Here is a 53,996-nt window from a genome sequence, read left to right as displayed (position 1 = left end):
GGAGGTGAACCTCCTCGCGTGCCACCGGGCGATGCTCGACCCCTTTGGGCACGACATAGAGTTCGCCCGGACCGAGCGTCACAGTGCGATCCCGCAATTCGATGTCCAGACTGCCTTTCAAGACGAGAAAGAAATCGTCGGTGTCGTCATGCTTGTGCCAGGTGAACTCGCCCTTCACCTTCACCACCATCACATCGCAATCGTTGAAGGTCGTAACCGTGCGCGGCGACCAATAATCCCCAAAGGTCGCGAGCTTGTCGGCAAGCGATATGCTGTCGGCCATGTTTCCCCCTTTGCGCTCTCGTGAGGCACGATTTGGGATCGAATGACCGACGTGGCAAGGCCAGCTATTTGACATGTCCTGATAACATGGCCTCCGCCCATTCCGGGCGGCCGTTGGCGAGCGCCTGCGCGGAAGCGGCTTCCCAGTCGTATTCCAGGGCCAGCAGTTCGACTTGCCAGCCTCTTGTTCGTTTCGTGAGGATCGCGTAGCGGGCGTGAGGCGAGCGATGCTCCAGGTTAGCGGCAAAAGGAATGTCCGCGAACACCGGGCAACCAACGCTGCCGGGATTGAGGACCAGGCGGTCGCCCGGGCCCTGAACAGCCGCCTGGCGGTGGCTGTGACCACACAGCACGACACGCGCCGTTGGCGCGCTCGAAAGGCGCGCGGTCAGCACGTCGCGACGCGCCGGCACGAAGCGGCCGTCCTCGAGCGCTTCTTCGAGCAGGCACGTCGTATCGTCGTCGGGTGTGCCGTGGCAGGCCAGGATCCCGTCGTCCAGCCGTATTTGGGAGGGCAGGCTGTGAAGTGCGCGGCGCTGCTCCGCAGTCAATGCACTACGCGCAAACAGACCGGCCGGCGAGAGCTTGTCGTCCGGAAACTCCTCAATCCAGCGATCATGATTTCCGCGCACCGTCGGCAACGACAGCGACTGGAGAGCCTCGAAAGTTTCCTTTGGCCACAGCGGGCTGGTGACGCAATCGCCGAGGTTGACCGTACGATCGACGCCGCGCGCCTTGATGTCGGCCAGCACCGCTTCCAACGCAGCGAGATTGCCGTGGATATCGGAAATGACTGCCAATCGCATCGCTATTCTCCCAATACAGCTCGTCCTGAGCCTCGCCTAATGGTGCCAAGGCTAATCGAGGTGGCCGCGAAAATCCGCTGCAACCTTCAGGCGCGGTGCTTTCCGCGAAGCCATGCATCATAGGCATGGTGATTTCAGAGCACTTGGCGTAAAGAGCGCCCTGATCACATCCAGCGTGCGGCCGGGCCGTTTGCCGCGCACGCAACTCAGGTCCGCCGGTTCACCGTTCCGCGCCTGACATTAACCAAGGTTCTCCATCCCGTGTCTTTTCCGGCCCTGACCCCGCCGCTCGCCCACGCTTTGGCCGAGCGGAACTATGATTCACCCACCCCCGTCCAGCTCGCCGTGCTCGCTGACGAAGCCGCCGACCGCGACCTCCTGGTTTCGGCCCAGACCGGCTCCGGCAAGACCCTCGCTTATGGCCTCGCCATGGCCTGGGATCTGTTTGGCGATGCCGAGCGGTTCGAGCAAGCGGGGGCGCCGCTCGCCCTGATCGTGGCGCCGACCCGCGAGCTCGCCTTGCAGGTTCAGCGCGAATTGGCGTGGCTGTATGAACATGCCGGCGGACGGGTCGTCTCCTGCGTCGGCGGCATGGATCCGCGGCGCGAGCAGCGCGAGCTTGCGGCGGGCGCTCACATCGTCGTCGGCACGCCCGGCCGGCTGTGCGATCATTTGCGGCGCGGCCGGCTCGACATCTCGGAATTGAGGGTGGTCGTCCTCGACGAGGCCGACGAGATGCTCAATCTCGGCTTTCGCGAGGACATGGAGTTCATCCTCGAGACCACGCCGGACACGCGCCGCACCCTGCTGTTCTCGGCGACGTTTCCGCGCGGCATCGTCGCGCTGGCCAAGCAATATCAGCAGCAGGCGTTCCGCATCGAGGTCGCGGGCGACGAGGGCGGTCACGCCGACATCGAGTACCGCGCGATCCGGATCGCGCCCGCCGATGCCGAGCATGCGGTCGTCAACGTGCTGCGCTTCTACGAGGCGCCGAGCGCTCTCGTGTTCTGCAGTACGCGCGATCACGTCAGGCATTTGCAGGCGGCGCTGCTGGAGCGCGGTTTCTCGGTGGTCGCGCTATCAGGCGAATTGACGCAGAACGAGCGGACCATGGCGCTGCAGTCGCTCCGGGACGGGCGCGCTCGCGTCTGCGTCGCGACCGACGTTGCCGCGCGCGGCATCGATCTGCCGAGCCTCGACCTCGTCATTCATGCCGATCTGCCCAACGACGCCGAGGTCATGCAGCATCGCTCGGGCCGCACCGGGCGTGCGGGCCGAAAGGGGACAAGTGTCCTCCTGGTGCCGCCTGCGCGGCGGCGGCGCGCTGAGCTGCTGCTCAATCTCTCGGGTATCGAGGCGATCTGGGGGACCGCGCCTCAAGCGGAGGAAATCCGCAAGCTCGATCATGAGCGCATGAAGGACGTGCTGTTCACCGAGGAGACCACCCCCGACGATCTGGTGCTGGCGCAGGCGCTGCTGGCCGAGCGGTCGGCCGAGGATATCGCCGCCGCGCTCGCGCGGCTCTATCGCGCGCGGCTGCCGTCGCCCGAAGACATCATCGATCCCGGCGAGCGAGCCGGCCGGTCGCGCGACGATCGCGGGCGCGACAATGTCCGCGCACCGCGCGACGATGCCCGCACTTCGCGCGGCGATGATCGCCCCGAAAGGCCTCGACCCAAATCTGGAAAATCGTCGGCGAAACACGGCATGGCGGACGGCAGCGTCTGGTTCCGGGCCAACATCGGACGAAGAAAGAATGCGGAAGCACGCTGGCTCTTGCCGATGATTTGCCGCCGCGGCGGCATCGACAAGGGCGACATCGGCGCCATCAAGATCATGGACACGACGACCGAGTTCGAAATTTCCGAGCGGGTCGCGGAATCCTTCGCTGCCAAGATCAAGCGTCCGGACAAGGAAGATAATATCCGCCTCGAACCGATGACTGATGCGCCGCAGAGGCAGGCGCCTTCGGAAGAGCGGTCAAAGCCGCCGCGGCGCGAGAGCGGAGACAGCGATCATCGCGAACGTCGCGACGATCGCCCGCGCGATGCAGCTGGATTCAAGCCACGCGACAAGGCTCACGGCGAGCGCAGGCCGAAATTCGACGATGCTCCTTCGTTCGGAAAGAAAAAGAAGCACAAGAACAGGCCTGGCCATGCCGAGCCGGCGGTCACGCCGTGGCCGTTGAAGGGCGCGCCTGGAAAAAAGAGAGCGAAGAAAAAGCATCGGGGCTGAACTGCGCCTGACCGTGCAGACAGCAATGATGTCGCCGGATTGCGCCGGCGACATCATCTGAAAAGTCAGCTGCGAACTCAGCGGCCGCCGCCGCCGCCGCCGCCACCACCACCTCCGCCACCGCCACCACCGCCGGCATCACGCATCGACGAGCTGTAGCGGGGGTCGGTCTGCTTCATGTAGATGGGCGAGGTGTCGTGAGTGAGGTTGACGCGGCTTCTGCCGCCCGGGATCGTCGTCTCGACCGGGGTACCGCAGCCCTCGAAGAAGGCGGAATCGCAGCCGTAGGTCCGGACCTGCGCCGCGTTGGCACTGGTTGCGCTGAACGCGGCCGCCGCGGCGAATGCAATCAAGGCAACTTTCGACAATGTGAGTTTCATGGAAATTCTCCAGTCTCGGTTCGGCGAGACCAGAACGGCCCACGCGCACCTTCGACGGGGGGTGATCGAAGGCGGTTCGAGGGACGGCTTCACGCCCGCGCGAGCCGGGCGGAGACGTTATGTCGCAGCGAGGTCGCGGAGCATGTAGGTCGCGGCTTCGCCGTAGGAGGCGAGCTTTGCGCGCGCCTCCGTATCCGCCGCGACGGGCCGGAAGCCGAGACGCTCCCATAACGGCCGTGTGGCGTAGACCGAGACCAGCGCGAGCGTTGTGATGTGTGATGCGCGCGCCAGCTTCTCGATATCGGCAATATAGTCGCGCGCGATTCCACCGCGGAAATCGGGCAGCACCGCGACGTCGTGCACGTAGAGACAATCCGCATCATCGGGCAATTTTTGCAGGAAGCCGTTGAGCGGCGGAATCCGGTGCTGCTTCCACGGATGCGCGAGTCCGTAGCCGGCGACCTCTTCGTCGGCGATGAGTAGACGGCAGCCATCGGGATAGAGCCGCATCTTCTCCGCGAACACGTCGGGACTCTCAGGGAGATCGGGATGGATCCGCGCTGCGATCGCGCTGATCGCGACCAGGTCGGAGGCGCGTGCGGGACGCCAATGCGGCTTGCTCATGTCGGTCCGTTGGTCGGTCTCACTTATTCAGTTTATTCCGTCACGGCGATGCGCGCAGCGAAAAATATCTTTGCCGCCGTCTCAGGAATACGAAGCGTTGCGCGGCGTCCTACCCCATGCAAGCCAATTGCATGACAGGAGAACCCATGACGTCCTCGATTCGCCTCGCGCTTACGCTCGCCGTGTCGCTCGCCATCATCCCCGCTGCCTTCGCCGCGCCGCCGACGAAGACCGGCAAGACCGACAAGGGCAACGTGCTCACCGACGCCAAGGGCATGACGCTCTACACCTTCGACAAGGATGCGGACGGCAAGTCGGCCTGCAACGGACCTTGTGCGACAAACTGGCCGGTGCTGAAGGCCGAGGCGAGCGATGCCGCTGCCGACGGCTACACCGTCATCACGCGCGACGACGGGTCCAGGCAGTGGGCTTACAAGGGCAAGCCGCTCTACACCTTCGCCAAGGACCAGAAGCCCGGCGACATCACCGGCGACGGCTTTCTGAACGGCGCCTGGCATCTGGCGATGCCGTGAGCGGACAATCCGCCGCGGCATTGCGAGGTGGTGTCTGACACTGACGAGATGCCACCGGTCTCGTGCCTCGGACGCAGCGCAGCGCCGTGCGATACGACGTATCGTTCAATGCGGTGCGCTGCGGAGCGGCTCCATCAACTCGCAATCAATCAATGACACGGCGCCATCTGGAACGACCGAATCCTCACCGCGCTCCCAGCGGAAGGCCACCGGCACCGGCGTTTCCGGACCGCCTGCGGGACTGATCTCAAGTTGGCGGAAGTCATCGCGACAACTTCGAAGAAGCAAACACGCCGCCGGTGGCGCGTCGTCGCTTGAATCCAATTTATTCAAGTCGAGAGTCCGAAAGCGAACCGAAGGCCCGATTTTGGTTGGTCATAGTTGGTTCCGGCAGGGGGCGCGAGCGGCATATCGGCAGCAGCATCCCTCCATTTGAGAGTAGGGGCACTGGTTTCCCGGTGCGGTCCGCACCTGGGAGCTTCTGGGAGTCTTCAATCCATTATCTGGTTTCGCGTGAGGGGATGAATGACCATGAATGATGCCAATCTGAAAGGCGAGACGAACGCCACTGCGCTCAATGGGACGGCGAATGGCGGTGCAATGCCCAGGTTCGACATGCCATTCTTCAACTTCCAGGCGATCTTCGGCGGTCTCGCCGAGCAAGGCGCCGCCCGGGCCAAGGCAAATCTAGAGCGGATGAGGGCGGCTTCCGAGGAGATCACCGAAGCTCTCCGCGAAGCCTGTTCGACCAATGCCACGCGTGCCGCCGATTACGGCACCAAGGTCATCGAAGTATCAAACATCAATACCAGCTCCGCGCTGGAATTCCTGTCCCAGCTTGCGGATGCGAAGTCGTTTGCGGACGTCGTGAACCTCTCCACCACCCACAGCCGCAAGACCTTTGAAGCGGCTTCTCGCCAAAACCGGGAGCTTTGGGACCTCGCCCAGAAGGTCGCAACCGAGACGGCCGAGCCGATCAAGAAGAGTTTCAACCTGGTTCTGCATAGGGCTGCTTGAACCGAGGCTACTGGCCGCGTGGATCGGCTGGACGAGCGTCTTCGCCAGAAGGGACGCAGTCCGGCCGAGGCGGCGAAGCCTTGCCGTTAGAAGCCTTGCCGTGAGGTGGTGCCAAGCTGGAGGAAGTCAGGATGGGTATGGTGATGATCAAATGCCCGGAAACGGGCCACGCCATTCCGACGGGCATCGAGATGGATCGCGAAAGATTTCGGCGCAGTACGGTGTTCTTCTCGCGCACATATTGCGGGATGTGCGCGGCGACGCATGAGTGGTTCGCCAGAGAGGCCTGGGTCTATGAATCGGTCTTGGCGAACGGGAAGGCCGGGGGCGGGCAGCCGTTCCGCGCGGGCGCGGTGTGAAGCAGCCTGACGGCATCCTGCGAAACGATCCGGTCGATCCTGCGGCTCATCACCTTGTAGCACTCGCAGGCCACGATCTCGAGTCGCGGCCTGTCGATCTCGAGTTGGCCGCGCCGACTGGATTTCACGGCCCTTGAGGCTCGAAGTGCGCTCACGACGTGCGTGACGGTGGTTCGCCGGACGCCGAGCAATTCCGACATCGTCTCTTGCGTCAGGTGCAGGACGTTACCACTGCGCTCCGTCCGATCGTGAATGTGAAGCAGCCAGCGGGCGAGGCGGGCCTCGACGGAGTGCAGTGCATTGCAGGCCGCGACGTGCAGGAATTGCGTCATCATCGCCCTGGTGACGATCTGAACCGCGTTTGCGAGGGCGGGACTGCGTTCGAGCGCCGCTTGAAATCGCGCGGGCGAGATCTGCAGTGCGGTCCCGGCGACGCGGACCACCGCCGTCAGGGGAGATCGAACGGGGCCGAGCGCCGTCATGAGGCCGACGACCCCGTCGTTGCCGATCACGGCGGTTGCGGCCGTCTGTCCGTTCGGCAACTCCATGATGAGGGCGATCGCGCCGCTGCACGGGAAGCAAAGGTGCTCGACCCGGTCGCCGGATCGAACCAGGACCGCGTCGTGCTGGAGCGGCACTTTCCGGAGATACGGTGCAAGCAACGCGAAGTCGGCCGGCGGTAATGCAGCTAACAGGCGATTACCAACTCTGGTCGCGTGCTCCATCACGGGGAATCGTCCCTCGACGGAGGCCCGGCGGCGAGCAAACGCACCGTCTCCGGCCGAGCCGCGTTGCCGTGCAGACACTTGCCCGGCAGAGAGCTAAACGTCCTGCAGCAGGTAAGGTTCCAATGATGGATCGCGAGCCTGGCTCACGCTGCCGGTGCGGGCACCAGTCCGTAGCGCAGCATCGTCTCTTTCATCTTTGCGGGATCGGGTGGCGCGCCGGCCGACAGGAGCGCGGCCATCTCCGTGAAATATTGCGGGCCCAGCACCCCCGGGCTCAGGATGCACAGGCATGTTGCCGGTCCCGTCGAACGGTTGATGAAACCGTGCACGATGCCGCGCTTGATGAAGACCGATTCTCCGGGGCCGAGATCGCTCTGTTTGCCGTCGATCGTCCAGGTCGATACGCCGGACAACCCGTAGATGGTTTCGTCCCAGCGGTCGTGATAATGCGGGATCGGCATCCGCGCATTCGGCTGGAGCGTCATTTCGAAGATGTCGACGCTGCCGCCGGTGTCGTCCTTGCTGTGCAGGAAGCGGAGCTGAAGCGTACCGAAATCGATGATGTCGGACATGGCTGCGTCATCCCGGTGAGAGGCGGCATCGAGGTCGCGGCGTTCGCCCTCGTCGAAACGAAAACTACCTCAGCCCCTCATACACCATCAGCCCGCGTGCGATCTGCAATTTGCGGATTGCGCGCGGCAGCAGCTTCTCCGGCTGGTGCAGATAGCGCCAGGAGGTGAGGGCGAATGCGGACAACGCGCCGCATTCGTCGTTGAACGGTGCGAGCACGCCGGTGACACTCACCGGCGTATGCGGGCGGGCGTTGAAGGGCAGCAGCAGCAGCTCGAGATGCGCCTTGCTGCCGTCCTCGCGCGCAGCGGTGACGCCGGCGATCGCACCTAACGTCTCGTCGGCGACGATCGTGGTGATCTCCTCGATCTCGCTGCGGCTGGCCTCGGTGAACAGCGCCGCGAAGCTCTGGTCCTTGAGGTCGAGCCCCGCGAGCGCGCAGACGCGCGTGCCGGCGACGCGGAACGGGAAGCCGAGGTTTGGCTCGCAGGACAGCACGAAGATATCGCCGAGCAGGCCGCGGACCGCGGCCGGATCGATATCGGCCCGATCAGGGGCCCGCGCAGTTCCGCGCTTCTTGTCCCAATACGCGAAGAACGCGCGGCTCGACGGATGTTTCATGACTGAACGCTTACCCCGGGGCGCTAGCTCGCGGGACAGACCTGTCCCGCTTCAGTGCACCCGCGATCCCTCTCGTTGTTGTGCAGGAGGGGATTTGCAGCGTCCATGCCGTGGGAGCGTTTTCGTGCCCCCGGAGCCCGTCTTTGCGTCGTTAACGTTAAATTAACTATGCGCTTTCCGTCCGGCGCCCGGCTGCTATGGTGATCGCGGTCGCAAGCCTCGCCGCTTTCATCCAGGTTTTCGGTGGGGCCTGTACACGGGCGTCAAACAGTTTGGTCACGGGCCGCGGGGAGGGGTGGGGATACACCTTGTTCCTCCGGGTACCGGAAGACCGACACGGACAGGCAGGGCTTTCCCAGGGCCCTGCCTTTTCCTTTTGTGCACTTGCGCAAGGCCGGCAAAGGCGACTATCTCCAAGGCCTGTCGTTAAGCCTGTCGCTCCGATCGCGCCTGAAAGCGAAGCTGCCTTGGATTCCCCGCAAGATTCTCCGCCGGAGATACCGGCCGTTGTCGAGGAAGCTCCGCGCGAGCCGATCCTGACGCTGCCGGTCGCGCTGACCGCCTATATCCTCCTTTTGGCGGTGATCCATCTGCGGGTGCTGCTGCCGCCGGAGCTCGAGAACTGGACCATCGACGTCTTCGGCTTCATCCCGAAGCGCTACGATTCCTCGCTGCTCAATCTGCAGATCCCCGGCGGGGCCGGCGCCAAGGTCTGGACCTTCGTCACCTATTCGCTGCTGCACGCCAATCTGACCCATCTCGGCTTCAACGTGCTGTGGCTGCTGCCGTTCGGCAGCGCGCTGGCGCGGCGCTTTGGCGCGATCAGGTTCTTCCTGTTTCTCGCGGTGACGGCAGCGGCCGGTGCGTTCGCCCATCTCGTCACCCATGAGCACGCGGTGGCGCCGATGATCGGCGCCTCGGCCTCGGTGTCCGGCGCGATGGCGGCGGCGATCCGCTTTGCCTTTGTCCGCGGCAGCTTCCTGTCGTTCAGCCGATCCGACGCCGATACCGCCGCAAGGGTTCCGGCACTGCCGCTGTCGCGCGCGCTGCGCGACGGGCGGGTGGTCGGCTTCCTCGCCGTTTGGTTCGGCGTCAACATGATCTTCGGCGTCGGCGCGATCGGCGTCGATTCCGAAACCACGAGCGTCGCCTGGCAGGCACATATCGGTGGCTTCTTCGCAGGCCTTCTGCTGTTCGCGCTGTTCGATCCCGTGCCGCGCGTGCGAAACGATGCTGCGGATGCGTCATCACAGGACATTTCAAACCGCATTTGAAGCGGCGCTTGCGGCGTCGCCCGAATTCATCCATCATTCCCGAGAAGAATGTTCCGAAGCGACAAGCCGCTAGCGGCGATGCTTCGCAAAGCGCCTCAGCGTGCAACCGGCGCCTAAACTGTTAGTTGAAGACTCGACGAACAAGTCCGGCCGCGAAATGCGGACGGATCCGATTCAGGGAGGCCGACAATGACGGTACGTTCCATTCTCAACACCAAGGGCCACCAGATCATGAGCGTCGAGCCCGACGCCAAGCTGGCTGCCGCGGTCAAACTGCTCGGCGAGAAGAAGATCGGCGCGGTGCTGGTGATGAACCAGAGCCGGCTCGAAGGCATCCTGTCCGAGCGCGACATCGTACGCGTGATCGGCGAGCGCGGCGCCGGCGCGCTGGAGGAGCCGGTCTCTCAGGTCATGACCCGCAAGGTCGTGACCTGCAAGGAGACCGACACGGTCGCCGAACTCATGGAGACGATGACCACCGGCAAGTTCCGCCATCTGCCCGTCGTCGACGGCGGCAAGGTGGTGGGCCTGATCTCGATCGGCGACATCGTCAAGCGCCGCGTCCAGGAATACGAGGCCGAGCAGGAAGCCCTGCGCGACTACATCAAGACGGCCTGAGCGGCCTCACTGGTCGGCCTCACTCGTCTGCCTTGGGCTCGCCCGCTTTGGGCGCGTGGCCCGCGGGCGCCGGCGCGAGCACCTCGATCGCCTCCTGGATCGACTCCAGCGCGCGCTCGGCGGCGCGGGTGCCGTGCGCGATCAGATCCTCGCCGCGGTGGAAGTCGAACCAGCCGAAATGACCGACCCGCGGCGTGATCAGGAGATCGGGCGGATCGCCGGCGAGGCGCGCGCGGGTAATGCGGTCCTGCATGATGTTGAAGGCGTCGACCATCACCGAGGAGATGCCGGGCCGTCCGGCGCCGCCGAAGAACTCGCGCTTCATGGTTTTCTCGGGCGAGAACAATCGCGGAAAGCGCCGCTTCGCCGTGGTCGCCTCGGCTGCCGGCGGGACCGTCTCGGGCACCGCGCCGTGCGAATAGATCGTGGTGGAATGGGTGAAGATGTCGCTGGAAAGATTTGCGGCGATGACGATTTCGGCGCCGAGCGCGCGGGCGGCCGAGACCGGCACCGGATTCACCAGCGCGCCGTCAACCAGCCAGCGGTCACCGATCAGGACGGGCGAGAAGATGCCGGGCAGGGCGTAGGAGGCGCGCATGGCGTCGACCACGCGGCCGCGCGTCAGCCAGATCTCGTGGCCGGTACGGACCTCGGTTGCGACGGCGGCGAACTTGATCGGAAGATCCTCGATCAGGGTCTGGCCGACCGCGTCCTCGAGCCGGGTCGCGAGCTTCTCACCGCCGATCAGGCCGGAGCCGCTCAGTCGGATGTCGAGATAGCCGAGGATGTTGCGCATCCCCTGCAGGCTGCGTCCCCACTCCTGCAGCGTGTCGAGCCGGCCGGCCGCATAAAGGCCGCCGACCACGGCGCCGATCGAGGTGCCGACCACGACGTCAGGCACGATGCCATTGGCGGCCAGGGTTCTGAGGATGCCGATATGGGCAAAGCCGCGCGCCGCGCCGCCGCCGAGCGCCAGGCCGATGACCGGCCGTCGCACGCTGCCAAGACCGACCTTCTCTCCATTGGAGCCGTTCGCGCCCCGACCCTTCAAGATATCAAGCACCGAAACCCTCCTACCCCGGGCCAGCCCTCACAGCAGAGTAGGCGCCGTACCTCCGCTCCGCCAGAACGAGGGCAAAGCATGGTTTATACCGTTCGGGAAGCAGGGGGCAGGAGTGTGGCGAAGGCCGGCTGCCTCCCGTTTAATCACGCAGGCGTCAACCGGGTTCCAAAGAACCGTATCGGGCGGTATTCCTTGGGGATTCGGAGGCTTGAATTTGCCGCGTTTTCGGTGAAAAGCAGGTGGCATGACTCTCGGGGGTGACGGCATCATCGGATGGCGGCGCAGCACATTGCTGCTGCCGACGCTGGTCCTTGCTGCCTGTCTCTATATCCTTGGTCAAAATGCAGCGCGGGCGCAGCTTTTCTCTGATCGTCCGCCCCCGGTGCCGCCCGCATCGGTGCCCGACCCCGGCGGCGCCGTCAGCCTCGCGCCCCCCTCCGGCCCGGGCGCTGCGCCGCCGAGCCTGCCGCCGACCCTGCTGCAGCCGAATACGCCCAGCATGCCGCCGCCCGCGGTCAGCACCGTGCCGGCGGCCCCGCCGCTCAACGCAGCCGTGCCCGGTCAGGGCGTTCTGTCGCTGACCGCGAAATACGGCAAGGACAGACCCGCGATCACCAGCGGCCTGGTCTGGCGCGTGTTTGCCGACCGTCCTGACGAGAACGGCACCTTCAAGCTGATCCGCGAGGATCGGAACGCCACGCCGAACATCGTGCTGCCGCCGGGCAATTACGTCGTGCACGTCGCCTTCGGACTCGTCAGTGCGGTGCGCACCGTCAGCTTGAAGGCCGAGACCGACCGCGAATCCTTCGTGCTGCCGGCCGGCGGCCTGCGCATCGAGGGACGCGTCGGCACCAGCCGCATTCCGCAGAACCAGATCTCGTTCGCGATCTACAAAGGCAGCCAGTTCGAGTCCGGCGAGCGCGCCTCGCTGGTCCCGAACGTCGCCGCCGGCGACGTTGTGCTGATCCCGGAGGGCACCTACTACATCATCTCCAATTATGGCGACGCCAATTCGGTGGTGCGCTCGGACATCCGCGTCCAGGCCGGCAAGCTCACCGACGTCACCATCACTCATCGCGCCGCCGTGATCACGCTCAAGCTCGTCAGCGACAGGGGCGGCGAGGCGCTCGCCAACACCGCCTGGTCGGTGCTGACCCCCGGCGGCGACGTCATCAAGGAATCGATCGGCGCCTTCCCGCGCGTCGTGCTCTCCGAAGGCGAATACCGCGCCATCGCCAAGAACGAGGGCAAGGTCTACGAGCGCGGCTTCAACGTCGTCAACGGCGTCGACGGCGAAGTGGAAGTGGTCGCGCGCTAGTCTCGTGTCCCGGACGCGGTGCGGCACGAAGTGACGCTCCGCAGAGCCGGGACCCAGAAAGCCACACGACACAACGCCGCAACATGGGCCCCGGCTCAGCGGCGCACCGCTGAAGGAGCGCTGCGCCGCGTCCGGGGCACGAGAGCGCAGTTTCGACGCACAGCTGTTTCCACATCGTCATTGCGAGCGCAGCGAAGCAATCCAGAGTCCCTCCGCGGCAAGATTCTGGATTGCTTCGCGGCGCTCGCAATGACGAGGAGGAGGGCCGCGGCCCTCACTTCCGATAGCGCAGCGCCTCCACCAGCACGGCGAACGCCGGCGTCGGCTGCCGACGGCTCGGATAATAGAGGTGATAGCCCGCAAACGGTGCGCACCAGTCGGCGAGCACGCGGATCAGCCGGCCGTCGGCGAGCTCGCGCTTGACGAGATCGTCGGGGATATAGGCAAGACCAAGCCCCGCCAGCACGGCATTCATCCTGAGCAGGCCGGTGTTGAACACGAGCTGGCCGTCGACCCGCACCTTCATGGCGCGGCCGCGCTTCTCGAACTCCCAGGCATAGATCCCGCCATAGGTCGGCAGGCGGAGGTTGATGCAATTGTGCTCGGTGAGATCCTGCGGCAGCTTTGGCTTGCCCCGCGCGGCGAAATAGGCGGGCGCGCCGACCACGGCCATGCGCATCTCCGGCCCGACCCGCACCGCGATCATGTCCCTGGCGACCTGCTCGCCGAGGCGCACGCCGGCGTCGTAGCGCTCGGCGACGATGTCGGTCAGGCCATAGTCGACGACGAGCTCGACCTTGATATCGGGGTAGCGCGGCAGCAGCTTTGCGAGCGCCGGCCACAGCACCGTCTGTGCGGCGTGCTCGCCGGTGGTGATGCGGACGATGCCCGCCGGCGTCTCGCGGAGCGCGGTCAGCGCCGACAGCTCCGCGTCGATCTCCGCAAAGCGCGGCCCGACATTGCGCAGCAGACGTTCGCCCGCTTCCGTTGGCGCGACGCTGCGGGTGGTGCGGGTGAGCAGCCGCAGGCCGAGCCGTTCCTCCAGGCCGCGCACAGTGTGGCTGAGCGCCGACTGCGACACGCCGAGCTGGGCCGCCGCGCGGGTAAAGCTGCGCTCGCGCGCGACCGCAAGGAAGGCCAAGAGGTCATTGACGTTGGTGCGGGCCATTCATGAATCCATCTCATCAGTACATACCGCTTTTATCATCTAATCGCAGGCCGGCGCGTGGCCTAAATTCGCTGCCGAACATGAACTGCAGGGAGAGCTGACGATGCAGACGCGAACATTGGGCAAGAGCGGCCTCGAGGTCTCGGCCCTCGGCCTCGGCTGCATGGGCCTGAGCTACGGCTATGGCCCGGCGACCGAGACGTCGCAGGCGATCGCGCTGATCAGGATCGCCGTCGCGCGCGGCGTGACGTTCTTCGACACCGCCGAGGCCTACGGCCCGTTCGTCAATGAAGAGCTGCTCGGCGAGGCGCTTCAGCCATTCCGCGACAAGGTCGTGATCGCCACCAAGTTCGGCTTCAAGGGCGGCAAGGTCGAGGCCGGGCTCGACAGCCGGCCCGCCAACGTCAAGGCGGTGGCGGAGGCAGCCCTGAAGCGGCTCAAGACCGATCGCATCGATCTGTTCTACCAGCATCGCGTCGATCCCGAGGTGCCGGTCGAGGACACCGCCGGAGCGGTGAAGGATTTGATCCGCGCGGGCAAGGTGCTGCATTTCGGCATGTCGGAGGCGGGCGCGCAGACCATTCGCCGCGCGCATGCGGTGCAGCCCGTGACCGCATTGCAAAGCGAGTATTCGCTGTGGTGGCGCGAGCCGGAGCAGGAGATCCTGCCGACGCTGGAAGAACTCGGCATCGGCTTCGTGCCGTTCAGCCCGCTCGGCAAGGGTTTTCTCACCGGCGCGATCACCGAGAGCACGACGTTCGATGCGAGCGACTTCCGCAACATCGTGCCGCGCTTCTCATCCAGCGCACGCAAATCCAATCAGGCCCTCGTCGATCTGCTCGGCGAGATCGCCGCAATGAAGAAAGCGACGCCGGCGCAGATCGCGCTGGCCTGGCTGCTCGCGCAGAAGCCGTGGATCGTGCCGATCCCCGGCACCACCAAGCTGCACCGGCTCGAAGAAAATCTCGGCGCGGCGGCGGTGACGCTGTCGGACGCGGATCTCACTGCAATTGCAGGGGTGCTGTCCAAGGTAGCCGTGCAGGGCGACCGCTATCCCGCGCATCTCCAGGCGCGAGTCGGCCGTTGAGCTGCGGCGTGAATGCCCGGTGAGCGTTCGCTTACCGGGCATACGCATCTTGTGTTCCGACTTGAATACTTTTGCCAGCGCTACCAAGCAGCGTTGAAGGAAGCGATTAACACCGCCAGCACAGGCTTATTCCGCAAGCATCGCGACTTCGTCATAGCCGGTGGAAGATACGGATTTCCGATAATCAATTTTATTCTCTTTCCGTCCTGCTGCGCTATATGTCGGGCATCCGTCTAACGGGGGAGGCCGGAGCAGGCGCATGCCTTGCGAGACCGGCAGAAGCAGGGGACCAAGCCCGTCGGCATGTTTGAAGTGATCATCACCAGGCGTAAGCGGTTTGGCTGGCGATGGCAGGTGTGCCAGTCCGGCAAGATATTTGCCGATGGCTTCGAGCGCACGCGGCCGTCCGCCAAATATCATGGCGAGCGCGCACTGTTCTTCCTGTTGTCGCAGGCTTACCTGCGCAATCGCTCCGCGGCGGCCAGCGAGGACTAGCGGCGGGTGCAGGAGACAGCTCCGTAGCCCGGATGGAGCGCAGCGAAATCCGGGACCGCTGTGCCAGCCCGCGAGAACCCCGGATTGCGCTGCGCTCCATCCGGGCTACGAGCTCCCACCTCAGATGTCGACGACCAGTTTGCCCTTGGCGGCGTGATCCCGGATCAGAGCGTAGGCATCGCCAACACTCTCCAGCGTGAAGCGCCTTGCATCGACGAGCGGCGCGAGCTTGCCGGCTTCAACCAGCCGCGTCGCTTCCGCCATGATCTCACCGTGATGCGCGCGGCCTTCGCCTGATAGCAGCGGCAGCAGCGTGAACACACCGGAATAGCTGGCGGCGCGGAACGACAGCGGCGCAAGCGCATGCGTGCCCCAGCCAAGCGCACTCACCACATGGCCAAAACGGCGCACGGCTTCGAAGGAGGCATCGAGCACCTTGCCGCCGACGGTGTCGTAGACGATGTCGAAGCCGCGGCCGCCGGTATGCCCTGCAACGTAAGCTTCGATCGTAGTGCCGCGGTCGATGAACACGGCGCCAAGGCCCTCGATGGTGGCGCGCTGCGCTGCCGAACCGGTCGCGAACACGCCTGCTCCGATGGCGCGCGCGATCTGGATCGCGACATGGCCGACGCCGCCGGCGCCGCCATGAATCAAAACCTTCTGGCCGGCCTTCAGCGCCGCGCGATCGATCAGGCCTTCCCAGGCCGTGATGAAGATCAGCGGCAGGGCGACCGCTTCGCGCATGCTGAGATTGGCGGGCTTGGGCGCCAGCAGGTCGGCATCGACTGCGGCGAATTCAGCGAGCGATCCCGGCACGCCGCCGACGCCGCCGGTCATGCCATAGACCTCGTCGCCCGGCTTGAACCGCGTCACGTCGCGCCCGGTCAGCTCAACGACGCCGGCGAGATCGATTCCGAGAATGGCGGGCAGCGGATGACGCGCATGTGCTGCCGCGCCGGCATGAATCTTGGTGTCGAGCGGATTGACCCCGCTCGCATGCACCCGCACCAGCACCTCGCGCGGCCCGACCTCGGGCGTGGAGACGGTTGAGAGGCGCAGCGGCGCGTTGTGGGTCTCCAGGATCGCCGCCCGCATCGTCGATTGTCTCGCCATGATCGTCTTGCTCCGTTATCGGCCTCCAATATGCTCATGAAATTTTGCATGGGAAGGAACAAGGATGTACGATGATCGTGCATTTCTGTATGAGGTCATTTCGATGGACTGGAGCGATCTGCGCATTTTCCTGGCGATTGCGCGCGAAGGCACGCTCGGGGCTGCCGCGCGCAAGATCGGCCAGACCCAGCCGACGATGGGGCGGCGGCTTCGCGCGCTCGAAACCGCGCTGGGACAGACGCTGTTCCAGCGCACCGCCGATGGTTTTGTGCTGACCGACGAGGGTGCTGCCGTGCTGCGCCATGCCGAGCGGATCGAGGAGGAGGCGCTCGCGCTTCAGCGCCACGCCTCGGGTGCGGAGACGCAGCTCGACGGCATGCTGCGCCTGTCGTCGTCGGACTGGTTCGGCACGGTGATGCTGTCGCCGGTGATCGCCGCCTTCGCCAAGCGCCATCCCAAGGTGACCGTCGAGCTCCTGACCGACGCGCGCCTCTACAGCCTGCCGCGGCGCGAGGCCGATGTCGTCTTCCGCATCAAGCCGTTCAGCGAGCCCGAGGTGATCTCGAGAAAACTGCTCCACATTCCCTACGCGCTGTATGGCAGGAAGGGCAGCAAGCCGCCGCGCGCCGGCGACGGCAGCGGCGCCCGCGTCGTCACCATGAATGCCGAATTCGCCGACATGCCGGATGCGATCTGGTTGAAGCGCACGCTGCCGAATGCGGAGATCGCCTCGCGCAGCAACAACCGGCAGGCGCAGGCAGAGCTGTGTGCCGGCGGCGGCGGGTTTGCCGTGCTGCCACGCCCCCTCGGCGACCGCGATCGCCGGCTCATCGCGCTCGACATCGGCGCAACGCCGCCCGGCCGCGACACCTATGTCGGTTATCACCGCGATCTCCGGCGCCTGGCGCGCCTGCGCGCGCTGCTGGATCTCGTGATCGAACGGTTAGCGGGGTGAGCTGCCGTAGCCCGGATGGAGCGAAGCGAAATCCGGGCTACAACATCTCGCGTTGCCCGTCGGGTAAAACACCAAAGCTCTCGGTCAATGCCGGAAGGCAGAAATATTCCACTTTACCGAAATTCGGAAACGGCGTATCCATCGCATCAGCCCGGCCCAAGGAAGAGGGGCGTATCGCGATCGTCACGAACGCGGGCCGGACGGCGGTGGACGTGGGCCACACTGGTGCGAAGGTGATCGCAGGGCGGGCAGCCGTGAGCGAAGCACGTCGCACGCACGACCGGTGTGATCCACGTACGGCCAAATCGTGTCGTCCTGGCGCCCGGGGTCTGCGCGCCAAGTCTTGTGGTGGTGCCTGTTGCCCAACCGGGCGCGCGCATCAGCCATCTGCAAGGCGACGGGGGCAATAGTGCATCGCTCCCCGGGGAGAGCACGACATAAGCCGTTCCAACTACTGCGCAGGGAAGGCCGGGATGTCTTGGCTACACCTGTATGCCGCTGTGCAGATTTCTCACCACAATTTCGCACAGTGGACCGCGGGTGCCAGCCGGCTCCCGGTCTTCCCTGCGCCCTCTTTCATTCGAGGGTGAGGCGATCAGGCAAAGCTCGGGCGAAATGCGCCGCGAGGATGCGAAGGTGTGTCTTTTGATCGGAATGGTCTCGTGCCCCGGACGCTGCGCAGCACGAAGTGATGCGCTGCAGAGCCGGGGCCCATGCATCAGCGAGTGCCGTGGCCTTCTGAGTCACGGCTCTGCGGAGCGTCACTGCGTACCGCACCGCGTCCGGGACACGAGAGGAGCAACGCTACCATCCACACACTCCGTCATTGCCAGGGCAGCGAAGCAATCCGGAATCTTTCCGCGGCGGCAGTCTGGATGGCTTCGCTGCGCTCGCAATGTCGCGGATGAAGCGGCTGTGCGCCATAACTTCACTCTCACGCGCACGCATCGCATTTTAGGCAACCGTCATAGTCTCTAACGCGCACTAACCAATACCTGACTTAAAACTGTCATAATCGCCGAATGGAACCCGCGGCTGCGTCCTTTTTACACGGCATTAAGCGCGGCTGCATTGGATGCCCTGGGAAAGTGCGTTGGGGACTGCAATGACTACCGCGAAGAAGATGCCGGGAAAACCGGCCGCCGAAATGTTTGACGACATCCCGGTGCTTCAACGCAAATGGCGTGCCGCGTTGAAGCCGGGCGAGCGGCTGCCGCGCTATGAGGACGTGATGCTTGGGAGCCTCGGACGGCTCGCCGACCACATCGCGCTGCTGAAGAACGATGGCGCGCTCGAATTGTCGCGCAGCGGGCGTTACGTGCAGAAATGGCTCGGCGAGGAGCGCTGGGATATCCCGGTCGCCGAGCTCTCGCCCGATTGCGCCACGGCGCTGTCGGAAGCTGTGGCGAGCGCGCTCGAGAACGGACGTCCGTACCAGGCCAGCGCGCATTGCGTGCGCGACGGCATGGTCCGGACCTACGATGTGCTGGCGCTGCCGACCGCCTCGCGCTGGGGCGCCACGCTGGTCGGCGCCTACATCAACGAGCGCGGTGCGCAATACAATCTCTTGGACGCGATCTTCTCGTCGACCGATGACGCCGTGGTTTCGCTGGCGACGCTGCGCGACGCCGCAGGCAAGCCGTTCGATCTCCAGATCGTGCATCACAACAAGAGCGCCGGTGCGCTGCTGAAGGTCGCGAGCGCGGGCTTGTTGTGGCGGCGGATCGGCGAGGGGAATACGCTATTGGCCGCGCCCGAAATCATGGACTTCCTGCTCAAGGTCGTCTCCGGCGGCCGCGGCGAGCAGCTCGAGATCGAAGACGACGGACGTTACCTCCGGCTCAGTGCCACCGCCTTCGCCGATCTGGTCTCGTTGACGATCTCCGACGTCACCGCGTTGAAGCGGCGCGACGCCTCGTTTCGTCTGCTGTTCGACAACAACCCGATGCCGATGTGGGTGTTCGAGGCACAGACCAAGGAGTTCCTCAGCGTCAACGATGCCGCGGTCCAGCATTACGGCTACAGCCGCGCCACCTTCCTGCGCATGAAGCTGCACGAGATCTGGCCCGAGGACGAGTGGGACAGCCACGCCGAGGCGCTCGAACGCATCGGCGACACCTATCACTCCTCGCGCAACTGGCGCCATTTGTGCGCCGATGGCAGCGAGATCGAGGTGCTCACTTTCGGTCGCCGCGTCGCCTTCGACGATCGCGACGGCTATCTGGTCGCGGTGGTCGACATCACTGAGCGACGCAAGGCCGAGGCGCGGATCGCCCACATGGCGCACCATGACGGGCTCACCGATCTGCCGAACCGCGAACATTTCCAGCAGTGCTTGAAGCAGGCGCTCGACCAGGCCGGCGGAAAACGGGTCGGCGTGCTCTATATCGATCTCGACCTGTTCAAGAACATCAACGATTCCTTCGGGCATCCGGTGGGGGATCGCCTGCTGAAGCAAGTTGCCGAACGTCTCACCACCGCGGTCCGCGGCGGCAATCTCGCGGCCCGGCTTGGCGGCGACGAGTTCGCCGTGATCCTGGCAGCCGACGTCTCGCCGAACGAAGCCAGCGCCTGCGCGACCTTGCTGATCGACATGCTGAAGGCGCCCTACGACCTCGACGGCCAGGAGATGGTGATCGGCGCCAGCATCGGCATCGCGCTGTCGCCCGGCGACGGCACGACGTCGGAGGAACTGATGCGCAATGCCGACATGGCGCTGTACCGGGCGAAGTCCGACGGCGGCGGCGTGCACCATTTCTTCGAGCGCGAGATGGACCTCCAGGCGCAGAAGCGCCGCGACATGGAGCTCGATCTGCGCCGCGCCTTCGCCAATGGCGAGTTCGAGCTGCATTACCAGCCGCTGGTGTCGATCGCGTCCGACCGCATCTCCGGCTTCGAATCGCTGTTGCGCTGGCGTCATCCCGACAAGGGCATGATCTCGCCGGCGGAATTCATTCCGGTCGCCGAGGACATCGGCCTCATCACCCAGCTCGGCGAGTGGGTGCTGCGCGAGGCCTGCAGCGAAGCGGTGAAATGGCCTGCCGACGTCAAGGTCGCGGTCAATCTGTCGCCAGCGCAATTCCGCAGCCGCAACCTGGTCCAGGTCGTGATTTCCGCGCTTGCGCAGTCCGGCCTGTCGCCGAAGCGGCTCGAGCTCGAGATCACCGAGTCGATCTTCCTCGCCGAGACCGATGCGAACCTCGCAATCCTGCATCAGCTGCGCGAGCTCGGCGTCAGCATCTCCATGGATGATTTCGGCACCGGCTATTCCAGCCTCAGCTATCTCCGTAGCTTCCCGTTCGACAAGATCAAGATCGACCGTTCGTTTGTGAAGGATCTGGCGCAGCGGCCTGATTGCGGCGCGATCGTGCGCGCGATCTCCGGCCTTGGCCGCAGCCTCAACATCACCACGACGGCTGAAGGCGTCGAGACCGAGGATCAGCTCGACTGGCTGCGCGCCGAAGGCTGCAACGAGGTGCAAGGGTTTCTGTTCAGCGCGGCGCGGCCCGCCGAGGAGATCGCAAAGCTGCTCGCCGATTTCGGCCAGCGCGCCTCACGGGCGGCGTAGCCCTTCGGGATAGCAGCCGTAGACCAGTTCCTTGAAGGCGGGCGTGATGCGGCTGCGCTCGTTCTGGGTTTGCTGCATCAAGAGATAGACCATGTCGAGCTTGGGATCGACGCCGAAATAGGTGCCGCTGCCTGAATCCCATTTCAATTCGCCGATCGACCCGGCCGGCGGCGGTTTCGCATTGCCGGGATCGGTGCGCACACCGATGCCGTAGCCATAGCCAAAACCGTCGCCCGGGAAATAGAAATAGTCGCGCGCGACACCGGAGCCGGGTCCGACGTGATCAGTGGTCATCGCCTTGAACACGGCGGGGCTGAGGTAACGCTTGCCCTCGAACTCGCCGCCATTGAGCAGCATCTGGGAGAAGCGCTGATAGTCCGTGATGGTCGAGAGCAGGCCGCCGCCGCCGGATTCCCATTCGGGATGGGCGAGGCGGTCGCGCTCGCCGGCGAGCAGGACCGGATCGCTCGGCAGTGGCCGCGCCATGCGGGCGCGCTCCTCCGGCGTCTTCAGGACGAATTTGGTGCTGTTCATTCCGAGCGGATCGAGAATGCGCTGCTTGAGGAATTCATACAGCGTCTGCCCCGAGATGATCTCGATGACGGCGCCGAGCACGTCGGTGGAATGGCCGTAGCGCCACAGCGTTCCGGGCTGGCGCGTGAGCGGCAGCTTGGCGACGCGGTCGGCGAATTGCCTGTTGTTGAAGGGCCCCTCGAAAATGTTGGCGGCCTGGTAAACCTGCATCACCCATGGAGCGCCGATATAGTCGTAGCTGATGCCCGAGGTTTGCCGCAGCAGATCCTCGATGTTGACAGGGCGGATCGGCGGCTCGAGTTCGACCTTCGAGGTGCCCTCCGGCTCCACGCCCACCTTGGTGTCGGCGAAGAGCGGGACGTATTTCGACACGGGGTCGGTGAGCGCGAGCTTGCCCTCGTCGATCAGCATCATCGCGCCCAGGCACGTGATCGGCTTGGTCATCGAGTGGATGGCGAAGATCGTGTCCGGCGTCATCGCAAGGCCGGTCCTGGTATCGCGCACGCCGAAGGTCTTCTGATAGACCGGCTTGCCGTGCTGCTGCACCAGGACCACCGCGCCCGGCAGGCGGCCAAGCGTCACCTCGTTGTCAAAATAGGCGGTGATGCGGTCGAGCCCGTCAGCCGACGGAGTAGGGATGTTGGTGGCGGCGCGGCTGCGCCCCATCGTGCCGGCCAGCAGCGCGGCCCCGACCAGAAATTCACGACGCTTCATCCGGGCTTCCTCCCTCGCCGGGATCAAAGCCGCAAGACGTCGGAGGCGTCAACAAGACATCGATTAAAAACGCGTCACGATTTCCGAAAGGAACGGCCGCGGACGGTCTTCGCTGGGCTTGGTCGGCGTGCCGATATGGACGAGGCCGGCGAGCTTTTCGTCCGGCTTGAGGCCGAGGCCGTCCAGCACGTCGCGATCGAAGGCGAACCAGCCGGTCAGCCAGCAGGCGCCGTAGCCGAGCGCGGTCGCGGCCGTGACAATGTTCATGACGCTGGCGCCGGCCGACAATTCCTGCTCGAACGCCGGCACCTTCGGATGCGGCTTGGTGAAGCTGACGATACCGATCACCAGTGGTGCGTCGGTGAGGCGTTTGCGCTCGGTCTCGATGTTCGCCGCCGGCGCGTCCGGATTCTTGCGGGCAAAGACTGTCGCGATGACCTCGCCGGCCCGCTCGCGGGCGTCACCCTCGAAAATGATGAAGCGCCAGGGCGCGAGCTTGCCGTGGTCAGGCACGCGCGCCCCGATGGTGAGGATGGTTTCGAGCTCGGCGGGCGAGGGGCCGGGCCCGGTCATCTCGCGCGGCTTGACCGAGCGACGGGTCTTCAGGAGTTCGATGGCGTCGGGCACTGCGATGTCCTCTTCGGCTGGTCGTCGGGCGTGCCATGCCGAGATAAGCATGCACGCCCGCAACCGGAAGCGAGTTTAGATCGATTTCAGGACTCAGGCCGCGTCGCGCGCCCGCCGGACGTCCGGTGGGGTGGCCTCGTCGACGAGGGCGGCGAGCGCCTCCACCGTCGTCATCACCTTCTGGCCGTCGCTGCCGAGCCGGCGGACGGAGACCGACTGCGTCTCGGCCTCCTTCTTGCCGCACACGAGCAGCGCCGGAATCTTGGCCAGCGAGTGCTCGCGGACCTTGTAGTTGATCTTCTCGTTGCGCAGGTCGATCTCGGCCCGAAGCCCCGCGCGCCGGACCTGTTCCAGCACCTGCTTGGCATACTCGTCCGCCTCCGAGGTGATGGTGGTGACCACCACCTGCACCGGGGACAGCCAGAGCGGGAAGTTGCCCGCATAGTGCTCGATCAGGATGCCGATGAAGCGCTCCATCGAGCCGCAGATCGCGCGATGCACCATCACCGGCGCCTTCTTGCCGCTGTCATGGTCGATGTAGAACGCACCGAACCGCTCCGGCAGGTTGAAGTCGACCTGCGTGGTGCCGCACTGCCAGTCGCGGCCGATGGCGTCGCGCAGCACATATTCGAACTTCGGCCCGTAGAAGGCGCCTTCGCCCGGATTGATCTCGGTTTTGATGTGATTGTTCTGCGACTGGATCTCGCGCAGCACCGTCGCCATCACGCGCTCGGCGTGATCCCACATCGCATCCGTGCCGACGCGCTTCTCGGGCCGGGTCGAGAGCTTCACCGTGAGATCGCCGGTGAATCCGAAATCGGCATAGGTCGACAGAATGAGATCGTTGATCTTGAGGCACTCGTCGGCGAGCTGGTCTTCCATGCAGAAGACGTGCGCGTCGTCCTGAGTGAAGCCGCGCACGCGCATCAGGCCGTGCATGGCGCCCGAGGGCTCATAGCGATGCACCACGCCGAACTCGGCGAGGCGCAGCGGCAGGTCGCGGTAGCTCTTCAGGCCGTGCTTGAAGATCTGCACGTGGCCGGGGCAGTTCATCGGCTTCAGTGCAAACCAACGCTTGTCTTCGGCCTCGTCACCGGCGGACTGTGCCGCGAACATGTTCTCGCGATACCAGCCCCAATGGCCCGAGGTCTCCCACAGCACCTTGTCGAGGATCTGCGGCGCGTTGACCTCGTTGTAGTCGCCGGCGAGGCGCCGGCGCATATAGGCGATCAGCTGCTGGAAGATGGTCCAGCCCTTCGGGTGCCAGAACACGACGCCCGGACCTTCCTCCTGGAAGTGGAAGAGGTCGAGCTCGCGCCCGAGCTTGCGATGGTCGCGCTTCTCGGCTTCCTCGATCTGCTTCAGATAAGCGTCGAGGTCCTCCTGCTTGGCGAACGCCGTGCCGTAGATGCGGGTCAGCATCGGGTTGTTGCTGTCGCCGCGCCAATAGGCGCCGGCCACCTTCATCAGCTTGAAGGCATTGCCGACCTTGCCGGTCGAGGTCATGTGCGGGCCGCGGCACAGATCGAACCAGTCGCCCTGGTAATAGATCTTGATCGGCTCGTTGCCCGGAATGGCGTCGACCAGCTCGACCTTGAACGCCTCGCCCTTGTCGCGGAACACCTGCTTGGTCTTCTCGCGGTCCCAGACTTCCTTGGTGAAGGGTTTGTCGCGCGCGATGATCTCGCGCATCTTCTTCTCGATCGCGGCAAAATCTTCCGGCGTGAACGGCTCGTTGCGGAAGAAGTCGTAGTAGAAGCCGTTCTCGATCACGGGACCGATGGTGACCTGGGTGCCCGGCCACAGCGTCTGCACGGCTTCGGCGAGCACGTGGGCGCAGTCGTGGCGGATCAGCTCGAGCGCGCGCGGATCGTCGCGGTTGATCAGCTCGATCTTGGCATCGGCTTCGATTGCGTCGTCGAGGTCGGCGACCACGCCGTCGAGCGCCATCGCGACCGTGCGCTTGGCCAGCGACGGCGAAATGCCCTTGGCGATCTCGAGGCCGGTGATGCTCTTGGCGTATTCGCGCCGGGCGCCGTCGGGGAAGGTGAGGGTGATCTTTTCCGGCGGGGTCACGGGTCTCAGATTGCTGAGGCTGTATTGAAAGCCGGATTCGGATTTGGGCTGGTCCGTCATTGCTTTTCTCCTGAGGCTCACTCCTGCGAACGAGCGCAGGTAAGCGGGAACGAGCGATATATCAGGCGATTCGGCCTGCGCAATCCGGCATTTCCAAGAAAGTCGCGCGCAAAAGCATGGGCGATGCTCCAACTATTTCGCAACGCGCCCTTTAACTGGCCGCAGGCCTGCTCTACATGCACTTGCATGGAAAATCCACCCACCGCCGGCCGTTTCACGCCAACCGCCCTGATGCTCGGCAATCTCGTCACCGGTTGCTCGGTGCTGGCGCCGGCGGGCATGCTGCCGGAATTGTCGACCGGGCTCGGCATCACCATCCATGCCGCGGGGCTCCTGATCACCTTCGGCGCGATTACGCTGTGCATCGGCTCGCCGCTGACGGCGTGGCTGACCAGCCGCATCGAGCGGCGGACGCTGCTTGCGACGACGCTTGCGGTGCTGGCCTTGGGCAATCTCGCCTCGGCCTTTGCGCCCGACTACACGAGCCTCCTCATCATCCGCCTGGTGATGCTCGCGGTGGGCGCACTCTATACGCCGCAGGCCGCCGGGACGGCGGCGCTGATCGTGCCGGTGGAGCGGCGCGGCAGCACGATCGCCTATATCTTTCTCGGCTGGTCGCTCGCCGCCGCCGTTGGCCTGCCGCTGATCACTTTCATGGCCAGCCGTTATGGCTGGCGCGCGGCCTATGGTGCGATCGGCGTGCTCGGCTGCGTCAGCTTCCTGTTGTTGCTGCTGCGCCTGCCTACGGGCCTGAAGGGCATGCCGGTGGACCTGAAGACCTGGAGCGCGGTCGGCCGCAGCAGGACGATTTTGCTGCTGCTTGCGATCACGATGTTGCAAATGTCCGGGCAGTTCGTGGTGTTCACCTTCATGGGCCCGCTGCTCAAGAAGCTCACCGACGCCGGCCCCGATGCAATCGGCATGGTGTTTGGCATCTACGGTGTTTGCGGCTTCCTCGGCGTCGTCATCGCGACCCGCATCGTCGATACCTGGGGACCCTTCCGAACCTCGTTGCTGTTCACCTGCCTGCTGCTTATAGGCATCACCGGCTGGGCGCTCGGTGCGGGGAGCCTTGTGGTGATGGCGCTCGCGGTCGCGATCTGGGGCCTCGGCTTTGCCTCCACCAATTCGATGCAGCAGGTGCGGCTGGTCGCGGCTGCGCCGCCGCTTGCATCGGCGACCGTCGCGCTCAACACCTCCGTCCTCTATATCGGCCAGGCTGTCGGCTCCGCGATCGGCGGGCTGCTGTTCGCCCGCGAGCTGTTGCATCCGCTCGGCTTCGTCGCGGTCGGCTTCGTCGTCCTGGCGCTGATCCTGGTGGTTCTGACCCGGCCCCGGCCGTCTGCGGCCTGAAGGGAGCGTTTTCGTGTGCGCAAGGTGCTTGGCAAACCGCGCGCGGGAGCGCTAGAAGGCGAGGCATGGGGACCAAAGAGAGTTGACTGAAATGAGGATGATTCTGGCGGTTGCCGCGGTGCTCTATTCAGCCTCCGCGTTTGCACAAACCGACAAGCCACCGATGGTGGGGGACAAGCCGCTGGTGCAGGTCCAGGCCAAAGGGACCAAGGACGCCGCGGCCAAGCCGGCTGCGGCGCCGAAGGGCAAGCCGCAGTCGATCGCGGCGCGGCTCCAGGCCTGCCTCGACCTCGATGACGGCACCAAGGACCGCCTCAACTGCTACGACGCCATTATCCCGCCGGCGCCGAAGCCGAAGCCGGCGAAGGCCAAGGGTTACGCCGATTGCCGCTTCTTCAAGGAAGAGGACGAGCGGCTAGCCTGCTTCAACGGCTTTGCCGAGAGCATTCCGAAGCTGCCCAAGACTTGAACGTCAAGACCTGAAGATCGAGCTGAGGTCTGGAAGCCGGACGGTCAGTCGCTGATCCGGCTCAGCACGGCCCTGAAGGCAACGCCCGGCACTTGCAGCGCGGTGCCTTCGAATTCCGCCGTGTCGCCGTCCTCCCGGCCGGCCAGCGTCAGGGTGATCCTGTCGTGCCCGAACAGCGGCTTGAAGGACGGATCGTCGTTGTAGCGCTGGGTCGAAATCTTGACCTTGATGCTGTCGCCTTCGCCCACGTAGGTCCCGATGAAAGCGAAGGCGGAATTGCCGCCGCGCATCCTGCCATCCGTCACATAGACGACGCCGCAGCCGGTTCCATGAACCGTGTGGAAGTTGACCTTGTACAGTCCCTGACGCACCGTCTGTCCCCGCAGAATTCAAGCTAAAACTTGGCCGGCAAATTATGAGCGTTGCCAGCGGAAGCAATCCGGTGGCTCCCGGGGATGTCGGCCATCAACATCACATTTTGATCAAAGCCTGCGACAATTGCGGGCAGCGCGGCCAAATGCCGACGAGCGCAATATCGGCTAGCGGCTCGATGCGGCCGGATTGGTGGACGCAACGCGCGTCAGCGCCAACGACGGCGTCGCCGACATCTTCACCAGTACGTCCTTGAGCGGGTCCCGGGTCCAGGCGCGCGTCACATAATCACGATGCGTGATGCCGTCGCCGGTTTCGACGAACACCACGCTGCCCGGACGGAGCGGCCCGTCCATGTCCTCGGAGACGCTGATGCCCTTTTGCCGCAACATGCTCATCAGCTCGCGGTCGCGCCGCGCGGTGTAGCGGGTGTAGGAGCTGACGAAGAAGCCGGAGCGGTGGCTCTCGATCCAGGAGGCGAACTTGTCCATTTCGCCGTAGACGGCGTCGAGCAGGACGACGCCGCGGACGCGGTCGCTGATGCCGCCGACCTCGAGGCTCCAGGCCGTCGGCAGGAAGCCGCCGCTGTAGCCGACGATCACGATCGGCATGTTGGCGAAGGCGCGGGCGTTGTTGGGATCGCCGGTGAGCCGGGCCAGATGGGTCGCCGACTCCTCCATGAAGCGCTTGAGGCCGCCCGCCTGCCAGAACTTGCCGGCGCTGGAATCGGCGGCATCGACCGCCATCTGCGGCGCCAGCAGGATGGCGTTGGCGCCGGAATCAGTGACCTGCTGCGGTACGAGTTGGCGGTCGCGCACGTCGCGCTCCAGCGTTGCGCCGTTGCCGTGGAAGAACACCACGATCACGCCCGGCTTGCGCACGTCGAAATGCTCGGGCACGTGCATCAGCACGCGGCTGTCGCTGTAAGTCTCGTCCTGCCAGTAGACGCGCCCGGAATAACTGCGGTGGCCGCGGCGATCGCCCTTGGAGATGTTGAGGAACGGTGCGTCGGAGGCGGGGTTGTTGCCGAAATAGGGGAAGGCCGACGATTTCATGCTGACGAGTGTCGTCAGGTCTTCGCGTGCCGGACGCTGGTAGGGGACCTGCGGCGCGAGCGAGGCCACCTTGTACGGCGCCTGCTCCGGCTGAGGCTGCTGCTGGACGGCGCGTTTGGGCGAGAAATCCGACATCTGCCGTTGCAGAAGACTCTCGCTCGGCGACGGGAAGCGCTCCTTGAATTGCGGAGCGGGGAAGCGATCCTCGAACGTGTCGCTGCTTGCGACCTGAGGATTGGTCTTGGCGACGATTTGGACGTTGGGCTGCGAGTTCGCCGCGAGCGCCGCCGGGTTGGAGGCCTTGCCGCATTGAACCAGCGTGAACGACAGCGGCACCAAGGCTGCGACCAGCGCGATCCGGAGCGCACCACTGCGCGCGCCGGACTGCGTCCGATCAGCACAAATGTCAGCTCTCAATTTCGGAGCGGCCCCGACCATCCACCCATGACCCCAAGTCATGTCCACAAGCCCAGCGGCACTATTCAAGCTAATTGAGCCGACTGGCGTTTAGGCGACGTTAAGTGTCCGGAGAAACTTCCCCACATCCGGAATGCTCAAAGGGACCATGCAATCGTGTCCTGATTGTGGGAGGGCGAAACGGGATTCTCCGGTGTTTCCGGGGCTTTATTGCCCAGGATCGCGCACAAAAGGTGCCGCGATACCGATTCCACGCGCCACATTTAACCCTTGTTAACCCTGCTTGAATTGACTGGACCGGACTGCACGATGCTCCCAACGACACGTGACGCCTGAGGTTGAGGACCCCGATGACGGCATCAGATGTGGGACCCGCACCTTGGACCGGCCGGCTGACGGGCGGGCCGGGGGTCTCCGTTCTGGTCGCAACCGCCATCGTCGTTGCCGACATGATCGGGGTCGGCGTCTTCACCAGCCTCGGCTTCCAGGTCAAGGACATCCCGTCCGGCTTCTCGATCCTGTTGCTCTGGACCGTCGGCGGCATCGTCGCGCTGTGCGGGGTGTTCTCCTACAGCGAGCTGGGCGCCATGTTTCCGCGCTCGAGCGGCGAGTACAATTTCCTCGGCCGCGCCTATCATCCCGCCTTCGGCTTTCTCGCCGGCTGGGTCTCGGCGACGGTTGGCTTCGCAGCGCCTGTCGCGCTTGCGGCGATGGCGTTCGGCGAATACGCGAAATCGGTCGTCCCCGACCTGCCGCCGATCCCGCTTGCCATCGGCGTGGTGTGGCTGGTCTCGATCGTGCAATTGACCGGCGTCAGGCACTCATCGACCTTCCAGCTGATCTCGACCATCCTCAAGGTCGTGCTGATCGTCGCCTTCCTGCTCGTCGGCTTCGTCATCGGCACGCCGCAGCCGATCGCCTTCACGCCGCAGCCGGGTGATCTCGCGCATATCGTCAGCGCGCCCTTCGCGATCGGGCTCGTCTTCGTGATGTACTCGTTCTCGGGCTGGAATGCCGCGACCTACATCATCGGCGAGATGAACATGCCGCAGCGCGATCTGCCGCGCGCGCTGCTCGCGGGCACGATGATCGTGCTCGTCCTGTACGTGGCGCTAAACGCGGTGTTTCTCTATTCCACGCCGGTCAGTGCGCTCGCCGGCCAGCTCGACGTTGCCAGCGTCGCCGGCAGCGCGATCTTCGGCAGCCTCGGCGGCCGGATCGTCGGTGCGATGATCTGCGTCGGCCTGATCTCCTCGATCAGCGCGATGATGTGGATCGGCCCGCGCGTGATGATGACGATGGGCGAGGACATTCCGGCCCTGCGCGTGTTCTCGAAGCGATCGGTGAGCGGCGCGCCGGCCTATGCGATCCTGTTTCAGCTTGCCGTCGCCAATCTGCTGCTGTTCACGCGCAGCTTCGAGGCGGTGCTCGACTTCATCCAGTTCGCGCTGCTGTTCTGCTCGTTCTTCACGGTCGCCGGCGTCGTCAAGCTGCGCATCACCGATCCCGACCTGCCGCGACCCTATCGCGCCTGGGGATACCCGTTCACGCCGCTCGTTTTCCTGCTCGTGACCGCGTTCATGATGTACTACCTGTTGACCGAGCGGCCGTTGCAGTCGCTGGCGGGGATGCTCCTCATGCTCTCGGGCCTGTTGATCTATGCTGTTTTCCGCAGGCGGCCGGCCGCCGCTGGCACGTCATCACACCGCGAATAGACATGTTTCGACCCCTGAGAATTGCGGCCGTCGCTCTCGTCCTGCTAGCCGCGGCCGTCTCGTCCGCACGTGCCGCCGACGTCACCTTCGATGATGCCGCGCGCTTTCTCGCGGGCATGCAGCCTTCGCCGGACTCGCCGCTGGTGCCACTCACCAAGGACCCGGGCTGGCAGCGCCACGCAAAGTTCTTCGACGGCGCCTTCGCCCAGCTTGAGCAGCGGCAGCTCTCGAAGATCCGCAATTGGGCCGACGTCAATCTGGCCGCGCCCCGGCCGACCATGTTCTACTTGTTCAGCGGCCCCGACTTCCTCTATGCCGACGCGTTCTATTCCAAGGCCAGCACCTACGTGCTCGGAGCGCTGGAGCCGGTCGGCGCGGTGCCTGACCTGACGCGGCTGCCGCGCGGCTCGGTCGGTGCCGCGCTCTACAATGTCGAGCGGTCGCTCGGCTCGATCCTCAGCTTCTCCTTCTTCATCACCAAGCATATGAAGGTCGACCTGCACGCCAACCAGGTCAACGGCACGTTGCCGATCCTCTATGTCTTCCTCGCGCGCTCCGGCAAGACGATCCGAAATGTCGAAATGATTGCGCTAGACGACAAGGGTGGGGTGCATACGGCAGGCGACAATCCGGGACGGAACGCGACGCGCGGTGTCCGCATCACCTTTGCCGGAAGCGACGGCGAGGCGCGCACGCTGTACTATTTCTCGACCGATCTCTCCAATGCCGGCGCGCGGGCTGCAGGCTTCCTGAAGTTCTGCGAGACGCTCGGCCCAGGCAACAGCCTGCTCAAGAGCGCGTCCTATCTCCTCCACAAGGGCGACTTCACCGTCGCTCGCAACTGGCTGCTTGCCAACAGCGCGACCATCATCCAGGACGATTCCGGCATTCCGCTTGCGAACTACAATGCGCAACAATGGCGGTTCTTCCCGTTCGGCCGCTATCTCGGACCGATCGACGAATTCCCCGGCCGCTACCAGGAGCGCTACGCCGAACTGTTCACGCGCGCCCAGCCGATCGATTTCGGCGTCGGCTATCGCTGGCGGACGCATGAATCGAACTTGCTGCTGTCGGTGAGGGTGCCGGGAAGCGAGACCGCGCCGGCTGCGGAGAACACCTCATCCGCCGAGCCGTCGCCAAAGCCGCCGCGTCCGAAGCGGCTGCGGCCGCCGGAATCCGTCCCGCCGTCCGGGCGTTTCTTCTGGTTCCGCTAGCCTGTTTGCTGAACTCCGGCGTCACACCGGGCTCTGGGCCACGACCACCAGCACTTCCGCCTTCTGCCGGCCGAGGCTTCGGACCTCGTGCGGGGTCTCGCCTGAAAAATACAGGCAATCGCCCTTGCCAAGTGTCAGCTCCTCGCCGTCGAGCTTGATCGCGATCTTGCCGTTGATGACGAACAGCAGCTCCTCGCCCGCGTGCGAGGCGCGGGTCGCCGCCTTGTGCGGTGGGCTGAGGAGGAACGGCTCCATCATCTTGCGCGTGCGGCCGGTTGCCAACGGCACCACGCCAAACGTGTTTTGAAACAGCGGCACGTTGCCGTCCTCGCGGCGGAACAGGGTGTAGCGCGGCGCAGGTTCGGCGTTGGGGTCGAAGAAGTTCGCGACATTGACCTCGAGGGCGGCGGCCATCCGCAGCAGCGCGGCGAGCGAGGGGATCTTGAGGTTGCGCTCGACCAGCGAGATGTAGCCGCGCGTGAGATCGCTCTGCCTGGCAAGCTGGTCCAGCGTCAGGCCCTTGGCGATCCGCGCCTGGCGGATATTGGCCCCGACCGCTGTCGCTTTGCTGACGTCAAGCACGCATGAATCTCCCGAACTGCTGAGGCCTGTTTTGCAACAGATGCCGCCGAACTGCCAGCCCGGCGCGCCTTGCGCTGCTCATTCCGAGCGCGCGTTTGTATTCCAAAGGAAAACTAGCGCGCGGAAATTTCGAGCAGGATCGCGGATATTGTGAGCAGATGAGCTGGTATATCGCGTATTTTAGCTGAAAAACAGTGCAGTTTTTCGATTCTGCTGCGATCGGCGGCATTTGCCCCGTTCCATGGCGTTGATTTCTATTAGTAAACATGATCGATTTTTACCGTCATGGCTGCCGATGGGCTCCACGACAGACCCAACTGCTTTTCCCAGGCGCCGGTACCTTTTGGAGAGATCGATGACCGTAGCAGACGACGTAACCCTGAACGTAGCGCCGGACGAGGCGGCGAGCTTGCGACGGATCGTGTGGTCGAGCGTGATCGGCACCGCGGTCGAATGGTACGACTTCCTCATCTACGGCACCGCGACCGCGCTGGTGTTCAACAAGGTCTTCTTCGCTGCCGGCAATCCCACGCTCGCCACCATCGCGGCCTTCGGCACCTACGCGGTCGGATTCCTGGCGCGGCCACTCGGTGCCGCGATCTTCGGTCATTACGGCGACCGGGTCGGCCGCAAGGCGATGCTCGCGATCACGATCATGGTGATGGGCATCGGCACCTTCTTGATCGGCCTGCTTCCGACCTATCAGCAGATCGGCATCGCCGCGCCCCTGCTTCTGATCGGCCTGCGTTTCCTCCAGGGCATCGGCCTTGGCGGCGAATGGGGCGGGGCCGTGCTGATGGTGGTGGAGAACTGCCCGACACACCGCCGCGGCCTGCTCGGCAGCATGGTGCAGGTCGGCAATCCAATCGGCAATCTCGCCGCAATCGGCATGTTCGCGCTGGTGGCAAGCCTGCCGGAGAGCGACTTCATGACCTATGGCTGGCGCATTCCCTTCCTGATCTCGATCGCTCTCGTCGGTGTCGGCCTCTACATCCGCCTCAACATGGAGGAGACCGCCGCCTTCCGTCAGGTCCAGGCCAAGAAGGAGGTTGCAAGCCTTCCGATCGTCGAGATCTTCAAGCACCACCGCCGGCCCTTCTTCACCGCGGTCGGGCTCAAGATCTCGGAGATCGCCTATGCCAGCATCGGCGGTGTGTTCGTGATGTCCTACGCCACGGCCAATCTCGGCCTGTCGCGCACGGTGGTGCTGAACGGCGCCTTCGCCGCGTCGCTGGTGGCGTTGTTCGCGATTCCGCTGTTCGGCTGGCTGTCGGATCTCCTCGGCCGCAAGACGATGTTCTACGCGAGCTGTCTGTTCTCGGCGCTGTTTGCCTTCCCGCTGTTCTGGCTGCTCGACACCCGCGATCCCACCATCGTCATCTGCACCATCGTGGTCGCGATCACCTTCGGACAGATGGTGATGTTCGGTATTGGCGCGCCCTGGTATTCCGAGTTGTTCTCCGCGCGGCTGCGCTACAGCGGCGCCTCGCTCGGGTTTCAGGTCGGTGCGGCCTTGAGCGGCGGGTTGACGCCGCTGATCGCGGCGTCTCTGATGGCCTGGAGTGGTGGGGCCACCTGGCCGGTCTCGCTGTTGCTCATAGCCTGCGCCGCCGTCACCGCGACCGCGACGACGTTGGCGCCGGAAATGGCGAACAAGGAACTGACCTGATCCCGCGGCGCGCCGCTGCCGGCGGCGCGCCCTCGCTCCTCATGAGGACTTTGTCATGCTCGATATTATCAGTGCCGGTTCGGCGCACAGCGCAGCGCAGCTCGGCTGGACCGGCGTGGTGCGCTTCCTTCATCTTACCCCGCGCGCGTTCCTGCCGATGCGCGCCGTGGAGCAGCTTGCTCTCGTCGCCGGCCGGGGAATCGAAGGCGATCGCTACATGATCGGCAACGAAGAGGGCTTTTACTCGCACAAGCCGGAAGAAGGCCGTCAGGTCACCTTGTTCGAGCTCGAGACCCTGGTTGCGCTCAAGCGCGATGCCGGCATCGAGCTCGGCCCGGAAGAGCATCGGCGCAACGTCACCGTCGAGGGCGTGCCGTTGAATCACCTGGTCGGCCGCCGCTTCTGGCTGGGCGAGACCTTGCTCGAAGCGACCCGGCTGTCGGTACCGTGCCGACACATCGAGGAGATCACCGGCAAGGCGATCTTCGATCCCTTGATCAACCGCTCGGGCCTCAACTGCAGGATTCTGCAAGGCGGCGTCGTGAAGGTTGGCGACACCGTGCGGAACGCGGCATGAAGGCGCGCCCGATTACGACGGTCAAGACGGTTGTCGCCGGCATCGAGGAGGCAGGTCCAGGGATCAAGCTGTTCACCTTGGTCGATCCCGATCGTTGGGAGCTGCCGCCGTTCAAGCCCGGTGCGCATATCGATCTGCATCTGCCGAACGGTCTTGTGCGGACTTATTCACTTTGCAACGAGCCTGCCGACAACGCGCGCTATGTCATTGCGGTGAAGCGCGAGTCCGAGGGACGCGGCGGCTCGCGCGTGCTTCACGATGAGATCAGCATTGACGACGTCATCGGCGTCTCGTTGCCGCGTGGCGGGCTCGAGCCGGGGGCGGACATCGCGCGCCGTGTGTTCGTGGCGGGGGGCATCGGCGTGACGCCGTTCCTGTCGATGGCGCGGCACCTCGTGCAGACGGGCGATGGCGACTTTGTGCTGCATCTGATCGTGCGCGAAGAGATGCCGCTTGCGGCGCACCTCGCGCCGCTGATCGACGCAGGCCGTGTCGTCGTGCATCGCACGTCTCGCACGGGGCGTCCGGAATTGGCGTCGCTGGTCGGGGAGGCGGGAGCACAGACGCTCGTTGCCTGCTGCGGACCGGAAAGCATGATCGATGATTTCGAGCGGGTAACCGCGGCGTGGCCCGCGGCGAATGTGCATGTCGAGCGCTTCGTCGCGCCGCCACCGGTCATCGATCCCGACGCAAAACCTTTCACACTGTCGTTGGCGCGTACAGGGACCGAAATCCAGGTTCGCGCCGGCCAGACCATGCTGGCCGCCTTGCAGGAAGGGGGCGTCGACATCGCGACCTCGTGCTGCGGTGGCATCTGTGGTGCCTGTAAGGTCGGCTGGATCGAGGGCAAGCCAGTGCACCGCGACCGAATCCTGTCACCGTATGAGCGCGAGCGTTATCTCATGGTGTGTGTCGCAGGATCAGACGCGGATCGGCTGGTGCTCGATCTCTAACGTCCAGCCTACCAGTGCACGCTCTGGCTCGGCACGATGAAGGCCGTGGTGCTCGGCGCCGTGGCAAGGCTCGTCGCCAGATACCAGCCGGAGCCGACCACGAGCGCCAGCAGCGCGATAATGGCAATCATGTCGAGGGTTCTGGGATCGTGATGCCCTCTGGAGCCAGGATGTGAACCAGGCCTGAAGTGAAAATGAGGGCTGATTTTCCAGCGCATTCTTGTTTCCTCCCGTGGGAGCATCACAACAACGCGAGGGGGAAGTTCCGGTTCCATCCAAGGCAGCGATGCGCGAAGCGCCGCGGCGTTCCTGGTGATATTCAGGACGCGTTGACGCCGCGCCAGCGGCCGTAGCGCCAGGGCAGATACCAGCGCGCGCCTTGCGGTGCGGCGAGGGGCACGTTGTCGATCCCCGATGTGCCGAAAGGATTGCAGCGAAGCAGTCTCGCGAGCGTCATCCAGCCGCCGGCCCACAGCCCGAACCGTTCGATCGCCTCGTCGCCATAGACCGAGCAGGTCGGCAGGTGCCGGCAATTGTAGCCGACCAGCGGCGAGAGCGTGTGGCGGTAGAGCCAGATCAGTGCGCGGCCGAATCGGCGCGGGAGACGGAGCGCGCCCTCGAGGGGAGTGGAACAGTGCTCGCAGGCTGAATGCTTCATGGGCGCTGTGCTGCGATCGTGAGCGAGGTATTGCGCGGTTCCGGCGCATGGAACCGCAAGTTGTTGTTTCTGCGCCATATTTACCGTGCTTTTTGGGAGCAGTGCAGCAAGTACCTGTGGACGATCTGTATTCCCCCGGATACCATTTTTATGACGACCGTGTGTAGAAACATACGCCCGTATGATGGACTCAGAGGGCGCTACCGAGGACTGTTGCGGGACCTTTGGGGCTTGGGGAAGGAACCAGATTGAGACTTCTGAACTCCCTTGACCGTCGCGGCTGGTTGTTGCTTGGGGCCGCCGCACTTGGCGCCGCGCTCTTCGGAGCTGTCGCCACGACCGGCACAACGGCTCATGCCGGTGCCGCCCTCGAAGAGCGCAAGCTGCCGATGAAGTTCAACTGGGTCGCCTGCGACCCGAATTGCCGCGGCTGGGTCAGCGCGGTCGGCATCATCACCGCCGATACGCCGAGGGATTTCGAGGAGTTTTCGCGCGGACGCCAGCTTGGCGGCGCGACCGTGGTGCTCGACTCCAGCGGCGGTTCCGTCAACGACGCGATCACGCTCGGCCGGCGCTTCCGCAATCTTGGACTTTCGACCACCGTTGGCATCAGCGTTCAGAACCGCAGCGGGCAGTCGGCCCGTCCGACGGTTGCGTCAGAAGCCTATTGCGAATCGATGTGCGTGTTCCTGCTGCTGGCCGGCAAGAAGCGCTATGTGCCGGAAGCCGCTCATGTCCGGGTCCACCAGATCTGGATGGGCGATCGTGCCGACGATGCCAAGGCGGCGAGCTACAGCGCGCAGGACCTGATGATCGTGGAGCGCGACATCGGCCGGCTCGCCAAATACACCTTCGATATGGGCGGCGCCGGCGACCTGCTCTCGCTCGCGCTCAGCGTGCCGCCGTGGGAAGACCTGCACGAGCTGGATGCTGGCGAGCTGAAGCTCACCAATCTCGTGACCACCAACCTGGTGGCCGACGTGCTGCCGCATGTGGACGTCACGGCGCCCGCGGTGGCGGAACTTGCGCCGAAGACGCAGGCGAGGTTCGGCGCGGAAGCGGAACCGCAGCCCGTCAAGTCGACCAAGACGGCGGAGGCCGTGGTGCCGACCGGTGCGGCGCCAAGCGCGGGCTCGCAGAAGTGAGATTTCCCTAGTCGTCACCCCGGGGCGTCGCAAAGCGACGAAGCCGGAGTTCGCCCCGGCGCGCGCCGGAATGACCTCGACCAAATCAGTCCTGCGCCGTGGCCGGCTGCTTGGCTTTCGCCTCGATCTGGCCGATGGCATCGACCACGGCATCGAAGGTCAGGAGGGTCGAGGCGTGTCGCGCCTTGTAGTCGCGGACCGGCTCGAGGAATTTGATCTCTTCCCATTTGCCTTCAGGGGGCGCGCCGTTCTCCTTGAGCATCTTGCGAACGGTTTCGCGTAACTCGCGGAGTTCGCTCGCGGTCGAGCCGACGACGCGGCTTGCCATGATGGATGAAGAGGCCTGTCCGAGGGCACAGGCCTTTACGTCATGGGCGAAGTCGGTGACCTTGTCGCCCTCCATCTTGAGGTCGATCTTCACGGTCGAGCCGCACAATTTGGAGTGGGCGGTGGCGGTGGCGTCGGGGTCGGGCAGCCGTCCGAGGCGTGGAATATTCCCGGCCAGTTCGATGATCCGCTTGTTATAGATGTCGTTCAGCATGTGATGGAGTCCAACACTTCCGCACCGGATCGGCCTTGGCGGGCGCCGTCCACGGTCCTATATAGGGGCGGAACTGGCGGAAAAACAGTCCAGCGGTGCGGCCGCAGCGGTCCAGATCTGCGCTGCCGGCGTGATGACCCAAGGGCCTTTTTCGTCAAAACTGTTTCTCTTCAGGCGTCCGGCGGCTTGCCGCCCCGTCTGCCGGTGACACTCCGGCCGTGAGGCCGTCGAACGGAGTAGACATGGACGCTGCGATCAAATCCATACGCCCGGGCAAGCCCTCCGACCGCCAGCCCGAGAGCCGGCCGGCTGAGCTCGACCCTGCCGAATTCCTCGCGGCCGCCGTCCGCGCCGACCAGCCGCGCCCCGCGCGCGCAGAGGCGGAAGCGGCGGTGAAGACGCTGCTCGCCTATATCGGCGAGAACACCGCGCGCGAAGGCTTGCTCGACACGCCACGCCGTGTCGTCGAGGCCTTCGACGAGCTCTATCAGGGCTACCACCAGTGCCCGGCCGAGGTGCTCGACCGCACCTTCGGCGAGACGGCCGGCTATGACGACTTCGTGCTGGTGCGCGATATCGAGTTCACCTCGCAGTGCGAGCATCACATGATGCCGTTCTACGGCAAGGCGCACATCGCCTATACGCCGGTGGAACGCGTCGTCGGCCTGTCGAAGCTTGCGCGCCTGACCGACATCTTCGCCCGCAGGCTCCAGACCCAGGAGCACATGACGGCGCAGATCGCGGCGGCCATCGACGAGATCCTCAAGCCCCGCGGCGTGGCCGTGCTGATCGAGGCCGAGCATACCTGCATGTCGGTGCGCGGCGTTGCCAAGCATGGTGCCTCGACCTTCACCAGCCGCTTCACCGGCATGTTCCGCGACAATCCGGCGGAGCAAGCCCGCTTCCTGTCCCTGGTGCGAGGCACGACGCGCTGACCTCGCGAAGGTCTATGTCCGCGTCATGCTCCAAGCGAGGACGCCCGTGTCCGCTCACTCCCATGAGATCGAGGAAGGCTTCGTCTTCCTGCCCAAGTACGACTCCGCCGGCCTCGTGACCTGCGTGGCGACCGACGTCGCCACCGGTGACGTGCTCATGGTCGCACACATGAATGACGAGGCGCTGCGCAAGACGATTGCGACCGGCGAGGCCTGGTACTTCAGCCGATCGCGCAATGCCTTGTGGCGAAAAGGTGAGACGTCGGGGCAGACCCAGCGCGTGGTCGAGATCCGCACCGATTGCGACCAGGATGCGGTCTGGATCCGTGTCGAGCAAATCGGCGCGGCCTGCCACACCGGCCGCCGGTCCTGCTTCTACCGCAAGGTCGAGGCCGAGGGCGGCGGCGCCAAGCTGGTCTTCGTCGATGCGGACCGGTTGTTCGATCCGGGCGCCGTCTACAAGAAATAGCCCCTCTGTCATTCCGGGCGTGCGGAGCACGAGCCCGGAATCCATCGTGCGGCATCACGCGCGGGTGGATGGATTCCGGGCTCATCGCTTCGCGATGCCCCGGAATGACTCGGGGAGGGGCTGATCCCAAAATTAACCCCGCATTAACCATACCTGTCCCACGGTGAGACGACAGGCGCCGAATTGCCGGCGTCGCTCAACGCCGCACGGGGCGGGCACTCCATCATGTCGGTCGACAATTCCAGTGCCTCTCAGACGACGGGTCTCGATCCGTCGCGGGCACGCGTCGCCGGCGCGATCAAGCAGGTCTCCAACCGGACGGGCGTCAGCTTCCAGTACATGCTGACCACCGCCAAGATGGAATCGGATTTCGATCCGACGGCGGGAGCCACCACGTCGTCCGCGCACGGGCTCTTCCAGTTCATCGACCAGACCTGGCTGGGTACGGTGAAGGAGGCGGGCACCCAGCTCGGCTATGGCAATTATTCCGACGCCATCACCAGGACGTCGTCGGGCGGCTACGCGGTCGATGATCCCGCCATGAAGCGGTCGATCATGAAGCTGCGCGACGATCCGGAAGCCGCCTCCACCATGGCCGCAGCGCTGACGCAGTCGAACAGCTTCAAGCTGACCGGACTGCTCGGCCGCAGGCCGTCTGACAGCGAACTCTACATGGCGCATTTCATGGGTGTCGGCGGCGCCGCAAAGCTGATCGCCAATGCCGAGGACAATCCGCAGGCGGTCGGCGCACGGCTGTTTCCGAATGCGGCCTCCGCCAACCGATCGATCTTCTACGCCAGGGACGGCCGTGCGCGCAGCGTCTCCGAAGTCTATTCGGTGCTCGACGCGCGCTACGCCAGTGCGGCGAATTCGAAGACGACCCGCAGCGCGATGGCGATGTATGGCGACACGCCATCCACGACGCAGGTCGCAAGTGCCAACGGCGTGCAGCCCACCGCGCCTGTCATCGACAACGCCGCTTATCTGCAGACCTTTCCGGAGGCGCGCGGCGTGACGCCGGTGAGTGCGACCTCGTCGTCAACGATTGCAGACAACGCTCCGATCACACCCGCATTCCGCTCGATCTATCAGCCCGGCGATACCACGCAGCCGGTTTCGACCACGGTGCAGAAATTGTGGGGCAACAACGCCTCGATCGCGTCGGCGACGCCTGACGTGCGTCCGCCGCAACCGCTCGATCTCTTCAGCGATCGCAGCGGTACGTTCTCGAGCTGATCTCCGCTCTCGTGTCCCGGACGCGCTGCGGCGCGCAAGCGCTGCGTCCGGGGCAGGTGCGGCAGGCGGCTTTGTTCCCTTAACAAAACGTCAATAAAACCAGCCAGTTATGGTGAACGCTTTGTTAAGCGTCGTGGTTTATTTTGTGTTGCAGGTGACAAGCCGTCACCGCTTCGTCTTCGTTGCGTAAGCCGGAAGCACCATGATCGTTCGGCAGTTTATCAATTGGATCAGGACGGCGCCCGCCGGCGAGCGGGCCGAGGCGACGCGGGCATTGGCCCGGGCCTGGCTGATCTCAGACCTTTCCCATGACGACCGCATCGCCGCCGAAGGCGCGCTCCTGATGCTGCTCGATGATCCCTCGCCGCTGGTGCGGCAGGCGATGGCCGAAGCCTTTGCGCGCAGCACGGATGCGCCCGCATCGATCGTGCGGGCGCTGTCGGCGGACCAGCCGACCGTCGCGCTGCCCGTGCTCGAACATTCGCCGCTGCTGATCGACGCCGATCTCGTCGACATCGTCGCAACCGGCAATGACGAGGTGCAATGCGCAGTCGCTCGCCGCATCGCGCTTCCGGTCTCGGTCTGCGCCGCCATTGCCGAAGTCGGCTGCGCGGCGGCAGCCCTCGAGCTGATCGAGAATCCCCACGCCGAGCTTGCACCGTTCTCCTGGAATCGCATCGTCGAACGTCACGGCCATCTCGCCGCGATCCGCGAGGCGATGCTGGTGCTGGAGGATCTACCGTCGGCCACGCGTGCCGCGCTGGTGGCCAAACTTTCCGAAACCCTGGCGCAATTCGTCGTCGCGCGGAACTGGCTGAGCGCCGACCGTGCCGAGCGCGTGACGATAGAGGCGCGCGACCGCTCGACCATCAACATCGCGGCGCGCACGCGCGGCGACGACATGCAGGGCCTGGTGCAGCATTTGCGCGTCACCGGCCAGCTCACCGCGGGCCTGATCCTGCGCGCGCTGCTGTCGAGCAATCTCGATCTGTTCGACGCGGCGCTCGCCGAACTCGCCGACCTGCCGCTGGCACGCGTCTGCGCGCTGCTGCACGACCGTGGCGGCAACAGCCTGCACGCGCTGCTCCGCCGCGCCGGACTTCCCGAGGCGACCTTTGCGGCGTTCCAGGTCGCGCTCGATGCCTGCCACGAGCAAGGTTTTGTCGATACCGACGACGGCGCGGCGCGGCTGCGCCGGCGCATGGTCGAGCGCGTGCTCACCCATTGCGAAGCCGACCGCGGCGCGACCGAGCCGCTGATGGTCCTGCTCCGCCGCTTCGCCACGGAATCCGCGCGCGAAGAGGCACGGCTGTTCTGCGACGAACTCACCGCGGATGACGCGCTCGATCCGATCTATGATGATTTGATTGCGGCGTGACGAGGCGCCGTAGGGTGGGCAAAGGCGCGTAGCGCCGTACCCACCATTGATCCGCACAGCTTATATTGGTTGGTGGGCACGCTTCCGCCTTCGCTCTTCGAGCTACGGCGGACGAGTCGCTTTGCCCACCCTAAGGCACTTGCGCTCCCAATAACGAGAGGAGAGAGCGAGAGCCGCTAATCCGCCGGCACGATGCTCGGTGCCAAGATCACCTCGAGATGCTCGGGGCGATCGCGGTTGACGTGGGCGAGGTAGTCGTCGGCGACCTTGCGCAGGCGGCGGCTGAGCTCGGCGGAAACGCTGATGCTGTCGAGCTTGGTGTTCTCATGCACGATGGCGAGGATGGCGTTGATGTGGTGCGTGAACAGCTCGGCCGGCACCTTGTCGAGATCGGGCGCGTGCTCGATGACGCGGCACAGGCTCTCCGCTACTCCCGCCGCCGCCGGATAGCCGAACGTCGCAGCGTCGCCCTTGATGTCGTGCGCGGCGCGGAACAGCTCGTCGCGCCTGTCCTTGGTGAAGCCCTCATGGCGAACAGCGACGTAAGCGGCCGACAGACGATTGACCTCGGTGGTCATCCAGTCCTTGAACTCACTGGACAGACCTGCGAGCGCCTGCTCGGCGCGGGCGACCGGATCGTCCAGGTCCTTTTCCTCGACCCGGCGCAGAACCTTGCGCAGCGGATTGGGCTGCGTGATCACTTGGTGTGTGGCGAAGGCCGTGACCTCGATGTCCTTTGCGCCGTTCTTCGCCATGATGTCTGCCCCGATCGTGTGAGACGTCGCGCTAGATGGAGGATCGAGCCTTGTCGAGCAGCGAGGGTTGCTGGAGCACCTCGTGCTTTTCGCCGACGCGACGCTCGGGGCCCATATAGGCCGAGTTGGTGTTGCGGCGCCGGTCCGGACCGAAATAGGTCTTGGTCTTGATGAAGGGCCGGGGATTGGCGACGACGTTGAGGATACGCTGGTAGAGGCCCTTGGCGGAGATCGGCTTGGCCAGGAATTCGGTGACGCCGGCATCGCGCGCGACCGTGACACGGCGCTTCTCGGAATGACCGGTCAGCATGATGATCGGCGCGTAGGGATTGCCCTTGGATTCCGGCTGCCGGATCATCTGCGCGAGCTCGAGCCCGTCGAAGATCGGCATCGCCCAGTCGGTGATGACGATGTCGGGCACGTAATGGCTGTACATTTCCAGCGCGGTGGCGCCGTCCTCGGCCTCGTAAACCTCGCGCGCGCCGAAGGAGTGCAGCAACGTCCGCAGGATGCGGCGCATGTGCGGATTGTCGTCGCAGACGAGGAAGCGCAGCTTGTTGAAATCGATGCGGAACATGACGCCTGGGCCGGAGCGGTCAACTTTCGTTAACCATATCGCGGCGGGGGTTAACGAAGGGTTGCGATCGGCGGCCTGACGAGGCGCTCAGTAGCCGAACTGCTCGCGCAGGATGCGCTCTTCCAGGCTATGGCCGGGGTCGAACAGCATGCGCATCGAGATGGTCTTGTCGGACAGCACCTCGACGCGGCGGACATCGCGCACCTCGTCATGGTCGGCCACCGCCGCCACCGGCCGCTTGTCGCCCTCCAGCACCTCGATCACAACGTAAGCCGTATTGGGCAGGAGCGCGCCGCGCCAGCGGCGCGGGCGGAAGGCACTAATCGGCGTCAGCGCCAGCAGCGCGGCGTTGATCGGCAGGATCGGTCCCTGCGCGGACAGATTGTAGGCGGTGGAGCCGGCGGGCGTCGCCACCATGATGCCGTCGGCGATCAGCTCGGGCATACGCTCGCGCTCGTCGATCAGAATGCGCAGGCGCGCGGCCTGATAGGTCTGCCGGAACAGGGCGACCTCGTTGATGGCGTGATGCAGGTGGACGCGGTCGTTGACGTCGGTCGCGCGCATCAGGAGCGGGTTGATCTCGGATTCCTGCGCCGCCTCGAGACGGGCGCGAAGGTCGACCGTCGAGTACTCGTTCATCAGGAAGCCGACGGTGCCGCGGTGCATGCCATAGATCGGCTTTCCCGAGTGCATGTTCTGGTGCAGCGTCTGGAGCATCAATCCGTCGCCGCCAAGCGCGACCACGACATCGGCGTCTTTCGGGTCGCAATTGCCATAGTCCCGCGTGAGCTGGCCGAAGGCGGTTTGCGCCTCGCTGCTTGGGCTCGCGACAAAGGCGATCCGGTTGTATCGCGCTGGCTTGGTCATGGCTTCCGGGCAGGGCCGCTGGCTGGAGAAAGTTCCGCCGGGCTCGTCTATACGACCTGGGCCTCCATTGTCGAGAAGGACCGCTGTTCAAGGCAAACAGCGTCCATCCCCATTCAGGGCAAATCCGGGTCGATTTGTGCCCGCCCGGCTTCTTCAGGCGCCACGGGGCCGGCTATCCCCCAAACCGTCGCAATTTCGCGCTAGCCTTGCGATGCTCGCCGGCTCTCGCAGCCGGACAAGGAGAACGATCATGGTCATGCGTTTGCCGGCGCTCCGCCGCGCGGCCCTGGTGCTGGCGGTGTCGACTTTCGCGCTCGCGGGATTTGCCCGCGCGGACGATCCGCCGCAGCCACGCGCCGAGACGACGGCCCCAGCGGGACAGAAGGGTGGGCGCAGCGGCAACGCGCCAGGCGCGTCACAGGGCTCATCGTCCGCCGCCGAGCCGCATCGGCTTCCGTCGGATTCGACCACGAAGCAGACGCTCGATCTGCCGGGCCGTGCACTCGGCTTCACCGCGACGGCCGGCTCGATCCGCGTGTTCGACGGCAAGGGTGAGCCGCTCGCCGACATCGCCTATACGTCTTATGAGCTCGATGGTGCCGACCGTGCGACCCGCCCCGTGACGTTCCTGTTCAACGGCGGTCCCGGCGCGTCCTCGGCATGGCTCCAGTTCGGCGCTGCGGGGCCGTGGCGGCTGCCGCTTGATGGCGAGGCCCTGTCGCCGTCCGCCTCACCCGAGGTGAAGCCGAATGCGGAGACGTGGCTCGACTTCACCGATCTCGTCTTCATCGATCCCGTCAGCACCGGCTACAGCCGGTTCGTTGCCAGCGGCGAGGACGCGCGCAAGTCGTTCTACTCCGTCGACGGCGACGCCAATTCGATCGCGCTCGTGATCCGCCGCTGGCTGGAGAAGCACGACCGGCTGACCTCGCCGAAATATGTCGGCGGCGAAAGCTATGGCGGCATTCGCGGGCCGAAGGTCGTGCGCCAGTTGCAGCTCCAGCATGGCGTCGGCGTCAGGGGATTGATCCTGGTGTCGCCGCTCCTGGACTTCCGCGAGTTCACTGGCACCAGCCTCCTGCAATATGTCGCGACGCTGCCGAGCTATGTCGCGGTGGCGCGCGAAGCCAAGGGGCCGGTCAAGCGCGCCGATCTCGCCGACGTCGAGGCTTACGCGCGGGGCGAGTTCCTGGCTGACCTCGTCAAGGGCGAGGCGGACAAGGAGGCCACCAATCGCCTTGCCGACAAGGTCGCCGAGCTCACCGGGATCGACCAGGCCGTGAGTCGCCGGCTCGCCGGCCGTTTCGACGTCGGTGAATTCCGTCGCGAGTTCGACCGCAAGAACGGCAAGGTGACGGGACGCTACGACGCCTCGGTGCGAGGCTATGATCCCTATCCGGATTCGAGCAGCTCCCGGTTCGGCGATCCCTCGGGCGATCCGCTCCAGGCGCCGCTGACGAGTGCGGCGGTCGACGTTCTCACGCGCAAGCTCAACTGGCGGCCGGATGGCTCCTATGAAGTCCTCAACGGCGCCGTCGAGGGCAATTGGGATTTCGGCCGCGGCATCAACCCGCCGCAGTCGGTGTCGGAGCTGCGCCAGATCCTCGCCACCGACGGAAAGCTGAACGTGCTGGTCGCGCACGGCCTGTTCGATCTCGCCACGCCCTATTTCGGATCGAAGCGGGTGCTCGACCAGCTCCCGGCGTTCGCGACGCGGCGGGTCAAGTTCGTCGTCTATCCCGGCGGCCACATGTTCTATTCGCGCGACGGCTCGCGGCAGGCGTTTCGGAGCGAGGTGGAGGCTCTTATCCGAGAGTAGGCCGCCGCTTGCGCGGCGGATATCTCCGCGCGATCTCCCGCGCCACGACACGCTCCGGCTTGATGTTGGCGCCGGCGATCCAGATGTCGCTGACCTTGCCGCGCTTGTCGCGGACGCGGCGCACCGGCTCGCCGTGGCTGGAATAGCCGGCAGCCCAGGCGAGCTTGCCGGTGTCGCGGCCGGTGACCTCGATTTCGGCGGCATCCATGAACGGATTGATGAACTGCGGATTGGCGACCAGCACGCGGTTGCCCGCGGGGACGAGATCGGTTGCGCCCCAGATCGTCCACCACCGGCCGGTCCAGTCGCGCACGCGGCGGTCGGGTGCGCCGCGAGTCCTGAACACGCGCAGGATCTGCATCGCGCCGTCCATCCAGAACGGCGCCGCGCCGTCGATCGAGTTGCTGAGGATGCTGATCGCGAGCTCGCAAGTGGGGATGGAGCAGGTCCGGGAGATGTAACCCTGAAAATGGCCGCCATGGCCGAACCAGTCCCAGCCGTCGGTTTTTCCGGCGTTGATGCCAAGGCCGTAATAGGCCTCGAAACTCTGCGGGATGCGCCAGTGATGCCGGGTCATTTCGCGGCGGCTTGCGACCGAGAGCACGCTCTTCCTGGCGTTGGGCGCAAGCTGCGCGAAGAAGCGGGCCGTATCGCCGGCGGTGGCGGCGAAGCCCGTGGCGGACGCCATCGCGTGCGTCGGATTGTCGCCGGGGATCACGCAACGCTCGCCCAAGGGCACTTTTCGCGTATGGCCGCGCGCGAACGATGCGCCCTTCGGAAGCGGCGCATCCGGCTCAGTCTCGCGCAGGCCCGCGGGCTCGATGATCTCGCGCTTGATCCAGGCGGAGTAGGGCTCCTTCGACACGGCTTCGATGACGAGGCCGAGCAGGCCAAAGCCGTGATTGGAGTATTTGAAGCGCGTCCCAGGCTCGATCGCGGTCGGCAGCTTCAATTCCGCGAGCAACTCCCTGGCGTTGAGATAGGGACGGTTGTCGATGAACTGCCCGGAATCGGCGCCATCGCGCGTCAGCCCCGCGCTGTGCGAGAGCACCTGCGCAATTGTCGTCTCGGCGACGCGCGGATGCAGGCCGCCGACATGTTGGCCGACCGTGTCGTCGAGCCGCAGCTTGCGCTGGTCGCGCAGCTTCATGATGCCGGCGGCGGTAAAGCTCTTCGAATGCGAGGCGATGCGGCAGCGGTGGCGCGGGGTGAGTTTTTCGCCGGTGTCGAGATTGGCAACGCCAAAGGCGTGCTCGGCGACGATTTCGCCGCGATAGGCGAATGCGACGATGACGCCGGGCTGCTGGATTGTCGTCAGTTGGTATTCGATCCAGGAGCCGATGTAGTCGATCGCGGATCGCAGCCACGTATCCATTGCGCACCAATTTGCGAGGGGAGCACTTGATGCGAGAGGCTAACCGAGAAAGCAGAACGGGCACAACCCCGAGGTTGTGCCCGTTCGCTCAGTTCAAAGACGCGATGTCTCAGTAGACGAGCGTCGCGCCGGTCGGCTTGTCGAGCGCCGCGGCGAGCGAGCGATACTCGGAGCTGTCGGTGCCGGCGAGCGAGGCGATCTTGTTCAGGTGGTACTGCGCCTGTTCGCGGTTGCCCTGCTCAAGCTGCCAGAGGCCGTAATACTGCCAGGTGCGGACGTGGTTCGGATCGTCCTTCAGCGCGATCTCGTAATAGACCTTGGACGACTGGTAGTCGCCGAGCTTGCGATAGGAGTAGCCGATCAAATTGGCGACGTCGGCGACGTCGTCGCGCTTGAGCGACTTCAGCTGGTCGATCGCGCTCGTGTAGTCGTGACCGTCGTAGATCGTGGTGTAGGCGGTGCGATAGGCCGCGAGGAATTTGGGATCGCTGATGGAGGAGCTCTTCTTCTTCCCCTTCTTGGCCGAGCTGTCCGACTTCGGCGGCGGCGAGGGCTCGTCGCTGCCCGCGGCGTAGGCGCTGGTCAGCACCGGTCCGGCGACCAACGCCATCGAGACAAGCCCCGGTACCAGAAGCATGGAAAGTTTGCGCATCTATCTTCTCCCGTATGGAACGTGGCGATCCTACACGATTGCCCGAAGACCGGAACACCCAGCGGGTAAAAACATTCCCGCTTCGCACGATCTATTCGCCCCTCCGCAGATGACAAACTTGTCATCGAGATGAACAGAAGCCTGCGACGGGCTTCAGATTGGGTTCAGTGCACGCCGCCTAGGCTCCCACCCACGATCGAAGAGTAGGCGAGAGGGCGCCGCCTCAAGATCCTTCCAAGAGGAGACCAACCATGTTGAAGACCATTTCCGCAGCCTTGCTCGCCGCTTCCGTAATCGCAGCCCCGGCCTTCGCCGCCGAGGCCGGCAAGACCAGCACGACCGCGCCGGTGATCAAGGCGGACCAGAGCCAGACCAAGGTGTCGACCACCGCCGCGAAACCCGAGGCCGGCGTCAAGGCCGACACGAAGGCCGCCGACGTCAAGGTGGATACCAAGTCGAAGGCGATGAATGCCAATGCCGCGGTCACGCCCGACGAGCACAAGGTCGTGCGCACGCATCGCCACCACAACAAGCATCTGTCGGCCAAGAAGTCGCTGAAGGCGCAACCTGACGTGACCAAGCCGGCTGCCATCGACAAGCGCAGCTAACGACTGATCCGGCGCGGCGGCATCCCTGGCATTGCCCGCCGCCGCGTGCGGAATTCAGGCCCGGCCCGTCGTCTCGGCGTCAGCGCGAAAGCGCAGGCGCCGGCCGCGGGCCGGTGCGTCATTTGCGCAGCCTGCGAGCAGGAGCGAATTCCCTTCGTGCAACCTTGGAGCTAGAACATCCTCCGAGTCTGATCGAGCGGAGAGCATGGCCTGTGGGGCGGTTGGTGAAGCGTGCGGTGATCCTGGCGTTGGTTCTGGTCTTGCCGCTGGCGCTCGCGGCATGTTTCGGCAGCGACGGTGATCGTCCATCCCTGATGGGGGGGACCCAGGCGGGAGGGCCGCAGCCGTTCCCCGACAATTTTCGCAGTGACACGCTGGCCTTGATGCGCGCTTACCTCAACAATCCCGTCGGCGTGCGCGAGGCCACCATGGCCGATCCGGTGCTGCGCGAGATCGGCGGGCGGCAGTTCTACGTCGCCTGCCTGCACTTCACGCCACGCGAGACCGACGGCAGCTACAAGGGCATGCGCGAGCGAGCCGCCGTCTTCGTCAACGGGCGGGGCGACCGCATCGTCGATCGCGCCGGCGAGCTCTGCGCCGGTGCGGTTTACGCACCCTTTCCGGAACTGGAAAAGATGGCGCGGTAGCGCAAAGCCGACCTTCATCGGCAGGTGCTAGGACAGGGGCCGCCGGGGCCGCTGGATCACAATTTGGCGAGCTTTGAACGGGGCTGGCTTGCCTTGCGACAGATCGTTACAGCCCGCCTTGTGCAGACGACGAAAACGGTCGGTGCAAGCAGGTGTGACGGAACAAAATCGCGTTGTTGCCACCCCGTCACAGTTACAGACGATCAACGTTCCGGCATCACCGCGAAGCAACCTAATTCACGCCACGTTGTTTCCTGAGTGTCCAATTTGAAAGAACGGGGATGATCATGAAGACGATTTTGCTGGGCGCCGTTGCTCTGCTGGCGCTGGCTGCACCGGCCGCCGCGGCCGACATGCAGCCACGCACCTATACCAAGGCGCCCGCCTATACGCCGCCGCAGGTGATCTACAACTGGACCGGTTTCTACATCGGCGGCCATGTCGGCGGCGCGTTCGCCGGTGACAGCAGCTTCCAGTCGAGCGACGCCCGTTTCCTGGGCGGCGTGCAGGGCGGCTTCGATTACCAGTTCGCGCCCAATTGGGTGGTGGGCATCGAGGCCCAGTATTCCTGGCTGCCGACCAACAACAACGGTGTGACGTTCCCGCTGGGGACGCAGGTGACGTCGAACACCGACCAGCTCGGGTCGGTGACCGGCCGCATCGGCTACACCTGGGGACCGGCGCTGGTCTATGCCAAGGGCGGTTACGCCTGGCGTAATGGCGGCCTCGGCGTCAACGTCGCCGGCGTGGCGCAGCCCTTCACCGCCACTGGCAACAACAAGGACGGCTATACTGTCGGTGCCGGCCTCGAATACATGTTCGCACCGAGCTGGTCGGCCAAGGCCGAGTACCAGTACTACAACTTTGGCAGCACGACCTTCACCTCTGGTCCGGCCGACGTCGTCGGGGTCCGGGGCCGGGAGGACGAGCATACCGTCAAGGTCGGCGTGAACTACCGCTTCGGCTGGGGCGGACCGGCAGCCTCGCGCTACTGACGCCCAGCAGCGACCACGACCTGACAAGGGCCGGCTCACGCCGGCCTTTCGTTTGCCAGGCCCTTGCTTGCCGGCCTGTTGTTTGCTTTGCGTGAACCATCTGGCGCGTCATTTGCAAGCAAATGGTCTGGCGCGCGCGTTCTCATGCGCGTCATGGGACTGGCGTAAAGCAAAAATAATTTTTGCCGCCTACGGAACTCGCGCTCCGGAAGGCGTTATATGAGAATTACCGGGCTGGTGGGACGACGGACATGCGTATCTTTGTGTCGGCAGTAGTGCTCTCGTGCTTCATCGCCCTGCCTTGCGCTGCACAGACAATCCTCAAATCCGAGCCTCTGATGCTGGCACCCTATGAGGTGGCCTTCGTCAAGGACGCTTCCTGCCCATCCGGCAAGGTGCTGAAGGTAACAGGCGCGATCCGCGGGCTGCACCGTCGTAAGGCCTGCGTGGTGCTGGCGGGCGAGCAGGCCTCGCTGGCGACCGCGACCCCCTGAGAGATCCCTTCCTGGGATACCCTGGTCGAACCTCAGGAATTCAGCGCAAGCTCCATCCTCGACTGCAGTTCGGCCTCGGCCTTGTTTCTGGCGGGGTCCTCGCCTTGGGCGGCTCGGCAGGGCTTGATCTCGTAATCATTGTCCAGGACCCGACGCGGTCCGTGGCGCTGGTCGTCGGTGCTGACATCCACGACGAGGCCGCTTTGCTGAGCGAGCTGCCAGACGTCGGCCTCGCTGGGATAGGCCTTGCTGATTTGGGCGTCGTTGCAGAACAGGGCGTAGGGCATTCTTCCCGCTCCCGGAAAGCGCGTTAACGGCGTCACGGGGCAGGTGGTTCCGGGACGATCACGGGGGCGTGATCGGAGGAGCGGGCCCTGAGTCTTTAACGAGTCCTGAATCCCAAAAAAAAGAATCCCTGGGACTCATTTGCCGGAATCAGCGGATGTTTTCGGCCATGACGACCGACCTCAAGACCTGCTGCGGGCACATGCTGCTGCCACTGACGCTGGGATTGCTCAGCGCCTGTGCGGCCAATCTTTGGTTGGTTTGGTCCTGGCTGTAGGCGTCTGATCGACCGCCGGCCTTAGTCTTCGGCCGGCGGACGCAGGGAGGGGTCGCGAATGGCAGCGCGGAGCCTGGTCAGGGTCGCCGCGCAATACTCCTCCCGCTCACGCTCGAATCGCTCCTGATGCTTGCGGAAATTGGCGATGCGGGCCTGCATCTCGGAGCGGAAATCGCCGCTTGTCCGTGCTGGCGGGATGATGACGGGCGGGGCCTGCGGGATTTGCGGCGGCTTGATCTCGACCGCCAATGTCTCGACCGCCACGGTCTCGACGGTGACGGTCTCCACCGGCACGTCCGGTGCAGCGGTCGGTCTCTCCGGCGGACGGAAGTCGCCCTTCTTGCCGGTTACCGATTGGACGAAGGCCATTGTCTGCGCGATCAGTGCGTCGCGCTCGCTGATCCACTTCATGGTCCACCTCTGTTGGAGCCATTCCAGCAAAGCCCGCCGCCCGAATCAAGAAGGTGTCCGGCTGGGGATTGCATATTTTTCCCGCCCGCCCGACAGTGGGGAATGGACGTCAAGTCAGATCAGTCGGACGAAGCGCAGGGCCTGAGGCTGGTCCGTGCGTTCTTGGCGCTGCCGCCCGAAAAGCGGGCTGAGGTGATCGCGTTCGTCGAGGAATTGGCGCGGGCGCAAGGCCGGCCCGAGGCGGGCACGGAGGCATCTCCGACGTGAGCGCTATCGCTCGCGCGGATTGATGTTGGGCTCGAACGGCGCCCCCACCACCCGGACTGGTGTCGGAGCCGTAACGTCGATCGCCGCGCGTTCGGCGACCTGCGTTGCCGGAGCCGGCCCTGGTGCCAGCTCGAACAGCGCAACGGTGCCGGCTACGGCGACACAGCACAGCGTCACCATCGCCAGCAGAAACATGTTTCGGTTTTCTTCCTTGATCCGCATGGGCCGACAACGACCGACGCCGGCGACCGGTTCCGGCCGGCAATGTCCCGATCGCGCCCCCAAACGGGCAGAAGCTTACACGAGGCTTACGCTGACCCCCCGAATAGTTATTTTTCCGTAAGACTACTCGGCGGATTTGGCATCAAATCTTAACGTCCGCCGGTTCCAATGCCCGTTGCTGGGATTATGCGTCGGCAGAAGCATTGGGGCGGCTGTAATGAGCTTTTTGAACAATCTGAAAATCGTGTGGAAGGTCGCACTGATCGTGGCGGTGATGGGATGCGCCATGCTTGCCGTCGCCGGCTTCGCGGCGCGCGAGCTTTCCGCGACCGTCGACGGATTCGCCGAACTCTCCGCCTCGCAATCCTCCGCGCTCAACCTGACGCGCGCCCAGCGCCGCGCCGAGACCTATCATGCCGCGCTCTATGCGGTGTTCACCGAAGCGACGGAAGCGGGCAACGCTGGCCGTCTCAAGATCGCGAACCAGAACCGCAGCGAAATCGGCCAGTACCTCGATGCGGCCGTGCAGGACGACCCGTCGCGCGCCAGCCAGGTCAAGAGCATCGGGGACCAGCTGAAGGCCGCGTTCGCCAGCTGCGATCCGGTACTCCAGGCCGGCGCGCAGGCAAGCAGCGTGGAGGAGAATGCCAAGGCCGCCGAACGTGCGCACAAGGAGTGCGATCCGGTGCTGGACGCGGCCCTCGCACGCATCGTCCAGTTCGTGACCGAGTCCGCACAGGCGGTCAGCAAGCGCAAGGAAGCCATCAACCGCGACGCGAGGTCCGCGACCTGGACCGTGATCGGCGTCAGCGCCGGCGGCCTGATCGTCGGCATAGCGATCGCGCTGTTCATCGGCCTCAATGCGATGTCCCGGCCGATCGCCCGGCTCAAGCTCGCCATGGAGGGTCTCGCCCGCAACGATCTCAAGACCGAGGTGCCCGAGAAGGACCGGAGCGACGAGATCGGCGACATGGCAAGGACCGTCGAAGTCTTCAAGACCAACGCGCTCGAGGTCGAACGCCTCAAGGCTGCGCAGCTCGAGATCGAGAAGCAGGCTGCCGAGCAGCGCCGCCGTGACATGGTCAATCTGGCCGACGGCTTCGAACGTGCGGTCGGCGAGATCATCGAGACGGTGGGCTCGGCGTCAACCGAGCTCGAAGCGTCGTCCTCGACGCTGGCCACCACCGCGCAGCGCGCGCAGGAGCTGACCTCGGTGGTCGCCGTCGCTTCGGGTGAAGCCACCGGCAATGTGCAGTCGGTAGCGACCGCCACGGAGGAGCTGTCGTCCTCGGTCAACGAGATCAGCCGGCAGGTGCAGGAATCCGCGCGGATGGCGGGCGAGGCCGTCACCCAGGCGCGCACCACGACCGAGCGGGTCAGCGAGCTCTCGATCGCGGCGACGCGGATCGGCGATGTCGTCGAACTGATCAACACCATTGCCGGCCAGACCAACCTGCTGGCGCTGAACGCCACGATCGAGGCGGCACGTGCCGGCGAGGCCGGCCGCGGCTTCGCGGTCGTCGCCTCCGAGGTGAAGACGCTGGCCGAGCAGACCGCGAAGGCGACCGGCGAGATCAGCCAGCAGATTTCCGGCATCCAGACCGCGACCCAGGAATCCGTCAATGCGATCCGCGACATCTCCGCGACGATCGAGCGGCTATCGGAGGTGTCGTCCACCATTGCCGCGGCGGTCGAGGAGCAGGGCGCCGCGACCCAGGAGATCTCGCGCAACGTGCAGCAGGCCGCTCACGGCACCCAGCAGGTCTCCACCAACATCACCGACGTGCAGCGCGGCGCGGCCGAGACCGGCTCGGCGTCCTCGCAGGTGCTTTCGACCGCCAAGATGCTGGCGACCGACAGCAACCGGCTGAAGGACGAAGTCGGAAAATTCTTGCGGACCGTGCGCGCGGCGTAAGTGTGTGCGGCAGCGCTCGTCCGCCGCGCTCACCGCGCCTAATGCGGAAGCAAAAGGCCGAGCGCGAACACCAACAGCATGGCCGTCATGACGACGGCCGTCACGGCGCCGGCAACGATTTTGGCCTTCTCTTTGCTGGTGGTGGGGCGCATCGGATGCGCAAACTACCTGATGTTGAACTCTGATCCAATCCGTGGTCAGTAGCCGCGCAGCGCGACGCGCGGCCAACACCATTCCCAAAGGTCGGCCCATGAACGAGGACGTCAG

The 53,996-nt window shown here is 64.9% G+C and carries 59 protein-coding genes (2 of these 59 only partly in view); 31 read left to right on the top strand and 28 right to left on the bottom strand.

Going from position 1 to position 53,996, the window contains the following annotated elements; all coding sequences use genetic code 11:
* A protein-coding gene (locus AB7008_RS31865) for a cupin domain-containing protein (protein ID WP_028154742.1) crosses the window boundary here: on the bottom strand, positions 1-283 show its 5' portion. It extends 71 nt beyond the left edge of the window; 283 of the gene's 354 nt are visible here — the first part of the coding sequence; the start codon lies at positions 281-283; its stop codon lies off the left edge, out of view.
* A gap of 64 nt (positions 284-347) precedes the next feature.
* On the bottom strand, positions 348-1,088 hold the full coding sequence (locus tag AB7008_RS31860) for a metallophosphoesterase family protein (protein ID WP_063982494.1): 741 nt from the start codon (positions 1,086-1,088) through the stop codon (positions 348-350).
* 261 nt (positions 1,089-1,349) lie between these two features.
* Between AB7008_RS31860 and AB7008_RS31855 the strand changes: the two genes are divergently transcribed.
* Positions 1,350-3,323 carry a DEAD/DEAH box helicase gene (locus tag AB7008_RS31855; RefSeq protein ID WP_441260079.1) on the top strand — a complete coding sequence of 658 codons (1,974 nt, stop codon included), beginning with the start codon at positions 1,350-1,352 and terminating at the stop codon, positions 3,321-3,323.
* A gap of 77 nt (positions 3,324-3,400) precedes the next feature.
* Here AB7008_RS31855 and AB7008_RS31850 read toward each other — a convergent pair whose 3' ends face one another.
* Positions 3,401-3,703 (bottom strand): hypothetical protein, encoded by a 303-nt coding sequence (locus tag AB7008_RS31850; protein WP_041958472.1) that lies wholly within the window; start codon positions 3,701-3,703, stop codon positions 3,401-3,403.
* Between the two features lie 117 nt (positions 3,704-3,820).
* Positions 3,821-4,327, bottom strand: a complete 507-nt coding sequence (locus AB7008_RS31845) for a GNAT family N-acetyltransferase (protein ID WP_441260078.1) — start codon at positions 4,325-4,327, stop codon at positions 3,821-3,823.
* Positions 4,328-4,473: 146 nt separating this feature from the next.
* Between AB7008_RS31845 and AB7008_RS31840 the strand changes: the two genes are divergently transcribed.
* Positions 4,474-4,860, top strand: a complete 387-nt coding sequence (locus tag AB7008_RS31840; RefSeq protein WP_038958908.1) for a COG4315 family predicted lipoprotein — start codon at positions 4,474-4,476, stop codon at positions 4,858-4,860.
* A 105-nt stretch (positions 4,861-4,965) separates the two neighbouring features.
* Here AB7008_RS31840 and AB7008_RS31835 read toward each other — a convergent pair whose 3' ends face one another.
* Complete coding sequence (locus AB7008_RS31835) at positions 4,966-5,193, bottom strand: hypothetical protein (RefSeq protein WP_441260077.1); 228 nt, start codon at positions 5,191-5,193, stop codon at positions 4,966-4,968.
* Between the two features lie 192 nt (positions 5,194-5,385).
* Between AB7008_RS31835 and AB7008_RS31830 the strand changes: the two genes are divergently transcribed.
* Together AB7008_RS31830 and AB7008_RS31825 are read left to right on the top strand one after the other, a co-directional pair.
* Positions 5,386-5,877, top strand: a complete 492-nt coding sequence (locus tag AB7008_RS31830) for a phasin (RefSeq protein WP_441260076.1) — start codon at positions 5,386-5,388, stop codon at positions 5,875-5,877.
* A gap of 131 nt (positions 5,878-6,008) precedes the next feature.
* Entirely contained in the window at positions 6,009-6,236 is a 228-nt protein-coding gene (locus AB7008_RS31825; protein ID WP_441260075.1) for a hypothetical protein, read from the top strand.
* On the opposite strand, the gene AB7008_RS31820 is transcribed toward AB7008_RS31825, so the two are convergent.
* The 3 genes from AB7008_RS31820 to AB7008_RS31810 form a co-directional block, all read right to left on the bottom strand.
* Complete coding sequence (locus tag AB7008_RS31820; protein WP_441260074.1) at positions 6,170-6,964, bottom strand: Crp/Fnr family transcriptional regulator; 795 nt, start codon at positions 6,962-6,964, stop codon at positions 6,170-6,172. The two genes, AB7008_RS31825 and AB7008_RS31820, sit on opposite strands and share 67 nt — an antisense overlap.
* A 143-nt stretch (positions 6,965-7,107) precedes the next feature.
* A complete protein-coding gene (locus AB7008_RS31815; protein ID WP_441260073.1) occupies positions 7,108-7,536 on the bottom strand; it encodes a cupin domain-containing protein in 429 nt (142 codons plus the stop codon).
* 64 nt (positions 7,537-7,600) lie between these two features.
* Complete coding sequence (locus AB7008_RS31810) at positions 7,601-8,155, bottom strand: PAS domain-containing protein (RefSeq protein ID WP_028154750.1); 555 nt, start codon at positions 8,153-8,155, stop codon at positions 7,601-7,603.
* Between the two features lie 467 nt (positions 8,156-8,622).
* Between AB7008_RS31810 and AB7008_RS31805 the strand changes: the two genes are divergently transcribed.
* Positions 8,623-9,429 (top strand): rhomboid family intramembrane serine protease, encoded by an 807-nt coding sequence (locus tag AB7008_RS31805; RefSeq protein ID WP_248878531.1) that lies wholly within the window; start codon positions 8,623-8,625, stop codon positions 9,427-9,429.
* A gap of 189 nt (positions 9,430-9,618) precedes the next feature.
* Positions 9,619-10,047, top strand: coding sequence for a CBS domain-containing protein (locus AB7008_RS31800; protein WP_028150258.1), 429 nt, complete (start codon positions 9,619-9,621; stop codon positions 10,045-10,047).
* Positions 10,048-10,066: 19 nt separating this feature from the next.
* Here the strand turns inward: AB7008_RS31800 and AB7008_RS31795 are convergent, their stop codons facing one another.
* Positions 10,067-11,110: a patatin-like phospholipase family protein gene (locus AB7008_RS31795; RefSeq protein ID WP_041958461.1), complete on the bottom strand. Its 1,044-nt coding sequence runs from the start codon at positions 11,108-11,110 to the stop codon at positions 10,067-10,069.
* 244 nt (positions 11,111-11,354) lie between these two features.
* On the opposite strand from AB7008_RS31795, the gene AB7008_RS31790 reads away from it, so the two are divergent.
* Positions 11,355-12,428, top strand: a complete 1,074-nt coding sequence (locus AB7008_RS31790; RefSeq protein WP_441260072.1) for a hypothetical protein — start codon at positions 11,355-11,357, stop codon at positions 12,426-12,428.
* Positions 12,429-12,702: 274 nt separating this feature from the next.
* Here AB7008_RS31790 and AB7008_RS31785 read toward each other — a convergent pair whose 3' ends face one another.
* Positions 12,703-13,596 (bottom strand): LysR family transcriptional regulator, encoded by an 894-nt coding sequence (locus AB7008_RS31785; protein WP_441260071.1) that lies wholly within the window; start codon positions 13,594-13,596, stop codon positions 12,703-12,705.
* Positions 13,597-13,699: 103 nt separating this feature from the next.
* Here AB7008_RS31785 and AB7008_RS31780 point away from each other — a divergent pair, with 103 nt between their 5' ends.
* Positions 13,700-14,683, top strand: coding sequence for an aldo/keto reductase (locus tag AB7008_RS31780; protein WP_441260070.1), 984 nt, complete (start codon positions 13,700-13,702; stop codon positions 14,681-14,683).
* Positions 14,684-14,947: 264 nt separating this feature from the next.
* Entirely contained in the window at positions 14,948-15,178 is a 231-nt protein-coding gene (locus AB7008_RS31775; RefSeq protein ID WP_014494328.1) for a hypothetical protein, read from the top strand.
* Positions 15,179-15,298: 120 nt separating this feature from the next.
* On the opposite strand, the gene AB7008_RS31770 is transcribed toward AB7008_RS31775, so the two are convergent.
* Positions 15,299-16,291 (bottom strand): zinc-dependent alcohol dehydrogenase family protein, encoded by a 993-nt coding sequence (locus tag AB7008_RS31770; RefSeq protein ID WP_441260069.1) that lies wholly within the window; start codon positions 16,289-16,291, stop codon positions 15,299-15,301.
* A 103-nt stretch (positions 16,292-16,394) separates the two neighbouring features.
* On the opposite strand from AB7008_RS31770, the gene AB7008_RS31765 reads away from it, so the two are divergent.
* Positions 16,395-17,246: a LysR family transcriptional regulator gene (locus AB7008_RS31765; protein WP_441261261.1), complete on the top strand. Its 852-nt coding sequence runs from the start codon at positions 16,395-16,397 to the stop codon at positions 17,244-17,246.
* A gap of 1,105 nt (positions 17,247-18,351) precedes the next feature.
* Positions 18,352-20,814, top strand: coding sequence for a putative bifunctional diguanylate cyclase/phosphodiesterase (locus AB7008_RS31760; protein ID WP_441260068.1), 2,463 nt, complete (start codon positions 18,352-18,354; stop codon positions 20,812-20,814).
* Here the strand turns inward: AB7008_RS31760 and AB7008_RS31755 are convergent.
* The 3 genes from AB7008_RS31755 to thrS form a co-directional block, all read right to left on the bottom strand.
* Positions 20,800-22,062, bottom strand: coding sequence for a serine hydrolase domain-containing protein (locus AB7008_RS31755; protein ID WP_041958455.1), 1,263 nt, complete (start codon positions 22,060-22,062; stop codon positions 20,800-20,802). The two genes, AB7008_RS31760 and AB7008_RS31755, sit on opposite strands and share 15 nt — an antisense overlap.
* Positions 22,063-22,125: 63 nt before the next feature.
* Positions 22,126-22,689 carry a nitroreductase family protein gene (locus AB7008_RS31750; RefSeq protein ID WP_028154760.1) on the bottom strand — a complete coding sequence of 188 codons (564 nt, stop codon included), beginning with the start codon at positions 22,687-22,689 and terminating at the stop codon, positions 22,126-22,128.
* Positions 22,690-22,782: 93 nt separating this feature from the next.
* Positions 22,783-24,825, bottom strand: coding sequence for a threonine--tRNA ligase (gene thrS, locus AB7008_RS31745; RefSeq protein ID WP_304490329.1), 2,043 nt, complete (start codon positions 24,823-24,825; stop codon positions 22,783-22,785).
* A gap of 186 nt (positions 24,826-25,011) precedes the next feature.
* Here thrS and AB7008_RS31740 point away from each other — a divergent pair, with 186 nt between their 5' ends.
* A complete protein-coding gene (locus AB7008_RS31740; protein ID WP_304490328.1) occupies positions 25,012-26,178 on the top strand; it encodes an MFS transporter in 1,167 nt (388 codons plus the stop codon).
* Between the two features lie 91 nt (positions 26,179-26,269).
* The gene (locus tag AB7008_RS31735) at positions 26,270-26,647 is read left to right on the top strand and encodes a hypothetical protein (protein WP_028154763.1); all 378 of its coding nucleotides are present in this window, start codon (positions 26,270-26,272) and stop codon (positions 26,645-26,647) included.
* 44 nt (positions 26,648-26,691) lie between these two features.
* Here the strand turns inward: AB7008_RS31735 and AB7008_RS31730 are convergent, their stop codons facing one another.
* Together AB7008_RS31730 and AB7008_RS31725 are read right to left on the bottom strand one after the other, a co-directional pair.
* On the bottom strand, positions 26,692-27,018 hold the full coding sequence (locus AB7008_RS31730; protein ID WP_028154764.1) for a GrlR family regulatory protein: 327 nt from the start codon (positions 27,016-27,018) through the stop codon (positions 26,692-26,694).
* A 168-nt stretch (positions 27,019-27,186) separates the two neighbouring features.
* Entirely contained in the window at positions 27,187-28,512 is a 1,326-nt protein-coding gene (locus tag AB7008_RS31725) for an alpha/beta hydrolase (protein WP_304494226.1), read from the bottom strand.
* 329 nt (positions 28,513-28,841) lie between these two features.
* Between AB7008_RS31725 and AB7008_RS31720 the strand changes: the two genes are divergently transcribed.
* Both AB7008_RS31720 and AB7008_RS31715 read left to right on the top strand, forming a co-directional pair.
* The gene (locus tag AB7008_RS31720) at positions 28,842-30,206 is read left to right on the top strand and encodes an APC family permease (RefSeq protein ID WP_304490327.1); all 1,365 of its coding nucleotides are present in this window, start codon (positions 28,842-28,844) and stop codon (positions 30,204-30,206) included.
* Positions 30,207-30,208: 2 nt separating this feature from the next.
* The gene (locus AB7008_RS31715) at positions 30,209-31,420 is read left to right on the top strand and encodes a hypothetical protein (protein ID WP_304490326.1); all 1,212 of its coding nucleotides are present in this window, start codon (positions 30,209-30,211) and stop codon (positions 31,418-31,420) included.
* Between the two features lie 21 nt (positions 31,421-31,441).
* Here the strand turns inward: AB7008_RS31715 and AB7008_RS31710 are convergent, their stop codons facing one another.
* Positions 31,442-32,002: a helix-turn-helix domain-containing protein gene (locus AB7008_RS31710; protein ID WP_028154768.1), complete on the bottom strand. Its 561-nt coding sequence runs from the start codon at positions 32,000-32,002 to the stop codon at positions 31,442-31,444.
* Between the two features lie 355 nt (positions 32,003-32,357).
* Here AB7008_RS31710 and AB7008_RS31705 point away from each other — a divergent pair, with 355 nt between their 5' ends.
* From AB7008_RS31705 to AB7008_RS31695, 3 genes are read left to right on the top strand one after another with little or no spacing between them, the layout of a single operon-like run.
* Positions 32,358-33,671 carry an MFS transporter gene (locus AB7008_RS31705; protein WP_248878521.1) on the top strand — a complete coding sequence of 438 codons (1,314 nt, stop codon included), beginning with the start codon at positions 32,358-32,360 and terminating at the stop codon, positions 33,669-33,671.
* Positions 33,672-33,726: 55 nt separating this feature from the next.
* Complete coding sequence (locus AB7008_RS31700; RefSeq protein WP_248878520.1) at positions 33,727-34,248, top strand: MOSC domain-containing protein; 522 nt, start codon at positions 33,727-33,729, stop codon at positions 34,246-34,248.
* The gene (locus AB7008_RS31695) at positions 34,245-35,201 is read left to right on the top strand and encodes a PDR/VanB family oxidoreductase (protein ID WP_441260067.1); all 957 of its coding nucleotides are present in this window, start codon (positions 34,245-34,247) and stop codon (positions 35,199-35,201) included. Before AB7008_RS31700 ends, AB7008_RS31695 begins: the two co-directional genes overlap by 4 nt.
* A gap of 8 nt (positions 35,202-35,209) precedes the next feature.
* Here AB7008_RS31695 and AB7008_RS31690 read toward each other — a convergent pair whose 3' ends face one another.
* Positions 35,210-35,419 (bottom strand): hypothetical protein, encoded by a 210-nt coding sequence (locus tag AB7008_RS31690; RefSeq protein ID WP_441260066.1) that lies wholly within the window; start codon positions 35,417-35,419, stop codon positions 35,210-35,212.
* A gap of 101 nt (positions 35,420-35,520) precedes the next feature.
* Positions 35,521-35,859 (bottom strand): membrane protein insertion efficiency factor YidD, encoded by a 339-nt coding sequence (gene yidD, locus AB7008_RS31685; RefSeq protein WP_441260065.1) that lies wholly within the window; start codon positions 35,857-35,859, stop codon positions 35,521-35,523.
* A gap of 248 nt (positions 35,860-36,107) precedes the next feature.
* Here yidD and AB7008_RS31680 point away from each other — a divergent pair, with 248 nt between their 5' ends.
* On the top strand, positions 36,108-37,004 hold the full coding sequence (locus tag AB7008_RS31680) for a hypothetical protein (RefSeq protein WP_028154774.1): 897 nt from the start codon (positions 36,108-36,110) through the stop codon (positions 37,002-37,004).
* 85 nt (positions 37,005-37,089) lie between these two features.
* On the opposite strand, the gene AB7008_RS31675 is transcribed toward AB7008_RS31680, so the two are convergent.
* Positions 37,090-37,545, bottom strand: coding sequence for an iron-sulfur cluster assembly scaffold protein (locus AB7008_RS31675; protein ID WP_028154775.1), 456 nt, complete (start codon positions 37,543-37,545; stop codon positions 37,090-37,092).
* Between the two features lie 242 nt (positions 37,546-37,787).
* Here AB7008_RS31675 and folE point away from each other — a divergent pair, with 242 nt between their 5' ends.
* The 4 genes from folE to AB7008_RS31655 all read left to right on the top strand — a co-directional run bounded on the left by folE (position 37,788) and on the right by AB7008_RS31655 (position 41,563).
* Positions 37,788-38,480, top strand: a complete 693-nt coding sequence (folE, locus tag AB7008_RS31670; RefSeq protein WP_028150233.1) for a GTP cyclohydrolase I FolE — start codon at positions 37,788-37,790, stop codon at positions 38,478-38,480.
* 46 nt (positions 38,481-38,526) lie between these two features.
* A complete protein-coding gene (gene hisI / locus AB7008_RS31665) occupies positions 38,527-38,949 on the top strand; it encodes a phosphoribosyl-AMP cyclohydrolase (protein ID WP_304490322.1) in 423 nt (140 codons plus the stop codon).
* Positions 38,950-39,174: 225 nt separating this feature from the next.
* Positions 39,175-40,185, top strand: a complete 1,011-nt coding sequence (locus AB7008_RS31660) for a lytic transglycosylase domain-containing protein (RefSeq protein WP_441260064.1) — start codon at positions 39,175-39,177, stop codon at positions 40,183-40,185.
* A 202-nt stretch (positions 40,186-40,387) separates the two neighbouring features.
* Positions 40,388-41,563 (top strand): DUF2336 domain-containing protein, encoded by a 1,176-nt coding sequence (locus tag AB7008_RS31655; RefSeq protein WP_441260063.1) that lies wholly within the window; start codon positions 40,388-40,390, stop codon positions 41,561-41,563.
* A 176-nt stretch (positions 41,564-41,739) separates the two neighbouring features.
* Here the strand turns inward: AB7008_RS31655 and AB7008_RS31650 are convergent, their stop codons facing one another.
* The 3 genes from AB7008_RS31650 to AB7008_RS31640 form a co-directional block, all read right to left on the bottom strand.
* Positions 41,740-42,318, bottom strand: coding sequence for an Hpt domain-containing protein (locus AB7008_RS31650; protein WP_441260062.1), 579 nt, complete (start codon positions 42,316-42,318; stop codon positions 41,740-41,742).
* A gap of 31 nt (positions 42,319-42,349) precedes the next feature.
* Positions 42,350-42,895 (bottom strand): response regulator, encoded by a 546-nt coding sequence (locus tag AB7008_RS31645; RefSeq protein WP_008549760.1) that lies wholly within the window; start codon positions 42,893-42,895, stop codon positions 42,350-42,352.
* An 87-nt stretch (positions 42,896-42,982) separates the two neighbouring features.
* Positions 42,983-43,762, bottom strand: coding sequence for an NAD kinase (locus AB7008_RS31640; RefSeq protein WP_014494357.1), 780 nt, complete (start codon positions 43,760-43,762; stop codon positions 42,983-42,985).
* Between the two features lie 250 nt (positions 43,763-44,012).
* Between AB7008_RS31640 and AB7008_RS31635 the strand changes: the two genes are divergently transcribed.
* Positions 44,013-45,581, top strand: coding sequence for a S10 family peptidase (locus tag AB7008_RS31635; RefSeq protein WP_028154782.1), 1,569 nt, complete (start codon positions 44,013-44,015; stop codon positions 45,579-45,581).
* Here AB7008_RS31635 and AB7008_RS31630 read toward each other — a convergent pair.
* On the bottom strand, positions 45,568-46,956 hold the full coding sequence (locus tag AB7008_RS31630; protein ID WP_441260061.1) for a serine hydrolase domain-containing protein: 1,389 nt from the start codon (positions 46,954-46,956) through the stop codon (positions 45,568-45,570). The two genes, AB7008_RS31635 and AB7008_RS31630, sit on opposite strands and share 14 nt — an antisense overlap.
* Positions 46,957-47,065: 109 nt before the next feature.
* Entirely contained in the window at positions 47,066-47,608 is a 543-nt protein-coding gene (locus tag AB7008_RS31625) for a tetratricopeptide repeat protein (protein WP_028154784.1), read from the bottom strand.
* A 251-nt stretch (positions 47,609-47,859) separates the two neighbouring features.
* On the opposite strand from AB7008_RS31625, the gene AB7008_RS31620 reads away from it, so the two are divergent.
* From AB7008_RS31620 to AB7008_RS31605, 4 genes are all read left to right on the top strand, one after another.
* Positions 47,860-48,216: a His-rich protein BRANT gene (locus AB7008_RS31620; RefSeq protein WP_441260060.1), complete on the top strand. Its 357-nt coding sequence runs from the start codon at positions 47,860-47,862 to the stop codon at positions 48,214-48,216.
* 212 nt (positions 48,217-48,428) lie between these two features.
* On the top strand, positions 48,429-48,863 hold the full coding sequence (locus tag AB7008_RS31615) for a hypothetical protein (protein ID WP_304490315.1): 435 nt from the start codon (positions 48,429-48,431) through the stop codon (positions 48,861-48,863).
* 287 nt (positions 48,864-49,150) lie between these two features.
* A complete protein-coding gene (locus AB7008_RS31610) occupies positions 49,151-49,858 on the top strand; it encodes an outer membrane protein (RefSeq protein WP_071917379.1) in 708 nt (235 codons plus the stop codon).
* A 251-nt stretch (positions 49,859-50,109) separates the two neighbouring features.
* Entirely contained in the window at positions 50,110-50,352 is a 243-nt protein-coding gene (locus AB7008_RS31605) for a DUF6719 family protein (RefSeq protein ID WP_028154787.1), read from the top strand.
* A gap of 32 nt (positions 50,353-50,384) precedes the next feature.
* Here AB7008_RS31605 and AB7008_RS31600 read toward each other — a convergent pair whose 3' ends face one another.
* Positions 50,385-50,639, bottom strand: a complete 255-nt coding sequence (locus AB7008_RS31600) for a hypothetical protein (protein WP_028154788.1) — start codon at positions 50,637-50,639, stop codon at positions 50,385-50,387.
* A gap of 296 nt (positions 50,640-50,935) precedes the next feature.
* Positions 50,936-51,325, bottom strand: a complete 390-nt coding sequence (locus tag AB7008_RS31595) for a hypothetical protein (protein WP_304490314.1) — start codon at positions 51,323-51,325, stop codon at positions 50,936-50,938.
* A gap of 102 nt (positions 51,326-51,427) precedes the next feature.
* On the opposite strand from AB7008_RS31595, the gene AB7008_RS31590 reads away from it, so the two are divergent.
* Positions 51,428-51,592: a hypothetical protein gene (locus tag AB7008_RS31590; protein ID WP_304490313.1), complete on the top strand. Its 165-nt coding sequence runs from the start codon at positions 51,428-51,430 to the stop codon at positions 51,590-51,592.
* 3 nt (positions 51,593-51,595) lie between these two features.
* On the opposite strand, the gene AB7008_RS31585 is transcribed toward AB7008_RS31590, so the two are convergent.
* A complete protein-coding gene (locus AB7008_RS31585) occupies positions 51,596-51,787 on the bottom strand; it encodes a hypothetical protein (RefSeq protein WP_441260059.1) in 192 nt (63 codons plus the stop codon).
* A 244-nt stretch (positions 51,788-52,031) separates the two neighbouring features.
* Here AB7008_RS31585 and AB7008_RS31580 point away from each other — a divergent pair, with 244 nt between their 5' ends.
* On the top strand, positions 52,032-53,729 hold the full coding sequence (locus tag AB7008_RS31580) for a methyl-accepting chemotaxis protein (RefSeq protein ID WP_041958445.1): 1,698 nt from the start codon (positions 52,032-52,034) through the stop codon (positions 53,727-53,729).
* Positions 53,730-53,979: 250 nt separating this feature from the next.
* A protein-coding gene (locus AB7008_RS31575) for a class I SAM-dependent methyltransferase (protein ID WP_441260058.1) crosses the window boundary here: on the top strand, positions 53,980-53,996 show its 5' portion. 703 nt of this gene lie beyond the right edge of the window; the window shows 17 of its 720 coding nt (coding positions 1-17); it begins with the start codon at positions 53,980-53,982; its stop codon lies beyond the right edge, outside the window.

This window comes from Bradyrhizobium sp. 521_C7_N1_3, assembly GCF_052075975.1.
GTDB lineage: Bacteria > Pseudomonadota > Alphaproteobacteria > Rhizobiales > Xanthobacteraceae > Bradyrhizobium > Bradyrhizobium japonicum.
This window is presented reverse-complemented; position numbering and strand designations above follow the sequence as displayed.

What these genes read in the sequence shown, in the direction of transcription:
- AB7008_RS31860 (WP_063982494.1), bottom strand. Translation starts at nt 1,088, where the DNA reads ATGCGATTGGCAGTCATTTCCGATATCCACGGCAATCTCGCTGCGTTG.
- AB7008_RS31850 (WP_041958472.1), bottom strand. Translation starts at nt 3,703, where the DNA reads ATGAAACTCACATTGTCGAAAGTTGCCTTGATTGCATTCGCCGCGGCG.
- AB7008_RS31845 (WP_441260078.1), bottom strand. Translation starts at nt 4,327, where the DNA reads ATGAGCAAGCCGCATTGGCGTCCCGCACGCGCCTCCGACCTGGTCGCG.
- AB7008_RS31840 (WP_038958908.1), top strand. Translation starts at nt 4,474, where the DNA reads ATGACGTCCTCGATTCGCCTCGCGCTTACGCTCGCCGTGTCGCTCGCC.
- AB7008_RS31830 (WP_441260076.1), top strand. Translation starts at nt 5,386, where the DNA reads ATGACCATGAATGATGCCAATCTGAAAGGCGAGACGAACGCCACTGCG.
- AB7008_RS31825 (WP_441260075.1), top strand. Translation starts at nt 6,009, where the DNA reads ATGGGTATGGTGATGATCAAATGCCCGGAAACGGGCCACGCCATTCCG.
- AB7008_RS31815 (WP_441260073.1), bottom strand. Translation starts at nt 7,536, where the DNA reads ATGTCCGACATCATCGATTTCGGTACGCTTCAGCTCCGCTTCCTGCAC.
- AB7008_RS31810 (WP_028154750.1), bottom strand. Translation starts at nt 8,155, where the DNA reads ATGAAACATCCGTCGAGCCGCGCGTTCTTCGCGTATTGGGACAAGAAG.
- AB7008_RS31800 (WP_028150258.1), top strand. Translation starts at nt 9,619, where the DNA reads ATGACGGTACGTTCCATTCTCAACACCAAGGGCCACCAGATCATGAGC.
- AB7008_RS31790 (WP_441260072.1), top strand. Translation starts at nt 11,355, where the DNA reads ATGACTCTCGGGGGTGACGGCATCATCGGATGGCGGCGCAGCACATTG.
- AB7008_RS31785 (WP_441260071.1), bottom strand. Translation starts at nt 13,596, where the DNA reads ATGGCCCGCACCAACGTCAATGACCTCTTGGCCTTCCTTGCGGTCGCG.
- AB7008_RS31780 (WP_441260070.1), top strand. Translation starts at nt 13,700, where the DNA reads ATGCAGACGCGAACATTGGGCAAGAGCGGCCTCGAGGTCTCGGCCCTC.
- AB7008_RS31770 (WP_441260069.1), bottom strand. Translation starts at nt 16,291, where the DNA reads ATGGCGAGACAATCGACGATGCGGGCGGCGATCCTGGAGACCCACAAC.
- AB7008_RS31765 (WP_441261261.1), top strand. Translation starts at nt 16,395, where the DNA reads ATGGACTGGAGCGATCTGCGCATTTTCCTGGCGATTGCGCGCGAAGGC.
- AB7008_RS31760 (WP_441260068.1), top strand. Translation starts at nt 18,352, where the DNA reads ATGACTACCGCGAAGAAGATGCCGGGAAAACCGGCCGCCGAAATGTTT.
- AB7008_RS31755 (WP_041958455.1), bottom strand. Translation starts at nt 22,062, where the DNA reads ATGAAGCGTCGTGAATTTCTGGTCGGGGCCGCGCTGCTGGCCGGCACG.
- thrS (WP_304490329.1), bottom strand. Translation starts at nt 24,825, where the DNA reads ATGACGGACCAGCCCAAATCCGAATCCGGCTTTCAATACAGCCTCAGC.
- AB7008_RS31740 (WP_304490328.1), top strand. Translation starts at nt 25,012, where the DNA reads ATGGAAAATCCACCCACCGCCGGCCGTTTCACGCCAACCGCCCTGATG.
- AB7008_RS31735 (WP_028154763.1), top strand. Translation starts at nt 26,270, where the DNA reads ATGAGGATGATTCTGGCGGTTGCCGCGGTGCTCTATTCAGCCTCCGCG.
- AB7008_RS31725 (WP_304494226.1), bottom strand. Translation starts at nt 28,512, where the DNA reads ATGGTCGGGGCCGCTCCGAAATTGAGAGCTGACATTTGTGCTGATCGG.
- AB7008_RS31720 (WP_304490327.1), top strand. Translation starts at nt 28,842, where the DNA reads ATGACGGCATCAGATGTGGGACCCGCACCTTGGACCGGCCGGCTGACG.
- AB7008_RS31715 (WP_304490326.1), top strand. Translation starts at nt 30,209, where the DNA reads ATGTTTCGACCCCTGAGAATTGCGGCCGTCGCTCTCGTCCTGCTAGCC.
- AB7008_RS31705 (WP_248878521.1), top strand. Translation starts at nt 32,358, where the DNA reads ATGACCGTAGCAGACGACGTAACCCTGAACGTAGCGCCGGACGAGGCG.
- AB7008_RS31700 (WP_248878520.1), top strand. Translation starts at nt 33,727, where the DNA reads ATGCTCGATATTATCAGTGCCGGTTCGGCGCACAGCGCAGCGCAGCTC.
- AB7008_RS31695 (WP_441260067.1), top strand. Translation starts at nt 34,245, where the DNA reads ATGAAGGCGCGCCCGATTACGACGGTCAAGACGGTTGTCGCCGGCATC.
- AB7008_RS31690 (WP_441260066.1), bottom strand. Translation starts at nt 35,419, where the DNA reads ATGCGCTGGAAAATCAGCCCTCATTTTCACTTCAGGCCTGGTTCACAT.
- yidD (WP_441260065.1), bottom strand. Translation starts at nt 35,859, where the DNA reads ATGAAGCATTCAGCCTGCGAGCACTGTTCCACTCCCCTCGAGGGCGCG.
- AB7008_RS31675 (WP_028154775.1), bottom strand. Translation starts at nt 37,545, where the DNA reads ATGCTGAACGACATCTATAACAAGCGGATCATCGAACTGGCCGGGAAT.
- folE (WP_028150233.1), top strand. Translation starts at nt 37,788, where the DNA reads ATGGACGCTGCGATCAAATCCATACGCCCGGGCAAGCCCTCCGACCGC.
- AB7008_RS31660 (WP_441260064.1), top strand. Translation starts at nt 39,175, where the DNA reads ATGTCGGTCGACAATTCCAGTGCCTCTCAGACGACGGGTCTCGATCCG.
- AB7008_RS31655 (WP_441260063.1), top strand. Translation starts at nt 40,388, where the DNA reads ATGATCGTTCGGCAGTTTATCAATTGGATCAGGACGGCGCCCGCCGGC.
- AB7008_RS31650 (WP_441260062.1), bottom strand. Translation starts at nt 42,318, where the DNA reads ATGGCGAAGAACGGCGCAAAGGACATCGAGGTCACGGCCTTCGCCACA.
- AB7008_RS31645 (WP_008549760.1), bottom strand. Translation starts at nt 42,895, where the DNA reads ATGTTCCGCATCGATTTCAACAAGCTGCGCTTCCTCGTCTGCGACGAC.
- AB7008_RS31640 (WP_014494357.1), bottom strand. Translation starts at nt 43,762, where the DNA reads ATGACCAAGCCAGCGCGATACAACCGGATCGCCTTTGTCGCGAGCCCA.
- AB7008_RS31635 (WP_028154782.1), top strand. Translation starts at nt 44,013, where the DNA reads ATGGTCATGCGTTTGCCGGCGCTCCGCCGCGCGGCCCTGGTGCTGGCG.
- AB7008_RS31630 (WP_441260061.1), bottom strand. Translation starts at nt 46,956, where the DNA reads ATGGATACGTGGCTGCGATCCGCGATCGACTACATCGGCTCCTGGATC.
- AB7008_RS31625 (WP_028154784.1), bottom strand. Translation starts at nt 47,608, where the DNA reads ATGCGCAAACTTTCCATGCTTCTGGTACCGGGGCTTGTCTCGATGGCG.
- AB7008_RS31620 (WP_441260060.1), top strand. Translation starts at nt 47,860, where the DNA reads ATGTTGAAGACCATTTCCGCAGCCTTGCTCGCCGCTTCCGTAATCGCA.
- AB7008_RS31610 (WP_071917379.1), top strand. Translation starts at nt 49,151, where the DNA reads ATGAAGACGATTTTGCTGGGCGCCGTTGCTCTGCTGGCGCTGGCTGCA.
- AB7008_RS31605 (WP_028154787.1), top strand. Translation starts at nt 50,110, where the DNA reads ATGCGTATCTTTGTGTCGGCAGTAGTGCTCTCGTGCTTCATCGCCCTG.
- AB7008_RS31600 (WP_028154788.1), bottom strand. Translation starts at nt 50,639, where the DNA reads ATGCCCTACGCCCTGTTCTGCAACGACGCCCAAATCAGCAAGGCCTAT.
- AB7008_RS31595 (WP_304490314.1), bottom strand. Translation starts at nt 51,325, where the DNA reads ATGAAGTGGATCAGCGAGCGCGACGCACTGATCGCGCAGACAATGGCC.
- AB7008_RS31590 (WP_304490313.1), top strand. Translation starts at nt 51,428, where the DNA reads ATGGACGTCAAGTCAGATCAGTCGGACGAAGCGCAGGGCCTGAGGCTG.
- AB7008_RS31585 (WP_441260059.1), bottom strand. Translation starts at nt 51,787, where the DNA reads ATGTTTCTGCTGGCGATGGTGACGCTGTGCTGTGTCGCCGTAGCCGGC.
- AB7008_RS31580 (WP_041958445.1), top strand. Translation starts at nt 52,032, where the DNA reads ATGAGCTTTTTGAACAATCTGAAAATCGTGTGGAAGGTCGCACTGATC.